We start from the raw sequence: 56,861 nt of genomic DNA on the forward strand, positions 1-56,861 counted from the left end.
CCATTACTGGACGTCATCAAGAAAAGTTGTTAGAATAGCTGGCTCTCAACAACATCGTGCCTTCTCAACGGCACATTTTTGGGTTTCGTGGCTCGCGTCAGCGGGTTGTCTCATGCTTCGGCAACGCCGGAGTTTCAGTTAGCGTCGGGGAATGATTCCTCGCATTCTGTACCGCCCCATGCGGTAGTCGGCTCGTTCAATGTCCTCCCTGCGGGAAGACCGGGCGAGATTATAAAAAATGAGTTGTATGTCACGCTGACAGGCGCCTGCCATTGCGGTGCGTGCTCGGTGGTCATTCAATATGCATCGTCAAAAAAGTCGGATCTGCGATCGCAGGCTCACGCCCGTGCTTTGCCGGAGACTTTTATCGACTGTGCTTATGGAAGGAAAAAAGCATGACAAATCGCTATCGCAACGTCTTGGCAGGCGCCGCGATCACTATTCTGGTTGTGGCCGCTATCGGCTGGTCGATTGGCCTTGCGGTCATCCATCAATACCAGGGCGACCTGATCTATTACACCGGCCGCCATCTGGTGCTGGTGGGGTGGTCGTTGTCGTTGTCGCTGCTGTGCGGCATTCCGGCCGGCATTCTGTTGAGCCGGCCTTATTTTGCCCGGCATGCCGAAAAATGGATGCAGCTCTTCAATATCGGTAACACCATTCCTTCCATGGCGGTGCTGGCGCTAGCGCTGGCGGTGTTTGGCATTGGCGACAAGCCGGCCATCATCGCTTTGTGGCTGGCGGCGCTGCTGCCCATCGTGCGCAATACCTTCGAGGGTTTGAAGCAGGTTTCGCCCTCGATGAAAGAGGCGGCCAAGGGCATCGGCATGAAGCCGCTACAGGTGCTGCTCCGGGTCGAACTGCCGAACGCCTTGCCGATCATCGTCGGCGGCGTCCGCACTGCGCTGGCAATCATCGTCGGCACCGCGCCGCTGTCGATCCTGATCGGCGGCGAAAGTCTGGGCGGCCTGATCTTTCCCGGCATTTATCTGAACAACCAGGGACAGCTGTTGTTGGGCGCCACCGCTACCGCGGTGCTGGCATTGATGCTGGACGCCATCGTCTCGCTGGGCAGTAATGCCTATCTGAGCAAACGCGGGCTGTTGCGCTGATCACTCCCCATCGGACAAGGAAAAACAAACATGCATTATTTATCTAAAGCCGGACCGCGCATTGCCGCACTGCTGGCAGTGACGCTTGGCCTGTCCGGCATGGCGCCGGCCCGCGCCGCGGACCTGGTGGTCGGCGGCAAGAACTTTACCGAGCAATTGATTTTGTCGTCGATGACGCAGCAGTACCTGAGCGCCAAGGGCTATGGCGTCGATCTGAAGAACGGCCTGGGCACCACTATCATGCGACAGGCGCTGGAAAGCGGGCAGATCGATATCGTCTGGGATTACACCGGCACCGCGCTGATCGTCTACAACAAGATCGACGAAAAACTGGACCAGGACCAATCCTACGAAAAGGTCAAGGAACTCGACGCCGCCAGGAATTTGATCTGGCTCAAGCCATCCGCCTTGAATAACACCTACGCCTTGGCGGTGCCGCAAAAGCGCGCCGAGGAAGAGGGGTTGAATACCATCGAAGATCTGGCCAACAGCATCAACCGGAGTCATCAGCAGGATCCGGATAAAAAATACCTGATCGGGGTGGACTTTGAGTTTGCCTCGCGCCCTGACGGCCTGGAGCCGTTGCAAGCCTTGTATGGCTTCAAGTTCGACCGTAGCGAAGTGAAGCAGATGGATGCCGGCCTGGTGTACACCGCCTTGCATAACGACCAGTTGAATGTCGGCCTGACTTATTCGTCAGATGGCCGGGTGCAGGGCTTCAACCTCAAGCTGCTGGAAGATAACAAGGGTTTCTTCCCGTTTTACAGCGCGACGCCGATCGTACGCAAGGAAATCCTCGACGCCAATCCGCACCTGGCAGATCAGTTGAATGCGTTGTCGGAAAAAATCGACACCGCCAAGATGACCGAGATGAATAAGAAAGTGGATATCGACCAGTTGCCGATAGCCCAGGTCGCCGCAGATTTCCTGCGCGCCGAAGGCTTGATATGAGAGGCACAGAATGACATTTTTCAATTATCTGCTTAGCGCCTGGCCGGAAATCCTGCATCTCACCATCCAGCATCTGATGCTGGTCGGCATAGCGGTCGGCCTGGCGATCCTTATCGGGGTGCCGCTCGGCATCGTGATGATCCGCCATCGCTGGCTGGCCAGCCCGATGATGGGCTTGGCGACCGTGATCCTCACCTTGCCGTCGATTGCCTTGTTCGGCTTGATGATCCCGCTGTTCTCGCGCTTCGGCCAGGGTTTGGGGCCGCTGCCGGCGATCACTGCGGTGTTCCTGTACTCGCTGCTGCCGATCATGCGTAACACCTATCTGGCGCTGGACGGCATCGAACATGGCATCAAGGAAGCCGGCATCGGTATCGGCATGACTTTCTGGCAGCGGTTGCGGCTGGTCGACTTGCCCTTGTCGGTGCCGGTCATCCTGGGCGGCGTCCGTACCGCCGTTGTCATGAATATCGGCGTGATGGCCGTGGCGGCGATTATCGGCGCGGGTGGTTTGGGTGTCCTGATTCTGCACGCCATCAGCCAGAGCAATATGCAAAAACTCGTCGTAGGCGCGGTCTTGATCAGCTTGCTGGCGATTGTCGCCGACCTGCTGCTGCAATGGCTGCAGCGCCTGCTTACACCGAAAGGAATGCAAAAATCATGATTCAACTCGACCAACTCAGTAAAGTATTCACGCAAAAAGACGGTAACAAGGTCAAGGCGGTAGATGAGGTCAACCTGACGGTTGCCGAAGGTGAAATCTGCGTGTTCCTCGGGCCTTCCGGCTGCGGCAAGACCACTACCTTGAAAATGATCAACCGCCTGATCACGCCGACTTCCGGCCGCGTGCTGTTGAACGGCGAAGATACGACAGATATCGATGAAGTCACCTTGCGCCGCAAGATCGGCTATGTGATCCAGCAAGTGGGCCTGTTCCCCAACATGACCATCGAAGAAAACATTACCGTGGTGCCGCGCCTGCTCGGCTGGGACAAGAAGCGCTGCCGTGAACGCGCGACTGAACTGATGGCGATGGTGGCGCTTGATCCCAAGCGCTTCCTGAGCCGCTATCCGCGTGAATTGTCGGGTGGCCAGCAGCAGCGCATCGGCGTGATCCGCGCGCTGGCGGCAGATCCGCCGGTGCTGTTGATGGATGAGCCGTTTGGCGCGGTCGATCCAATCAACCGTGAATCGATCCAGAACGAATTTTTCCAGATGCAGCGGGCGCTCAACAAGACCGTCATCATGGTCAGCCACGATATCGACGAAGCCATCAAGCTGGGCGACAAGATCGCGATTTTCCGCGCCGGCAAGCTGGTGCAAGTAGATCATCCGGATACCTTGCTGGCGCGGCCCAAGGACGAGTTCGTCGGTTCCTTTGTCGGTCAGGACGCCACCTTGAAGCGCTTGCTGCTGGTGCGCGCCGGCGATGCCGCCGCCTACTCGGCGACGGTGCAGGAAGATGCCTGCATGACAACCGCATACGGCGTGATGGATGAGAACGACTACCGTTATGTCACGGTTACCAATGCTGCCAACCATGCGCTGGGCTATGTGTCGCGGCGCGATGCGCGCGGCGGCGGGGCGGGCGCCTGCATCGAGAAAATGAAGCCGTTTACCGTCAGCGCGGCGCCGGATGAAAACCTGCGCGTGGTGTTGTCGAAGATGTATAAGCACAGCACCAGCTGGATGCCGGTGATCGACCAGGATAATAGCTATCTGGGTGAGGTTACACAGGATTCGATTGCCGACTATTTGAGTTCGGGCCGCTCGCGCGCCAAGTAATCCAGTCGGCTGATGGTTGATAAGCGGGGTTTGCGTCTCAGGCGCAGACCCCGCTTAGCATTTACAATGTACGGTTTTGTTGTCTAACGCCGTCATTCAAGTCTATGCGTGAATATTCAAGATGTTTCAGCGGGGCTAGCGCATGACTGCTGGCGTGATTGCTTTGGTATTGTGCGCGGCCTTGCTGCACGCGTCCTGGAACGCCATGCTGAAAAGCAGCGGCGACCGCTTGTGGGCTATCACCCTGATGACTGTCGGTTCTGCGGTGGCGGCGGTGCCCATCGTACTGTGGGCGCCCATGCCGGCGGCTGCCAGCTGGCCCTATATCCTGATGTCGGTGGTGCTGCATGCCGGCTACAACCTGTTTTTGGTCCGTGCTTATCGGGCCGGCGATTTCGGCCAATCCTACCCCATCGCACGCGGCTCGTCGCCGCTGCTGGTTTCACTGGGCGCCGCTTTTTTTGCCGGTGAACAGTTGGGGACTTTGACGCTGATCGGCGTCGCCCTGATTTCGCTCGGCATCATCAGCCTGGCCCAGATCAAGCTCAATAACCGCCGCAACCCGGATGGCCGGCGCCAATGGGATGCGCCGTTGTCGGCATTCACCACCGGTGTATTCATCGCCGGCTACACCATCGTCGACGGCCTCGGTTCACGCGTGGCCGGCAGTGCGGCATCGTATGCCGGCTGGATGTTCCTGCTGGATGGCTTGCCCTTGCTGGTGATCTACCTGTCGCTGCATGGTCGTTTGCCGGCAGTGCTGGCCACACGCGCAACCTGGAATGCGCTTGGTGGCGGCGTCATGTCGTTGCTGGCCTACGGCATTGTGATCTGGGCGATTACGCTGGTGCCGATGGGGCCGGTATCGGCATTGCGCGAGACTTCGGTATTGTTTGCGGCCTTGATCGCGCGCATGTTCCTGGGCGAGGCGCTGACCTTCCGCCGGCTATCCTCGTGCGCCGTGATTGCGGCGGGCGCGGTGGTTCTGGGATGGACATCCTGAGATTCCGCTCATGTCGTGTCAGCGAGCCACAATGAAAAAGGCCACTGGAATTCCAGTGGCCTTTTTATTTATTGCGTGGCGATCATGCGATCGCCGGACTTGCCTGTGTGATTAACGATCGCCAAACGAGCGACGTGCGCCGCTGTCGTTGGTGCGGTTGCCCTTGTAGCCGCCAGCGCCACCGCCTTCTTTACGCGGTGCGCCCGGCTTGCTGAAAGTACGGCCTGCCGGCTTCGCGCCGCCACGGTTGTCACCTGGTTTCCAGCCGCCTGGTTTGTGGTTCGAGCGTGGCGCCGAAGCGCTGCGCTTTGGTTCGAAACCTTCAACCACATCGACCGGGATCAATTGCTTGGTGAAACGTTCGATACGCTTGACGTTGACGCCTTCAGCGTGGTTCACCAGCGATACCGCGACACCGTTACGGCCGGCACGGCCGGTACGGCCGATACGGTGGACGTAGTCTTCCGGGAATTTCGGCAGATCGTAGTTGAATACGTGGGTGATCGCAGGAACGTCGATACCGCGCGCGGCAACGTCGGTCGCAACCAGCACACGGACTTGACCGCGACGCAGGCTGTCCAGGGTGCGGTTACGCGCGCCTTGATGCATGTCGCCATGCAGGGCTGCAGCTGCGAAGCCGGCGATGTTCAGACGGTCGGCGATGGTGTCGGCATCACGCTTGGTAGCGGTGAAAACAACTGCCTGGTCCATGGTGACGTCGCGCAGCAGGTGGTCCAGCAGGCGATTCTTGTGCGACAGGTCGTCGACGAAGTGAACCTTCTGTTGGATGTTTTCGTGCTTGCTGGCGGAACCGGCGATCTGGATGATCATCGGGTTCTTGGTGATGCGCTTTGCCATGTTGCCGACAACGCCGTCCAGCGTAGCCGAGAACAGCATGGTTTGGCGGGATTCCGGAGTCGCGTCAACAATCTTTTCGATGTCGTCGATGAAACCCATGTCCAGCATGCGGTCAGCTTCGTCCAGCACCAGGATTTCCAGTTGCGAGAAATCGATCTTGCCGGATTCCATGTGGTCGATCAAACGGCCTGGAGTAGCAACCAGGATTTCCGGATTCTTGGCCAGCAATTGCATCTGCTTTGGATAAGGCATGCCGCCCAGGATCGAAATCGCCTTGACGCGCTTCATGTGCGAACCGTACTTGTCGGTCGCAGTGGTAACTTGCAAAGCCAGTTCGCGGGTCGGTGTCAATACCAGCATCTTCGGTTGTGCCGGCTTGAAACGTGGACGCTCGCCGCGTGAACGGGAGGCTTGCATTTCTTGATTCGGGGTCTTGCCCGCAGCAGGAGCAGGGGCAGCTTGTTGCTCGGAAGCGAATTTATGCAGCGCCGGCAGCATGAATGCCGCGGTCTTGCCGGAACCGGTTTGCGACGACACCATCAGGTCGCGGCCTTCGATTGCGGCAGGGATGGCTTGTTCTTGAACGCTAGTCGGTTTGGTGTAGCCAGCCTCGGTCAGTGCTTTGATAACGGACGTGTGGAGGCCAAGTGATTCAAAAGTCATTTTTCTTCTTTCGTAAAGTGCAGCGTCATAAGCTACAAATAATCGCGCAAACTATCGACTAGCGATGAATGCAGCGAACGCAAAAAAGCAACGCCAACCAACGAAATGACTAAGAGACAAATACAAAGAAATTTCGGCACAAAAGCTTTGCGCCGGGACGGTGTCAGGATCGACACACAAGGCGGGAGGGCTTTTACAATGCAATGTCCCACAAAGATCAGGACACGCTTAGGCTTGCGCAGCTACATATTATTTTTTTACAGCAGGTTTTTACAGCGCACCAGAAACTGGATATGATCGTGAGTCAGTGTACTGTCTGCGCTCGTTATTGCAACGCAGCACAGAATAGTACAATACTTTTAGACTTCGCGCAGCTTATTCACGCAATTGCCGGGAATATGTCGTTGATTTGTCGCTATAAAGTCGTTTGTCGGCAGCGCATTCTGGTCTTTTGCAGATTCGGATACAATCAAATATTTACTAATCAACAATAGGAGCGGTTGCATGGATAATAACGATAGCGAACAAAAAGCAGCGTTAGGCATTGTTTGGGCCATCGTAGGCGTGGTTGTAGTGGCAATGTTGTTGCTGGCCGGCTATTTTGGCGTTACCGCAGGCAAGGGCGGCGGTAAGCCGGCCGCCACGGCGTCGGCCCAAAATGAAGCTGCGCTTGCTGCGGCCAGCGTCGCTAGCGTTACCACTGCCGCAGAGCCGGCTGCAGCCGGCGTTCCCGCCGCTGTGAAAATCTTCTTTGAAACAGGCAAGTCCGAAGTGCCGGCTAGCGCCGCCACCGATGTCGCGGCAATCGTGATGTACCTGAAAGCCAACCCGTCGGCTAGCGCCTCGGTCTCCGGCTTCCACGATGCCAGCGGCAACGCCGACGTCAACGCGGAAGTATCGAAAGGCCGGGCCAAGGCCGTACGCGCCTTGCTGGTCGCTGCAGGAGTGGAAGAAGCCCGCGTGATGCTGGACAAGCCGCAGGTTTCGCTGGCTGGCGACGATGCCGGCGCTCGCCGGGTCGAGGTGACTGTTCATCAGTAAGCGGTTCCGTCCGCAGCGCTAACAAAAAAGCCCGGCATAGTCTGCCGGGCTTTTTTCGCTCTACACATCAATGTAGAGCGAAGATTTCTAACGTATGGAAGAATTACTCGGCGATACCGCCCACCACTTGCGAGAAACCGCCGTCGACGTAGGTGATTTCGCCGGTGATGCCGCTAGCCAGGTCTGACAGCAGGAAGGCGGAGGCATTGCCGACATCTTCCAAGGTCACATTGCGGCGCAGCGGCGCATGTTCAGCGACAAAGCCGAGGATTTTGCCAAAGCCCTTGATACCGCTGGCGGCCAGGGTCTTGATCGGTCCTGCCGAGATGCCGTTGACGCGAATCCCTTTAGGGCCCAGCGAACCGGCCAGGTAACGAACACTGGCTTCCAGCGATGCCTTGGCCAGGCCCATGGTGTTGTAGTTCGGGACCACGCGTTCCGAGCCGAGGTAGGTCAGGGTCAGCAGCGCCGAGTTCGGGCGCAGCAGCGGAATTGCTGCCTTTGCCATCGCCGGGAAGCTATAGGCGGAAATATCATGCGCTATCTTGAAACCTTCGCGTGACAAGCCGTCCAGGAAGTCGCCGGCGATCGCGTCCGCAGGGGCGAAGCCGATGGCGTGCACCAGGCCGTCCAGGTGGTCCCAGGATTTGCCGAGGTCGGCAAACAGGGCGTTGATTTGCTCATCGCTGCCGACGTCGCAGTCGAAAATCAATTCGCTGTCGAATTCTTTCGCAAAATTGGTGATGCGTTCCTTGAAGCGGTCGCCGACATAGGTGAACGCCAGTTCGGCGCCTTCACGTTTGCAGGCTTGCGCGATGCCGTAAGCGATCGAGCGGTTGGACAGCAAGCCGGTGATCAGAATTTTTTTGCCTTGCAGGAATGCCATATTGACTCCAGATGTGCGCGCCGTTTGCATGCGGGCGCTTGGTGGTGTACTTGAATTTCTTATCGAACAGGGCAAGATTGTAGGGGTTCGCCGCGCTGAGGGCAACCATGCCGGTGCGCCAGGCAATCTTGCATTTTTAATATTGCCGGTTAATTTAAAAAAGCCCCATGGCGCCGAGCGGCAGCGCCATGGGGCTTTTGAACAGGCTATCGCTCGCGAATATCAGCTGCGCGAGCCTCTGGCGGAAGCCAGTACCACCGGTTTGCCGTTCTTTTTCGCGGCCACTTTGTTTTTACCGCTCGCAGCCGCAGTGTGATACCGGACATTGTGACCGCTTTTCTTGCCGCCGGAGCTTGACGCCACCATGCGGTTCGGTACTTGCAACTGCAGGCTTTGGCCGCGGCTGACGCCATCGTGATGCAAGCCGTTCCAGGCCTTCACCTGGCTCACGCTGACGCGGTAACGCGAGGCAATGGAAGCCAAGGTGTCGCGCTTGCCGACTTTGACATAGATGCGGCGGCTTTCCGGCGCATCCGGCGTCACGGCCATGGTGGCGTTGTCGGCGACTTCAGCGGTGATATCGCTATCGGACGCTTCGGTTTTCGGCACCAGGATGGTGGAGCCGGCCTTCAGTAGCATTCTTGGCGGGATGTGATTGACTTCGCGGATGATGGCCGGAGTCGTGTCGAATTTGGCGGCGATGGTTTCAATCCGCTCGCGGGCGCTGCCGACGGTGTGCGAGGTCCACGATGACAGCGTTTGTGTCCACTTGGTCAGGTTGTTCTTGAATTTTTCAGCGTTGCTTTCCGGCAGAAGAATCTTGGTGTCGGCGCTGCCGATGATGACCGGGCGGTTGAATTGCGGGTTGAGGGCTTTGAACTCGTCCAGCGATAATTCCGCCAGCTGCGCTGCAACCTTGACGTCGATGTCGCGTGTCTTGCCGATGGTGACGAAGTAAGGCTGGTTATCGACCTTGGGCAGTGCGATGTTATACATTTCCGGCGCCGCAATGATGTTCTTCACGGCTTGCAGCTTCGGCACGTAATTGCGGGTTTCGGCCGGCATCAATGGCGCCAGGCTATTGAAATCGGTCGGCAAGCCGGCGGCCTGGTTCTTGTTGATGGCGCGCTGCACCGAGCCTTCGCCCCAGTTGTAGGCGGCCAGCGCCAGTTGCCAGTCGCCAAACATGCCATACAATTTTTGCAGGTAGGTCAGCGCAGCGTCGGTCGAGGCCAGGACATCGCGGCGCTCATCCTTGAACATGTTTTGCTTAAGGTTGTAATCGCGTCCGGTGGAGGGCACGAACTGCCACATGCCAGCCGCCTTGGCGCTGGAAAGGGCTTCCGGATTGAAGGCGGATTCGATGAACGGCAGCAATGCCAGTTCGGTCGGCATGCCGCGTTTTTCCAGCTCTTGCACTACGTGAAATAAATAACGGGAAGCGCGCACTGTGGTGCGCTCAAAATACTCGGGCCGGGCACTGTAGAAATCGGTCTGGTTGACCACCTGCTGGTTGTCCAGGTCAGGGATGGCGAAACCCTTGCGTATCCGGGCCCAGATGTCGACTTGCTCCATGCCAAGCATGCCGGCGCTGGGGTCGTTCGGGTCGATCAAGCTGAAAGTGGGGGTGTAGATGGAAATGTCGTTGGCTTGAGCCAAGAGCGGTGTGCCGAAGAAAGCAAGCGCGGCAAAGGCGAATGTCTTGAGTTTTAGCTGGTACATGGCTTCAATTTATGTGACCGGGATGTCATCTACCGGTAATAATGGATTAAAACGCAGTGTACGTAAGGCAGTTTTCTCCCGTCAAGCAGAAATTGCACTGTTACATGCGATAAGTGATTGATTTATTAGGTATTACTTTTAAGAAATCGATATGCGGAAACTATCTGACGATAGATGACAATGGGTCGCTTCGATTAACATCTGGTCTTGTCAAATTTTTTGCCGGATTTTTTTCCGCATTATTTGAAGCTGTTTTTCCATTCCCGCAAGGCAGCAAAAGCAGCTACCGGACCGGTTTCCAGCTGTCTGCCGGTGAGACGGCCGCTGTCATTCAGACTGGCAATAATCGTTGGCTGCCGGTACCGCAGGAACGGGTTGGTCGCATTTTCCAACGCAATGGTTGAGGGTACGGTAGCTTGCTGGCGGTTGCGCTTGGCTTGTTCGTTTGCCATGCGGGCGACCAATTGCGCGTTGTCCGGCTCTACCGCGATGGCAAAGCGCAGATTCGAGATGGTATATTCGTGGGCGCAGTAAACCAAAGTGTCGCCCGGCAACTTGCTCAGTTTTGCCAGCGAGCTGACCATTTGGCCCGGGCTGCCTTCAAACAAGCGTCCGCAACCGCCGGCAAACAGGGTGTCGCCGCAAAACAGCCAGGGCTGGCCTTGCGCCACGTAGGCAATATGGCCGCTGGTGTGGCCGGGAACATCCAACACGGAAAAGCTTAATTCCAGCTCCGCAATGGTGGCTGCATCGCCCTCAACCAGTCTCTGCGTGACGCCGGTAATTGCTTCGCCGGCAGGGCCGAATACCGGCACTTTGAAACGCTGCAGCAAAGTTTGTACGCCGCCGACATGGTCAGCGTGGTGATGAGTCGTTAAAATAGCGGCAAGTGTCAGGCCATGTGCTTCAAGTGCGGCCAGGATTGGCTGGGCATCGCCCGGGTCGACCACGGCGGCATGACGGCCATCGTGAATCAGCCACAGGTAATTGTCGTTAAATGCCGGTACGGCCAATACACTCAACGATTTATTTAATAGGGCAGGCATGGGAAATCCGTCAGCAGAAAAGTCCATTATAGCGCTCGGCCCCTGGCTGCAGACGCCCACCGGCAGCTACATGCTGGAATGGGAGCAGGCGCGCTTGGACGTCATGACGGCGGATATCTTCGGTTTCAACGCGATGCAGATCGGCGTTCCGCAAATCAAGGCTTTGCAGGCTAACCGCATGCGCCATAAATGGGTTACTGACAGCCGGCTTACTGACAGTCGTTTGCCGGAAGCCGGTGAGGCGCAATGCGGCGTGGTGGTGACCCATGATTTTGCCGAATTGCCGTTTGCTTCGCAGAGCCTGGATCTGGTGGTGTTGCCGCATGTGCTGGAGTTCGCCGCCGAGCCGCACCAGATTTTGCGCGAGGTCGAACGGGTGCTGATCCCTGAAGGGCAGGTCATCATTTGTGGCTTCAATCCTGCCAGCCTGTGGGGAATCCGGCAAACTGCGGGCCGCATGTCGGGCGCGCATTTCTTGCCGCAAAACGCCGAGTTCATCAGTTTGCTGCGTTTGAAAGACTGGCTGAAGCTGTTGAACATGGAAGTCAACCGCGGCCACTTCGGCTGTTATGCTCCGCCGTATACCAGCAGCAAATGGCTGCACCGTTTTGCATTCATGGAAAAGGCCGGCAATCGCTGGTGGCCGTATTTCGGCGCGATATATATTGTGCAGGCGATCAAGAGAGTCAAAGGCATGCATCTGGTCGGCCCGGCTTTCAGCAAGCAAGCCATCAAGGCGGCGCGCGGAGTGCCTGCCACCAACAAGATCCACAAGGCGGATCATAACGGTATCGAGTAATAACGATTTTCAGAGAGCAGTCCACGATGCAGGCTGTGATAACAACAAGTAGCGAGAAAGTGAAGCAATCAAGTATGGATAAAGTAGAAATTTTTGCCGATGGCGCATGCAAGGGCAATCCTGGCACCGGCGGCTGGGGCGCGCTGCTGGTAGCGGATGGCAAGGAAAAGGAACTGTTCGGCGGCGAGCGCAATACCACCAACAACCGGATGGAGCTGAAAGCGGTGATCGAAGCGTTGACCGCCTTGACCCGTCCTTGTGAAGTGACGGTGTTCACCGATAGCCAGTACGTGCAGAAGGGCATCAGCGAATGGATTCATGGCTGGAAAGCGCGCGGCTGGAAAACCGCGGCGCGCGAGCCGGTAAAGAATGTCGACTTGTGGCAAGCGCTGGATGCGGCCCAGGCGCAGCATAAAATCGAGTGGCGTTGGGTAAAGGGACACTCCGGCCACGTCGGCAACGAGCGCGCCGACCAGCTCGCCAATCGTGGCGTGACGACGGTTTTATAATACGGCTGTCAGATTGTCCGCAGCGTTGTCTGCGACGATTATTGCAGAGGATGTTTTTATGTTTGTATTGAAGATTGAGTGACCATGCGCCAAATTGTTCTGGATACCGAAACCACCGGTCTCAACCCGCGTACCGGCGACCGCGTCATCGAAATCGGCTGCGTCGAATTGATGAACCGGCGACTGACCGGCAATAATTTTCATCGCTATATCAATCCCGAGCGCGATTCGGAAGAGGGTGCGCTGGCGGTCCACGGCCTCACCACAGCGTTTTTGAGCGATAAACCGAAGTTTGCCGAGATTTTCGACGAGCTGCGCGCCTTCACCCGCGGCGCCCAGGTCATCATCCACAACGCCCCCTTCGACTTGGGCTTCCTCGACGCCGAATACAAGCTCTTGTGCCAAAGCCCGTTTTCAGGCGATGTCGCCGGCGTCATCGATACGCTGGTGCAAGCCAAGGAAATGTATCCCGGCAAGCGCAACTCGCTGGATGCCCTGTGCGATCGCTACGGCATTTCCAATGCCCACCGCACCTTGCACGGCGCATTGCTGGACTCGGAATTGCTGGCCGAGGTGTATCTGGCCATGACGCGCGGCCAGAACAGTTTTAGCATCGATGTCGGCGGCGGCCACAGCGATGCCGATGGCGACGGTGCAGCGATGGCGCTGCTGCCTTTGGCGGAAATCGTGGTGCGAGCAGCCAATGAAGAAGAGCTGGCAGCGCACGAGTTGCTGCTGAACGGCTTGGACAAGGATGCCAAAGGCGCGTGCATATGGCGTAAACCGGCCCCCGAACCCGTAGAAAACATGCCGTAAAAGCGCTCTTGTAAAAAATCTACACAAGACACTAGCCACGAACAAGATTTGCTATTATAATTTCGCTTCTTTAGGCGCGTAGCTCAGCTGGTTAGAGCACTACCTTGACATGGTAGGGGTCGTTGGTTCGAGTCCAATCGTGCCTACCAGTATTCTCGGAGTCGTTGGGAATGCTGGGGTGGTTCTGGATTTACTCCGGAATTGATCAAAGAAAAATCTGTTGCAGGAAATGCTGAATGGGAGCCCGATATGGCTTCCATTTTTGCTTTCTGCCTCCCTCCATCTGCAGCATCAATCCATGAGCGCCCTGACAGAACGAGCCGCCCCGGTTTTTTCCAGGGACTGGCGTACCGGATGGTTTTTCAGCCTGTCATTTCTGCATTACGTCCACGGCAATATACTTTTCATCGCAACGGGGATGAAAAGCTGTGTATCCCGATCCAGCTCTGGGCCTCGACGTATGGCGGCGATGGCGTCACGCCTGACAGTGTGGCCGCGGTTCGCCGTAATCTTCCCGTGGCGCCAGACTGGAGGCTGGTGGAAAATGCGACACACTTCGGCTTCGTTCTACCTTGCACACCGGCTTTGCTCAAATCAAAACCAGAGATCTGTAGCGACCACCATGGTTTCGATCGGACCGCTTTCCATGCCGATTTCAATGCCCGGATACTGGCCTTTTTCAAGCAGCACCTCGGACCCGCTGCCGCGATATCTACCCAACCTCAACCGCATCATGCCGGAATCGCTCGTATTGAGGTTCCTACAGAGGTTTATTGCGCCGATAAAAAATCAATAAAAAGGGTATTGAAAATCAGTTTGGCGTCGCCATATCCGTAAAGTCTCCTCCAACTCTCCCTAAGTTTTGGATTTAATCCGCTACCGCAAGGCAGGCGGTTTTTTTTTGTCCAATGATTTGCGTATCTTTCCACGATAGGCCCGTTGCAGGAAATGAAAATGATTCTGGGGCCCCGCAAGCAGACTTTGATTTGATAACATGCACTGGCGTTGCCGTTCAAAAACCGCTAGTCCCGTATTGATATCAACAATAATGGACGCCGCCAGAACCGGTACAATGTTGAAATAGTTTCTTCCCCACTCTTTGGAGAATGAATGAAATTTACCGCTCAACAGTCTGACGATGGCGTTACCGAACGCCTTTTCGACCTCACCGTAGCCGGCGCAGTGGTGCCTGGCGTGCTGTGGACGCCTGAGGCGGCCGTTGGTCCGCGGCCGTTGTTATTGATAGGACATGGCGGTTCGCAACACAAGTTGTTTGCGCCGCTGGCCGCCTACGCAAAAAATTACGCCAAGACTTTTCACTATGCTGTGGCGCTGATCGACGGGCCTGGTCATGGCGCACGGACCACGCAGGAACAGAGCGCCGGTTTCGGCGAAAAAATCAGGCAGCAGATGAGCCGGGGTGAAGGTCTCGGCGGCGAGGTGCTGGAGCGCATGATGCAATGGGCGGGTCAGGCAAAGCCGGAGTGGCAGGCGGTTCTGGATGCGGTGCAGTTGCTCGATATCGTTGGCAGCGGCGGGCCGGTAGGCTATCTCGGGCTTTCGATGGGGGCCCTGAGCGGCATATCGCTAGTGGCTGACGAGCCGCGAATCAAGGCTGCGGTATTCGGCCTGGCGGGTTTGCATGAGGGTAGCCAGGTATTGGCCGAGGCAGCCCGGAAACTTGCGGTTCCGATCGAGTTCCTGCTGCAATGGGATGATGAAATGGTGTCACGTCAAGCTGCCATGGCGCTGTTCGATGCCATTGGTTCGGCGGAGAAGACGCTGCATGCAAATCGCGGCGGGCATGGCGGCGTGCCACCTTTCGAACGTGCTGGCTGGATGCAGTTCTTCAGCCGTCACCTGGGTCCGGCGATCATCTCGCCGTAGCGCCGGTCCTGCATTATGGCTAGATCGACATGTTGCGCAACATCCTCGACGCTTCCCGGTTAGCGACAAGTTGCGTGCCGTCGCGCATCTGCAGCAGCAACTGCGATTGCTCGTCTGTCTTCATGGATTCGACAAAGTCGAGATTGACCAGAGTGGAACGGTGAATCCTGATGAATTTCCCCGGGTCGAGCCGCGCGCTCAGTTCGGCCAGGCCGATGCGTACCAGGAAGGTTTTTTTCCGGGCGGCGATGACGGTGTATTTTTCTTCGGATTTCAAATATTCAATTTCGTCCATCGCCAGCGGAAAAATATGACCGCGGTCGCGCACCAGAATCCGTTTGAGCTGCGCCGTATCGCGTTCTGCGGCCTGCTTCAGCGCCAGTTGTAGAAGATCTGCCGATGGTGCGGAAACTCCCAGCAAGCGCTCGACGGCGGCATCGAATCGTTCGCGCGAAAACGGCTTGAGCAGATAGTCGACGGCGTTCAATTCGAATGCTGTGACCGCATATTGATCGTAGGCGGTGGTGAAGATGAATTCCGGCAGGTGAACCAGCTGCCGCACGACTTCCAGGCCGGTCATCTCGGGCATCTGGATATCCATGAATACCACCTCGGGCAGCATGATCTCGATATTTGTCAGGGCGGTCGCGCCATCCGCGGCCTCGCCAATCAAGCGCAGTTGCGGACGCTCGGTGATCCAGTCACGCAAGGTTTCACGGGCCAGCGGTTCATCTTCTGCAATAAAGACGGTTTTTGTTTTCATGGCGCTTTGCGATGTCTATGAATGATGAAAGTATCAGCGAGATTTGATGATCATGCTGTTTCAAGTGGAATGGACAGATATATGGCGAACCCTGCGTCCGGCGCTGTCTTGATATCCAGGTTTCCACGCTGGCCGTATTCCAGTTTCAAGCGCCTGGCGACTGTCTTGACGCCGAGCCCGCTTGAATCCTGCATGAGCTGTGGATTGCACCCCGGACCGTCGTCGCTTACCGCGATATCAATGGTATCGGTGGCGTTGTTGACGCGTGCGCTGATGACAAGTTTGCCTGGGCGGCTGTGGGGATTGAACGCGTGTTTGATGCTGTTCTCCACCAGGGGCTGCACGGTGAGTGCAGGCACCAGATGGTATCTTGCGGCCTCGTCGATATTCCATTCAACGTTGAGGCGGGTTCCGAGACGCAGCGATTCGAGGGCGAGATAGTCGCCCACGAATTTGAGCTCCTCATCCAATGTCACCATGGATTCTCCGCTCTTTTCGGTATCAAGAATATAGCGCAGCATATCTGAAAATTTAAGCAGCGCAGCTTCTGCAGCGCTGGATTCCTTGCGGGTGAGGGCGATGATGGAATGTAGTGTATTGAAAAGAAAATGCGGATTCAATTTGTTGCGCAGCGCTGTCAATTCCGATTTTGCCAGCAAGGTTTCAGCTTGCGAAATCGCGATGGACTGCAAGCGGGTTGTTTCAATTGCGCGGATGGCGTGGAAAATGCCTGCAGTAACCGCATACATAAGGAAATACATCCACGACTGCCATATGACCGCTTGCACCATATCAGATTTTCGGGTGTTCAGATTGTGATAAAAGATGAAGACATACATCAGCGACCCGCAGAGTACGGTAAAGCATATTGCCGATCCGATGTGAATTGCAGCCGACGCAACCGTGCTGCAATTGGCACGCTTAAGATATCCGGTTAAAGGCCAGACCAGGAAAAGAAGAGGGATCGCCGGCCCGAGGCAGCAGGCTGCCGCAAGCATGCCCTCTCCAATTCTGATATTGCCGGTATACAGGCCTTCGCCCTGGGTAGCCAAGACATAGAATGGAAAAACAGGCAGCCAGGCAGCAAGGTAAAGTGGCCAGATGCGTCGACGCATGGTCGGTCCTTGTTAGAACTTAGATTGTTCATTGTCTCTCAGAATGTGTTGCTTGACCCCGATCTTGGCATGAGTTGAGGAAAACAGTGGCTGAAATGCCGGAATCCGAGATTCGCCGTCAATTAACCTCATTTTTTTTCGCTCGGCTTGAAGTCGGTCCTTGGCCACCAGCACAGACTTGCCATGCGTTCCTGTCGCTGGAATCCCAGGGTTTCGTAGAGCCGTGCCGCGTGATATTTTTCATCGGCCACCATGACCAGCCTTTCTGCGCGTCTGAAAGCATCTGCGGCAACATGATGCACCAGGGCGCGGCAGATGCCTTGGTTGCGATAGGGTGGTTGTGTAAAGACTGCCTGAAAGCGCCCGGTTTCTCCGGTGAAGAACATGCCAAGGTTGGCGACCTGTTTATCCGCGATAAATGCACCCCACCAGCCACCTTTGTCGTCGGTAATCATTTGCGGGTACATCGCCTGCAGCCCGGCCAGATAACTCAGGAATTCCTGTTCGGGAAAGTTGCCGGCGTTTTCGGCCATCTGCATTGCCTTCCAGTCTGCCCAGTCGGCGGCATGCGTATAGCGACGGATCGTAACTTCCCGCTTTGCTTGGCTTGGTGCGATCAGATCCGCCGGCCGGGCAATGAGAACAGTGCTTTCACGAAAATCATAGCCGGCCCGGATAAACGCATCTGGTATCAAAGGCGCACTTTCAAGCGCAGGCCATAGAAAAGTACGATGCTTGATAAGCGGCGGCAGCCCGACCAGATTGCCAAAATCGGTTTCCAGTTGCGCACGGTCTTGATTGTGTGGTGGGCGCTCCAGTAGCAACAGGTTGCCAAAGTAATAGTCAGGAGAGGAGGGGGCCGCACCACAGTGTATTTCTCGTGTTGAGTGACTTTCCCCTTGACGCAATTGAACATGAGTTCGGTCAGGATGCCGCAATGCGCGACTTTATTGTCTTGATTTTTCATAGCCCAATAAATGAGATGTGCCGGGGGACGTCACGCGCCCGGCAAAACGGAGGACGGAAAAGCGGACTGGATTTTCTTCCGTCAGCCGCACCAATACTGCGCTAACATAAGCCAAGCATCAACCACCTGACCATCTATCGACGCCCGATGACTCCTGCCCCGAAGAAAACGCTGATCGCCATAGTTGTAGTATGCATCCTGATCGTTTTGGCAATTTATCTCAGCCTTGCCTATGACAAGCACAAGTGGATAGAGTCATGCGTCAATGGCAACGAGCTTTTCAGCAAGGAGCAGACCGTGCAAACTTGTGAATTGCAGTACATCAAATCCCAAAAATGAGTTCGTCCTCAAGTTTGATCTTGTAGGCACGATATTACGTCTGGTTTCAACGTCTATCATCCAGCACAGGGGGATCTTGGCAGCGCGAGGTTAATCAAGGCCCGACCTGGCTTAAGCAGGATTTTGAACGCGCAACAAGAAAACCGGCTTTGCCATTGAAGGCCAGCCGATAAAAAGAAAATGGGAGCGCATAGCTGCTCCCATCTTTTGATTTCGCTGATTGCTCGCGATTATTTCGTCCCGGCAGGACAAAAAATCACTACAGACTCAATGTCTCAGCGAATCTTTGGATAACTTGATTCTTGTACCTAACTTACGAAAAATTTTCAGGCTTTTCGCTAGTTATTGTGCATCAAGGATTCTGGATGTTGGAAGCTTGCTTGCCTTTAGGGCCGTCCGTCACGTCGAATTTTACTTTTTGGCCTTCTTTGAGCGTCTTGAAGCCGTCCATCTGGATAGCGGAGAAATGCGCGAACAAATCTTCGCCGCCGCCGTCTGGCGTAATGAAGCCGAAGCCTTTGGAGTCATTGAACCACTTAACAATACCTGTTGCCATGATAATCTCTCGAATAATTACACATCATATTAGTGATAAAACGGTAAGTTTTTCACTAACTAATTTACACACGATGAAGCTTTATAGTGTGGCCACGCACTCAGACTAATAGTGCAAAGAGGTCGCTTCTGTACGCTAACCAACTTAAGACAGTTCGTCAATAGTGAATATGCATCGATAGTGTTGTTTTCATGCTAATCCAGCGAGGGGCGTCATGGAAGCGCAAGGATATTTATCGATGATTCCAGCCAGGCGCTGTCTTTTGTCGTCAGCGGACATTGGCCAGTGATTGAAGAAACTGCTCGCGCCACCAGTGCACATCGTACTTGCGGATATTCGCCAGCAGCGCCTTGTGGCGCGCCTGGCGCTCGGCCAGCGGCATTTGCAAGGCGCGCTGGATGGCTTGCGCGGTGCCAGGAATATCGTAGGGATTGACCAGCAGGGCCTCTTTCAATTGTTCTGCCGCGCCGGCGAACCGTGACAGCACCAGTACGCCAGGATCGGCTTCATCCTGCGCCGCAATGAATTCCTTGGCGACCAGGTTCATGCCGTCGCGCAGCGGCGTCACCAGCGCCACATCGCAAGCCCGGTACAAACCGGGCAGCCGTTTGCGGGCGACGGTGCGATGAATGTAGCGGATCGGCATCCAGTCGAAATCGCCGTAATTGCCGTTGATGGCGCCGCACAGGCTTTCCAGTTCATGCTGGATGTCGGCGTAGGCGTCGACGTCTTCGCGGCTCGGCGAGGCGACCTGGAGCAAGGTTGCGCTATGCTGGTTTTCTGGGTACTCGCGCAGCAATTCGTTGAAGGCGCGTATCCGTTGGGGCAGGCCTTTTGAATAATCCAGGCGGTCGACTCCGATCAGCAATCGGCGTCGTGAATACTCGGTGCGGGTGCTTTCATACGTGTCGACCGCTTCGCGTGCCTGACCAAGGCGCTGGAAATCGTCGACGTCGATCCCGATCGGAAAGGCGCCGGCCGTGACGGTACTGTTGAACGCTCGGAACTGGCCGGCGCCGATGGTTTCAGCGGTGGCCTCGGCTTTGACGTAATGCGAGAAATTCAGCAAATCGGCTTCGCTCTGGAAGCCCACCAGGTCATAGGCAAACAAGGCACGCATCAGCCATTCATGCGATGGAATCGCGGCCAGGATTTGTTGTGGCGGCAGCGGGATATGCAGGAAAAACCCGATCCGGTTGCCGCAGCCCATGGCGCGCAATTCCGCCGCCAGCGGGATCAGGTGGTAGTCGTGGATCCAGATCAGGTCGTCCGGTTTGAGCAGTGGCATCAGCTTGCGCGCAAACAGGTGGTTGACGCGGCGATAGCCGCTCAGATAGCCGGATTCCAGGTTGGCCAGGTCGAGCCGGTAATGGAATACCGGCCACAGCACGCCGTTCGCATAACCGCGGTAATAAGCATCGTGATCTTCCTGGCACAAATCCATTTCAGCCAGCGTCACCGGCCCGGCCTGGTGCACGTGCATCTCGCCTTCGCCGGGTGTGCCGTCCTTGACTACGGTACCGCTCCAGCCGAACCAGAGGCCGCCGGTTTTTTTCAGTGTTTCGCCTAACGCTACGGCGAGGCCTCCGGCCGCGGGTTTGCGCGGATCGGCAAGCCGGTTGGATACGACTACCAGGCGTGACATAGGCAGCTTCCTTTCTTGATTTTAAAAACATAGGATGGAATGGCGTTGCCAGATACGTTCAGATGGCGCTCTCCCAGGCGGCGGACAAGCGCATGGCGCAATTGATGATGCCGACCATGGAATACGTCTGCGGGAAGTTACCCCACATCTCGCCGGTGACCGGATGCGTGTCTTCCGATAGCAGGCCGAGATGGTTGCGCGCCGCCAGCATGGCTTCGAAAATGGCGCGCGCCTGCTCTTTACGGCCAATCCGCGCCAGCGCATCAATGCGCCAGAAGGTGCAGATATTGAATGCGCTTTCCGGCCGGCCGAAGTCGTCCGGCGCTTCGTAGCGTCGCATGTAAGGGCCGTCGCACAGATATTTTTCCAGCGTGTCGACGGTGGCGATGAAGCGTTCATCGGTCGGCGCCACCAGGCCCACTTCCACCATCAGCAGCACGCTCGCGTCCAGGTCGCGGCCACCGAAACTTTCGGCGTAGGCTTGCCGTTCTTCATTCCAGGACTCAGCCAGGATGCGCTCGCCGATGATCGTCGCCCGTCCGTGCCAGTAGCCGGCGCGTTCCGTCAGCTCCAGCTTGGCGGCAATCTTGGCCAGACGGTCGCAGGCGGCCCAGCTCATCAGCGCAGACGAGGTATGAATCCGAGAGCGGGTGCGCAATTCCCACATGCCGGCATCGGGCTGGTCGTAGAGCGCGAATGCGCGCTCACCGACTGCTTCCAGATGGGTGAACTGTTCGACTCCTGAACGATGCAGCAGGCGCTCATCGTGAAACGATTGCGCCGCACCGAGAATGATATTGCCATACACATCGTGCTGGAAATGTTCGTATGCCTGGTTGCCGACTCTTACCGGCGCATGGTTGCGATAACCTGGCAGGTGATCGAGTATCACTTCCGGCAACGCTTCTTCAAGGCCGATGCCGTACAAGGGCTGGACATGGCCGCCGGCGCTGCGCACCACCACATTGCCGAGCCAGCGCAGATAGTCTTCCATGGTGCCCAGTTCGGACAAGCTGTTAAGCGCCCGCACCACAAAGAAAGCGTCGCGCAGCCAGCAATAGCGATAATCCCAGTTGCGCGCGCTGCCCGGCGCTTCCGGCACGCTGGTAGTCATGGCGGCGATGATTGCGCCGGTGTCTTCATACAGCGACAGCTTGAGAGTAATCGCTGCGCGAATCACGGCAGCCTGCCATTCCAGCGGCGTGGCCAGCGCGCGGCTCCAGCTGCGCCAGTAAGTCAGTGTTTCTTGCTCCAGGCGGCGGGCGGTATCGTTGATCCCTTCGCTCATGGTCTCATCCGGTCCCAGGATGAAGTTGAGCGGACGGCTGACGACAAAAGAGGTTTCAGCCAGCAGGTAGCTGAGCGGAGCGTCTGTATTCAGACGCAGGGTCTGTGTCGCGCCGATGTAGCGTATGTGATTGCTGCCGCGCGTGATGACCGGCATTTCGCGGCCCCAGTCGAAACGCGGGCGCAGCAAGATGCGCAGGCGCGGCGCACCCTTCAGCGGTTGTATGCGACGAACGATGGTCAGCGGACGGAAGAAGCGGCCGCGGTTGGGAAAGCGCGGCGCGAAATCGGTAATCTCGACACCCTGGCCCAGGGTGTCATGCAGGCGGGTATGCAGTACTGCGGTGTTAGGCTCATACCACTGCTCGCTGTGCGAAAAATTCTCTAGCTGAAAACTCCATAGGCTACCGTTGTCGCTCGGATCGAGCAGGGCATTGAACACCGGATCGCCATCGAAGCGCGGCAAACAGCACCAGACAATGCGCCCGAGTTTATCGATCAGGGCGTTAAACGAACAATTGCCGATGACGCCGAGATCGAGGGAAGAGGTAGAGGGTATCGCATCGTCGGCCGCAACAGAGATAGCGGCCGACGTTTCCGTTGGAGGCGTGGTCATGACTTCCTTCTTTCTGGTTTATTGTTTTGCCAACTGTACCAACATGGCGCGCACGGCGGCGGCGCTGGCGATACGGCTGTGAGCCATGCTGTCGCCCGGGCCGACCTTGATGCCGAGACCGCCGCCCTGTACCGACTGGACCCAGGCGAAACCGGCTTCATCGGTGATATCGTCGCCGATGAACACCGGACGGCGGCCGACGAAAGGCGCTTCTTGCATGAAGGCGGCGATCGCGTTGCCCTTGCCAATATCGGCAGTCTTGGCTTCGACCACCATCTTGCCCCGCAACATGACAAATCCCTGTTCCTGCAGCAGCGCTTCGGTCATCGCCTGCAGGCAGTCGTGCTCGAGTTCCGGCGCGCGCCGGTAATGCAGCGCCAGTGCGCCGCGTTTGACTTCCAGCAGCAAGCCGGGATGCCGGGAGACCAGCGGGTTGAGATAGTCCAGCAGGCGTTCGACCGCAGGCACCGGCAGATAGGTCATGCGGCCGTCGGCGCTGCGCCGTTCGACGCCATGGACGCCGGCTGTAGGTAAACGCAATGGTGCGAGGAAATGATCAATCTGTTCCAGCGGTCGGCCGGTAACGATGGCCAGCGCGCCGTTGGCAGCTTGTTGTAGCCGTTGCAAGCTTGTTATCAGGTCCGGTGGCACCAGCACGTTCTCCGGCCGGGGAGCGAGATCGACAAGGGTGTTGTCGAAATCCAGGAACAAGGCATCAACGGTAAAATCGTAAGCATGGTTTTGTAGAGGCATGCTATGTATGGTGGATTAATTAAGAATTAGTTCCCATGACAAATATGACGCATGCCGGTCTGATGTCAAAATGCTACTGGCAGAGCAGTTGGACAAGAGGGTTGTGGCGGGTTTGGGGTCTGCGCAAGATGTCTAGAAACCCTGCGCCTTCATTGCCTCGAATTCCATGGCCGCATTGAATTCTTCACTGGCTTCGATCGGTTCCATTGCATCGTCGACAAAAGTGGCGGCGCGCTCGGCGGCGCTTTTTGCCACATCCAGGTCGAGACCGGATTCTTCTTCGTCTTCGCCCGGCGGCTCCAGCATGTCTTTCAGCATAGCGTTCAGTTCCGGCGTGTCCCATGCTTCACCATGACGTTTCTTGACGGTGATGTAGTGACGGATTTCCACGTCTTGCTCCGGCGTCAACGGCAGCCCGCGAAAACTGGTCTTCGGATCAATATCGGTCATGATGTAACTCCCGAGATGCTCTAGCAACGAGTGTAGACCTATTGTGGGCGCTAGTGGCGACTCGGGTGAAGTTTATGCCGCATTTTTATCTGCGGCCCGGGCGGCTTACAATTTGGGGATGCGGATCCGGCTCACCATCAAGGCGCCGGACAGGGCGAACATCAGCACCAGCGGATGAAACTGGAAGCCGGCGACAAACACCACGCCGAACCACAGTTGCTCGCCCAGGGCGCCATGCCAGGCAGCCGCCGCCAATACCAGCACCAGCAGCAGTGAAGTCGGGATGGGCGTGCCTTCGAAATATTTCACCTTGTCGCCGCCGTCGGACAATTGTTCCGAGGTGACGTTGTAACGCGCCAGGCGCGATACCCCGCAGGCGACAAAAAATACCAGGATGATGCGGTCCACCAACCCCTGCATGCCGCAGCCATAGGCAATGATGGCCGGCGCAACGCCGAACGAAATCACATCGGCCAGCGAATCCAGCTCGCGCCCCATGGCGGAGCTTTGCGCACGCCAGCGTGCAATGCGGCCATCGAGGATATCGAAAACCAGTGCGGCGGGAATCAAGGCGCAGGCGATGAGCAAGTGCATCACTTCGCGGTTCTGCAGGTACGTCATGACGGAAAACAAGGAGCCGACGCCGCAAAACGCGTTGCTCAGGGTGAACCAGTCCGCGAGATGGAACTCGCGGATCATTGAAAACGGCTTTGGTTTGGTCATTACGATAATCCGAGGGCTGATAGTGATAAAAGAAGAACAAATGTCATCCCTGAATTTATCACATAGCGCGCAGGCACCGGTAACTGTTGCTACCGTCATCGCGCCATGTCCGGGTGACCGGGCATGGCGGTGTTTGAATTACTTAGCGCGCATCTGCCTTGGCAAGCACCGGCTGAGCCCGGTACATGTCTGGGAACAAGCGCTTGAGATCGTCGATCTTGGGCAAGTCGTTGACCACGATGTACGGATAGCTCGGATTACGCGTCAGGAAATTCTGGTGGTAGGACTCCGCAGGATAGAAGCCGCGCAACGGTTCCACTTTGGTGGCCACCTGGCTGCTGAACACTTTGCCGTGGTCGAGCTGCGCCACATAGGCTTGCGCAACCTTGCGTTGCATGTCGTTGGCCGGAAACACTGCGGAACGATACTGGGTGCCGCTATCCGGTCCCTGGCGATTGAGCTCGGTCGGATCGTGCGCTACCGAGAAAAATATCTGCAGCAGCTTGCCGTAGGTAACCTGCGTCGGATCATAGGTGATCTGCACCGATTCCGCGTGGCCGGTATCGCCCTCGCTGACGCGATTGTATTGCGCGGTGTCGCGGTTGCCGCCCGAATAGCCGGACACTACATTGGTGACGCCGCGCACATGCTGGAACACTCCTTGCACGCCCCAGAAACAGCCGCCGGCCAGGACCGCGGTTTCCGAGTGATCGCCGGCGGCGACCTGTTCGTCGCTGGCGGGCGCGGGAACCACTTTTGCCGCTTCCGAGGAAAAGGCCAGGTTCTGGCTAAGCAGCACGGCTGCGCCGAGCCAGAGCGCGGTGCGCAAGCCTTTGACCCAAGGCGAAGGCAGGGTAGTCGGTTTGATTTTTGTTGGCAAGTTGTCCATGATGATCATCCTGTTGAATGTGATAAGTATTGCTGAGCTGGTATTTAGTCGGCAAAGAAGGGATTTCCTTACGACAGATGCGGACTGTTTTTTCTATCTTTGATGTCGGGCTGGCTGCGCGTGAGCGCGATGTTGCTTTGCCAATTCGCCCATGACAACATGCCAAGGCGGCTTCCTGTCAGCTGATACTTATATATACGAGAGAGAGTGTATGACGGTTTCAATAAGGCCGCCGGTTGCTGCGGATTACGTCGCGATTGCGGCATGGATTCCTGATGCCGTCGCCTGTGTACGCTGGGCCGGTCCGCAACTCGCCTATCCATTCGATCCTGAACAACTGCCGCAATTGCTACAGGTACAGCCGGGCGCCAGCTTTGCGCTGTGCCAAAGTGATGGCGATCTGCTCGGTTTCGGCCAGTACCGGCTGCGCCAGCCTGGTGTTGCTCACTTATGCCGGATCATCATTGCGCCCGAGGCGCGCGGCAGAGGCCTGGGTAAAATCCTGTGCCGTCAGCTCATGGAAGAAGCAAGCCGCACAGCTATGGCGCAGGCCGCGACCTTGCGCGTGTATCGCGATAATCCTGCGGCGCGCGCCGTGTACGCTGAACTGGGATTTATCGCGGTCGAAGCCGAGTCGACCGTCGATGTCCTATGGATGCAGAAGAAGATCAGCCGCGCCGGCTAAGTCAGCGATGCCGCCGGTGGCAGCGGACGTAAAAATGCATTCCTGAGCCAGGCGTTCACCGGTTCGGAATAGAAGCGCGCGATCAGGCCGGCCACGATGGCGGAGAGAATCAGGAACAAGGCCAGCGCCGGCAGTTTCCACGCATAAGGCATGGCGCCTTTGGGCACGACGCTGCGCATCAGCCCCAATACGACGATGTGGAACAGGTACAACTCATAGCTGTGCCGCCCTAGCCAGCGGATTGCGCCCAGCAAGCGATTTTTTTTCAGCCACGCCGGCACATTGTCATTGCGTGCGCCCAGCAGCAATACCGCGGTGCCGGCAGCGATCAGGCTGAAGCCGAAGACTTCGTTGCCATCGATGCCGCGCAGATAAACCGTGGCAACCAGGCATGCCGCAGCGATCTGGGTCAGACGCCAGGCGATTCCGTGCAGGCGAATCTTGTCGGCAAACAGCGCTGCAAAACAGCCGAAGGCGATCGCATCGAAGCAGGCTGCGTAGGCATACATGAAATAGATTTCGTCATCGGTATGGGAACTGCGATAGATCGGGCCGATGATGATCGCCAGCGCCCATATCGCGGCAATTGCCCACTGCCGTTTCAAGCCGAAACACAGCAGCGGAAACACCAGGTAGAACACCTCTTCCACCGACAGCGACCAGTAGATATTCATCGCATAGTTGAAATACCAGGCGTGCTGCATCAGTACGTTGTGCCAGAAGGTCAGGACCGACAGCACCGCCAGCGGCATGCCGACAGCCGGCCATCCGGGCTGGGCGACATTGATGAATTCCGGCTGGCCGAGCAGGCCCAGTATGGCGATGACGGCAAGCGCCACCAGCAGGCAAGGGAATATCCGCGCCATGCGGAAGAGATAAAAGCGCGGGATGCTCACATGGCGCAAGCTGCCGTAGCGCTTGATGGTGGTAGAGGTGATCAGGTAGCCGGAGATCACGAAGAACATGGTGACGCCGTAGTTGCCGTTGATCGCCAGCGCCCGGATGGCTTCCTTGGAAAACAGATAGCGCAGCGGACTATCGGTCAACGCATAGGATAACTGGTAGTGCAGCAGCAGGACCAGGCAGATTGAAATCCCCCTTAGTAAATCTATTTTGAAGTTGCGGGAATTATCAAGAGTCATGGATTTTTCATTTCCTGGCGGGTTCTGGCAGGGCGGATTTTACTGTTGATTTACGTGCGGCTGCAAAAAGCAACGCGCTTATTTTCTCTCTTTGTTTAACCGTTGCTTGCGGCCGCCGGCAGCAAGTGCAGCTGGGCGTATTGCAGCAGCATGATGGTTTTGCCGTCGGCGATTTCACCGCTGGCGACCATCTGCAAGGCGCGCTCCAGCGGCAGTTCCAGCACCTGGATATCTTCGCCTTCGGCTTGCAGGCCGCCGCCGTCGCCGACGCGCGAACCGGGCTCATATTCGGCGACGAAAAAATACAGTTTTTCGGTGACCGACCCTGGGCTCATGAATGCTTCGAATATCTTGCGGACCTGATGCACCCGGTAGCCGGTTTCTTCTTCGACTTCCGCCCTGATACGCTGTTCCGGGCTGGCGTGATCCAGCAAGCCGGCAGCGGTTTCGATCAGGAAGCCGTCATGTCCTTCGCCAAAAGTGGGGAAGCGGAACTGGCGGATCAGGATGACGCTGCAGCGCTCGCGGTTGTAGAGCAGGATGGTGGCGCCGTTGCCGCGATCATAGGTCTCGCGCGTCAGGGTTTGCCAGCTGCCGTCGCCGCGACGGTAGTCGAAGGTGGTTTTTTTCAATAGGTACCAGTCGTCCGACAATACCTCGACGTTGCGGATTCTGACTCTGCTGATTCTGTCATCGTGCATGGAAATCTCCTGATGTGGTTTGCGCGGGCTTGCATTGCTGGAATTTACCATGCAATATCGTGAAATATCAAGAAAAAACGTGCAAACTGATTAGCACATAACTTCACACATAACTTATGCTCACTCTGCAACGCAAACAACACCTGCTGGAAATCCTCGAGCGCGACGGCCAGATTGTCGCTAAAACACTCAGTGAACAACTCGGTTTGTCCGAAGACACGATCCGTCGCGATTTGCGGCAATTGGCACAGGAAGGCTTGCTGCAGCGCGTGCACGGCGGCGCCTTGCCGGCCTCGCCGGCGCTGGCTACCTTTGCTGAACGGCAGCAGATATCGCCCGACGCCAAGCCGGCCATCGGCCGCGCCGCCGCTGCCATGATCCAGCCTGGCCAAGTGGTGTTCATCGATGGCGGCACCACCGCAGTGCAACTGGTGCGGCAGTTGCCGCCGTCACTGCGCGCGACCGTGGTGACGCATAGTCCGTCAATTGCGATCGAGCTGGTGGCGCACAAGCACGTCGAAGTCATCATGATAGGCGGCCGTTTGTTCAAGCACTCGATTGTTGGAGTAGGGGCGGCGGCGATCGAAGCTATCGGGCGGATCCGCGCCGATCTGTATTTCATGGGCGTATGCAGCCTGCATCCCGAAGCCGGCATCAGCACCGGCGATTTCGAGGAAGCCTGCGTCAAGCGCGCGCTGAGCGATGCGGCGGCGAAGACAGTGGTGCTGGCTTCGCCGGAAAAGTTGGATACTGCGTCGCCATTCCAGATTGCGCCCTTGAGCCAGGTAACTCACATCGTGGTCAATGCTGAGGTGGCCGAGCACTTGATCGCACCATATCGAAAGATGGGGATAGCGATTACGCTGGCTTAGTTTTTTACGGTTGCTGGGTATGATCAAAATCTTCGTCAGGCGGCCTTTGCGCTATGATGAAGATAGTCTGCTTACAGAAATTCTTATACACATCCATGCATCACATCAACCCGCCTGACCTGGCGCACGAACTTGTTTACTTGCGTCCACTAACCAGAGCGGATGCGCCTGCCTGGTATGTGTATCTGACCTTGCCGCATGTGCTGGAGCATACCAGCTGGCAGCTTCACTCCATCGACGATTTGCTGCAGAAATTCGATGCCTTGGAATCAGCGGATCCCGCATCGGAGCTGCGCTTCGCTATCGTGCTGCGCAGTTCGGGCGCGCTGGTCGGAACGATCGGCTTTCACAGTTTGTCGTTGCTGAACCTGACTGCAGAGATCGCCTATGATCTTGCTCCCGAGGTCTGGGGCAGGGGCGTTGCGCCGTCCGCCTGCATGGCGATGGTGGACTGGGCTTTCGCGCGCCTTGGTGCGGTGCGGGTGCAAGCCACCGCTCTCGATTCAAATACCCGCACAGTGAGAGTGCTGGAAAAATCCGGTTTCCAGCGTGAAGGCTTGTTGCGCAACTTCAGGATGGTGCGCGGCGAATCGCGTAATTTCTGGATTTACGCGCGCATTCGTCCAGACATCGACAGCGCAAAGTCGTAGCTTGCATCAGGCCGGTTTTACCAGGCCGGTTTCGGTGAGGCGAGCTTCGGAACGGTCGCCCAGCAGATAGCGCGGCCCGCTGCCGCGGCGTTGCGCCGTATCTTCCGGATTGTAGAGCGCGCACTTTTTAAGCGACAGGCAACCACAGCCTATGCACGAGGTGAGCTGATCGCGCAATGCCGTCAGCGTGTCGATGCGCTGTTGCAGCAGCGGTTGCCAGGAGCGCGACAGGCGTTCCCAATCCTGCTTGGTCGGCGTGCGTTGCAAAGGCAGGGTAGACAAGGCCAGCTTGATTTCCTCAAGGCTGAGCCCTACCGCCTGCGCCACACGGACGAAGGCCACCCGGCGCAGCACATCCCTGGAGAATTGCCGCTGCCGTCCTGCCTCGCGCTTGCTGGCGATCAAGCCTTGTTCTTCATAAAAACGCAATGCGCTGGCGGCGACGCCGGAACGTTTCGCCAGCTCGCCGATGGTGATCAATATATCGTTCATGCTGTTCCTCGAAATTCTTGTTGACTTCAAGTTTACTTGAACTTTGATACTTCGGTTGTCATAACGATTCCGGGACCATCCGATGAGCGAATTAATCCAGAATTTGATCCTCCAGCAACTGCTTGACGCCAACAGCCGTTTTGCGCTGAACGGCAAGGGCACGACCAATCATTGCCCGATGGCGCTCTGCGCGCTCGCCGCCATGGGCGCTTCACCGGCGCGCTTACAGGATTTTTTCGAGCAATGGGAGCGCCGCTTTGCTGTGTTGGAAGCGCCGCCGGTCATGCGCATCGAGCGCGGATCATGGCCGGCACATATTGGCCAGCCTGAGGCTTTTGCCGCCTTGCGTCTGTGTTTCCAGGATTGGATCATGGTAGAGGGGACCGATGCGGTGCTCGCGCAAGTGTTGAGCCGGCTGCCATTTGCGCCTGCAAGCGGCGCATTTCACGCTGTGATCAGGCTCTCTTACGGGCTGGAAGCAATGCATGACGGTGAAATCGCTGCCGGCTTGGCGGCGCTGGTCAGCGGCAATCTTCCTGTCGCAATTGACACAGACGAGCATGCCGCGGCAGCATCCGCCAGCGCCGGACTGGCCGCCTTGTCGGCGATCTTGCACGGCACTGTATTCCAAGGCGACTGGATTACAGCCCGCATGCGGGCGGTAACAATGAATCCGATGTTTCGATCGGCGCTACCGGCACCACCGAGATTGACGCCGCTGAATGCTGCGTTGCTGGACGACATGGCGCGTCTGGCGATTCAACTGTATTGGCAAACAAATAATTTCACTGCGCTGCACGTTGTCACCGGCTTGCATGCGGCGCGCCGTGTTTTTAGTCATTTGCCGGAGGCGGTCGCGGAGAGTCTGGTGCCGGATTTGTGGAAAGCTTTCTGTGCCGCCTACGTGTCGACCGGGGCGCCGCCGGTTACCGATGGCGCTGCCTATTCTCTGGCGGATGGCGCCGATCCGTGGCCGCCCCTGTTCAGGCAGGTGCTGGCCTCAAATGACGAGCACGACATTAAAATTGTTTACACATGCTATTGCGAGAATTTGCGCGCTCCTTCAGCCTTGTATCATGCTGCGGCCGCCCGAAGAGTCAGGCATCCGGGCTGATGTTCTGCGGCGGATCCATGGTAAATTCTGGACTTGAATTCCCCAACCGGCTATTACGCCAGCCTTGGATCCGCCGCATGATTGACGCCATACAAGCAGTTGAAACCCGTGATCTGGATCAGCTCAGGAAGTTTATGGAGCGGATCATCGTCGTCGAGAAGGTAGCCGATAACCTTGCCCTGCAAGCCGAGCTGATTCATAACGTGCATCAGAACCTTGACTGGTGGCAGGCAAACCGTGAACACTGCTGTCATCTTAAATATACGCGCGACGGCCAGATCGTCGCCGTGGTGCTGGTCAAGAATTTCTGGAATCTATGTAGTCTGTTCGTGACGCCAGAACTGCATCGCCAGGGCATCGGCCGCGCGCTTATCCAGGCCGCAATCCAGCAGTGCCGCGCGCTGACCGAGCGGCCTGCAATCCGCCTCAACTCAGCCCCGAGTGCTGTCCCCTTCTATGCATCCATAGGATTCCGGCACGAAGAAAGCACAAGAACGCTGCCGCCCGGATTCAAGGCCATGGCGCTTCGATTGTGAGTCTTGCATCCTTAGCCGCCGTCGCATAAAGCGGCAACAAGCGGCATAAAGTCCCGCAGCGGTTTAAGCCCCGGTTAGCACTTGGCAAAAAACATCTTGGTCTTGGCGTCTTTGCGTTCCTTGTCTATCCATTCCTTGGTCTGGACCGGGGTTTGCTGTTCAGCGATGCGGCCTTTGCGCGCAACCCGCTCGTCATCCATGCGGTCGAGTTCTTGCACACGATCTTGCAAGCGCCGACATTCTTCGCTGGCACCCGGTTTCGCGTTGTCCAGCGATGCGCGCGCGGCGCTTTCTTGGGCATGTACGATAGAGATACTGGCCGAGGCCAGCATCATGGCGATGGCGATTGATTTTTTTATGGTCATGTTTGTCGTTGATAAAATTAATATGAGTGAAGAGCAATTGTCAGGCCCGCTGGCTTTGCCGGCGGCCCGCCGCTGATTTAACGATGGCGGTAATCATTTCCGCGGCCATGATCGCGGCGGCCATCGCGTCGGTGATCATAACCTCCACGATGGTTGCCGTGCTGCCAGCCGCCGCGGCGCAGCTCCCAGCCGTTGCGGCCGTGTTGCCACTGCGGCCGATCGTAGCGGTAGCCGTTACGCGCCTGTTCCCAATGCCCTCCGGCCCAGACGTGGCGGCGGCCATCCCAGTTCCAGTAACCAGGCGCCCACAGATAGCCGACCCGTGGCGGCGGCGCGCGTTCGTATCTTGGCGGCGGTGGCGGCACGCCGATCGTGATATTCACGCCAACCTGTGCCATGGCCTGGGAAGGCAACAAAGCGGCCGCGCCGACCGCAACCAGCGCAAATGCGCAGAGCATACGTTTCATAGATGCTTTCTCGTGTTGTTCGTTGGGTACAACTATACCTGCGATTGTCTGATCGCCAAGTAATGATGCAATTAATTACATACAGAATTTTCCGATGCCTGGCGCAATCTTGCGGTATCCCCACAGAGGATATGCGCGCAACGGATTTGAAATTGATTTGATATGATGGCTTGCAATAACTCGGCAATCCAATGCTCAACTCCCTATGCCTCCGCATCCAATCGCAATTAATTTTTCACATCCGCCGCTGCACTTGTCGGTAAGCTCACCGTGCTGAGTACGCGCATCGATCACCTTGTTGTCACGGCGGCCTCGTTGGAGCTGGGCGTGGAGTATGTGCATCGAATGCTGGGCGTTACGCTTGAAACCGGCGGTGAACATCCGCGCATGGGCACGCACAATTGCCTGTTGCGGCTGGGCGATGCACTGTTCCTCGAAGTGATTGCCATCAATCCTGACGCGCCGCATCCAGGCCGGTCGCGCTGGTTCCCGCTTGATGCTCTCAACCCGGATTCTCAGCCGCGTCTGGCGACTTGGGTGGTGCGCACCAACGATATCCACGCGGCGGTTGCGGTATCGCCGATACCACTAGGCGCCATTGAGCCGATGACACGCGGTCAGTTGAATTGGCTGATTACGATTCCCGAGGATGGCGGCCTGCCTATGGACGGCGTCGCGCCGGTATTCATTGAATGGCAGGCGCAGCCGCATCCCGCCGCCAAATTGCAGAATCTTGGGTGTTCCCTGGTGCGCCTGGAGGCACGTCATGCTGAAGCGGAGAAGCTCAGTGGCCTGCTGCATCCACCGTACAAACTAGTCTGGTTGCCTATATCCAGACTCCGTCGGGTTTGTGCCAACTCGGGTTTCCGACGAGCGATGTCGTGATATAGCAATATTTTGTTATTTTTGACAAGAAATTGACTTTGCTACCAGCCTTCGATGCTCTACTTTCCCCGCCTTTCTGATGATAGTTGTTGTTTGTCAGCATTTTGTCAGCTTTCCTTCAGGTTTCTGACAGGATCGCTCTGTAGTCTGTAGCAGTCCCAGTGTGGGGCCATATGCCGATTCCTGCAAAAAGCGATCGCATGTGTCGGATTTTTTACTGGTTGCCTATCTTTATCTGCAGCTTGTTGAAATCAAACGGCTATCGGCAATGGACGCTAACTGGCGCTACTTCAATGTTAAAAAAATCCTTATTGTTTTGGCGTCCAGCCTCAATGGTTCCGATGTTGCCGCTGTATCTTGGCGCTGGGAAAAATAGTTATTCCAAGGAACAGCCTCGCCTCCTTTTCAACATGGCAAAGCGTCAATTCACGCTTGTCGATGAAAGGAGCAGGCGGGCCGATGGTTTGAAATCCCCTTTGATCAAGGCGCCGGCAGATCCGAGTCCTTGATGCGAGCCATTCTGGAGCGTTAGCCAGACAGCAAAGCAGTATTTTGTCCGGTGCACGTACCTTGAGCAGCTTCCCAGTCGCCACACTAAACCGGCGCAGCCAGCATGGCATGGCCACATCCGGTTGCAAAAAACAGGATCCCGTCCGCGCATTGATTCGAGCAGCAGCGCGGGATGACGTGAAAATTGATCTTCTACTCTGAGTAACATCATGAACAACAATATTATTAGGGCTTACGCAAAACTGTCCCGGCTAGGCACGACGACGAAGACAGTACGGCGTACGGCTAGGAGGAGTAACGCCGCTGGGGCAGTTTTGCGTAAGCCCTATATGCAGCGCCAGCCCATGGCGATCCTGATCATCGGCGCGCTGATTGTCGCCGGAATCGCGATTGCCGGGTTCGATCACCAAGGCAAGGCTGCTGCCGCCGAGGCGAATGCCAACGCCACGCCAAATTTCATCAAGCAGGATGAGCGCATCACGATTCCGGAACGCTCGCCATTGCGCTCGCGCCTCGCGGTCCAAACCGTCGCTTCACTAGATGCCGCACACACGCTGGAATTGCCGGCGCAAGTAGAGGCAGATCCGGCGCGCACTACCAATATCTTGCCGCCAGCGGCTGGCAAGGTGCTTGAGTTGAAGGTTGGTCTCGGCGATCACGTGCGTAAAGGGCAGTTGTTGCTAGTGATGACCTCAGGCGATTTTGCCCAGGCTACCGCTGATCTGCAAAAGGCCCGCGATGCCTTGCAACTTGCCAAACGTATCGTCGAGCGGCAGGGCGGCGTGCAGCAAGCCGGGGCCGGCGCCGCTAAAGATCTGGAGCAAGCTGAAAGCGTGTATTCCCAGGCTCAGTCTGAATTTTCAAGGGCCGATACGCGCCTCAAATCCCTGAGCGCCAACGGCGCAACGGCGGCTGACAGCGGCGGCCAGCGCCTCAACCTGGTCGCACCGACCACCGGCAGTATCACGGCGCTGTCCGTCAGCGCGGGGCAGAGCGCCAACGATGCAACCGCATCGTTGATGACTATCGCCAATCTGGAGAACCTGTGGATTACCGCCAATGTGCCAGAAAACATGCTGGCCTCGGTGAAAAAAGGGCAGACAGTAAATATTCGTTTGCCGGCTTATCCTGGCCAACAGTTTCATGGCACGGTGTCGTTCATCAGCGACATCCTGCAACCCGACACGCGCCGCGCGCTGGTGCGCATCGCTGTTTCCAATGCAGACGGCAAATTCAAGCCGAACATGTTTGCCAACGCCTCCTTCGCCGTCGCCCAAGCGGTGCAGCCGGTGGTGCCGACTTCGGCGCTGCTGATGAACAATGACAACACCACCGTTTTCGTCGAAGTGGCACCCTGGACGTTTATCCGTCGCACGGTGGAAACCGGCTACGAAGAAAACGGTAGTGCACGAATTCAAAACGGCTTGAATGTCGGTGAGCGCGTGGTCACCAAAGGCGGAGTGTTGCTCAATGATTAATAATATTGTCCGCTTTTGCCTGCACAAGCGTTATGCAGTGATTCTAGTGACGATTCTGGTTGCGCTGTTTGGTTATTATTCCTGGACCCGGATGGCAGTCGAGGCTTACCCGGAGCTGGCCGATGTGCAAGCCCAGGTCACCACTCAGGTCTCCGGGCTGGCGGCGGAAGAAATAGAACAGCAGATCACCGTTCCCCTGGAGCGCGTATTGAGCGGCACGCCAGGCCTGGTGAACATGCGCTCGTCGTCGACCTTTGGTCTGTCTCTTATCACCTTGAGGTTCAAAGACGGCACCGAAGATTATTGGGAGCGCCAGCGCGTCATCGAGCGCATCGCCAGCGCGACGCTGCCGACCGGCGTTACGCCTAGTCTCGATCCTGTCAGTGGCCCGGCAGGAGAGATTTATCGCTACACGCTTGAATCGGACAGCAAGAATCTCATGGAGTTGTCAGAGATTCAGCGCTGGATTGTGATGCCCTCGCTGAAACAGGTACCAGGGATTGCCGACGTCAATAATTTTGGCGGCTTTACCATGGAGTATGAGCTCGAGGTCGATCAGAAGCAGTTGCAGCGCTATGGCGTGGCGCTGACTGATGTGACGACTGCCATCAGCAATAACAACGCTAATGCCGGCGGCAGCCGTATTACGCGTGGCGAACAAGGCTATGTGGTACGCGGCATCGGCATGATGCACAGCCTGACCGATCTCGGCAACGTGGTGGTCAAGCAGGTCAACGGCGTACCGGTGCTGGTGCGGGATCTGGGCAAGCTGCAAAACAGTCATCAAGAGCGGCAAGGCATTCTTGGCAAGAACAATAATCCCGACACGATCGAAGGCATTGTGCTGCTGACCAAGTATCAGAATGCTTCCGAAGTCATCAAACAGGTACATGCCAAGGTCGATGAACTGCAAAAGCAGCTGGCGCCACAGGGCGTAAAAATCGTTCCCTATATCGACCGCGACGACCTGATCCAACTGACCGTGCATAAAGTGAGCCACACGGTGCTGGAAGGGATCGGCCTGGTCTGCATCGTGCTGATTCTGTTTCTGGGCAGCCCGCGCAGCGCGCTGGTGGCGGCGGTGACGATCCCGTTGGCGCTGGTGGCGGTATTCATCATGATGTATATCACCAAGATGCCGGCCAATCTGTTTTCGCTGGGTGCAATCGACTTCGGCATTATTGTCGACGGCGCGATCGTGGTGACCGAGGCCATCCTGCGGCGGCGCGAAGCGAAGCCGACCGAGGTGTTGAGCCAGGCCGAAGTCCGGGCGGCGACCACCGAAGTGATCCGGCCGATTTTCTTCGCCACGCTGATCATCATCAGCGCCTATCTGCCACTGTTCGCTTTTGAACGCGCCGAAGGAAAATTGCTGTCGCCGATGGCGTTCACCGTCAGCTATGCATTGATCGGCGCGCTCTTGTGCAGCTTGGTGCTGGTGCCCGGGCTTGCTTATATGGCCTTGCACAAGCCGCGCAAGATATTCCATAACAAACCGCTCGAATGGCTGAGCGCAGGTTATCGCAATACCCTCGGACGCCTGCTGCGCAATTCGTGGGTATCGTACACGATAGGTGGCGTCGCGCTGGTCGGCGTGATCCTGCTGGGTATGGCCACCGGCCGTGAATTCATGCCGGAGTTGGATGAAGGTACCTTGTGGCTGCAAGTGCAATTGCCGTCTGGTCTGTCTTTGGAAAAAGCCAGCGAAATGGCCGGTGAATTGCGCCATGCCTTGCTCGAGTTTCCCCAGGTGGCGACAGCCGTCACCCAGCTTGGGCGCAGCGATGACGGTACCGATCCATGGACGCCGTCGCACATGGAAGTGCCAGTCGGCTTGACGCCATACAGCACCTGGAAGAACGGCGAGACCAAGGCGCAGTTCGTGCATCGCCTGAGCGAGCGCTTCAAGCAGTTGCCTGGCCTTTCCATCGGCATCAGCCAGCCTATCAGCGATGGCGTCAATGACGCGGTAGGTGGCGCTCACAGTCCTTTGGTGATTCGCGTGTACGGCGACGATTTCAAAGAGATGCGCCATATCGGCAACCAGATTGTCGATGTCTTGCTCGGCGTGCAGGGAACTGCGGATGTCTCCATCTTCCAGGAGCCGCCGGTGCCGCAGATGGTGCTCGATATCGACCGCGCTGCGGCGGCACGCCTTGGCATCAATGTCAGCGACGTCACCAGCCTTATCCAGACTGGCATGGGTGGTGCTTCTGTGACGAAGATGTATGTGGCAGACCGCATGTACAACGTGACGGTACGCTATCCCAAAGCCGACACGAATACGCCGGAAGCTCTGGGCAATCTGTTACTGACTGCACCAGGCGGCGCACGCATCCCGTTGTCTCAGGTGGCGCGCATTCGCACGGCGAACGGCGAAAGTACGATTACGCGCGAGAATACGCAGCGCCAGTTGACGGTGCGCCTGGACTACGCGAATCGCGACCTGTTGTCGTATTACGAGGACGCAAAGGCCAAGGTTGCACAGAACGTCCGTTTCGATAACAGCAAATATCACCTCGAGTGGGCCGGCCAGTTTGAAAACCAAGCGCGGGCACAGGCACGGCTGATCGTGGTGTTCGGCCTGGTGCTGGCGCTGATGCTGATTATCTTGTTTGCCGGTTTTGGCAAGTTGCGGCAAGCGTTGCTGGTCCTCGGCGTGGTGCCGCTGGCGGCGCTGGGCGGCCTGATTGCGCTGCACGTCACCAATAGCACCATCAATGTCGCCTCCGGCGTCGGCTTCATCGCCTTGTTCGGCGTGGCGGTACAGAACGGCATCATCATGGTGTCCAACATCAACCGCGTGCGGCAACAGGGGATGGCGCTGCAGGAAGCAGTGCTGGCAGGCGCCTTCGAGCGCTTCCGTCCGGTGCTGATGACGGCCACCGTGGCGTCGGTCGGCATGTTGCCGGCGGCGCTGGCGACCGGGGTCGGTACCGATGTGCAGCGCGGTCTGGCAACGGTGGTGGTGGGCGGTTTGGTTGTCGCCACCTTGCTGACGCTCTTCATTTTGCCGGCCTTCTATTTCTCGCTGGAGAGCTGGGTGGAACGTCGCCGCGGCGCCAGCGAAGTGCGCGATGGCCGCTAACCAGATAAGAATCTTGAGCAGGTGAAAACATGAGCACATTTACATCCCATTCAACCGCGAAGACCAAAGGCGCGCGTCTCGGACCGGTGTCGGCGCTGGCGCTGATCCTGGCTTTGTCAGGCTGCGCCGCCGGACCGGATTTCCGGCAACCGGAGGCGCCCGCGGTCAAGGGCTACACCAAAGAGCCGTTCGAATCCAGAACCCCATCCACCGCCACCATCGGCGGCGACGCCCAGCAATTTGTCGACGGCATGGATATACCAGCCCAGTGGTGGACCTTGTTCAATTCACCGGCATTGAACGCGGTGATCGAGCAGGCGCTCAAGGCCAATCCCGATCTGCAATCGGCGCAGGCGGCGCTGCGCGCGGCGCAGGAGCAGGTGACGGTGCAGCAGGGCGCATTTTTCCCGAGTGCGAACGGCAGTCTTGTGCCGACCCGGCAGAAGCAGCCGGTATCGGCTGGCCAGGGCACTTCGCCATTCAATCTGTATACTGCACAGGTCAGTGTTTCCTACACGCTGGATGCTTTCGGCGGCAACCGGCATCAGGTCGAAGGCTTGCAAGCGCAGGCTGAGCAGCAGAAATTCCTGCTGGAAGGGGCGTATTTGACGCTGACCTCGAATGTGGTCGCGGCCGCAGTGCAGGAGGCGGGATTGCGGGCGCAGATTGCGGCGACGCAGGAAGTACTCAAGATCCAGGGCGAATTGCTGGCGCTGTTGCAGCGCCAGTATCAGCTGGGCGATGTGGCCCAGGCCGACGTTGTGGTGCAGCAGGCGGCAGTGGCCCAGACCCGGGCCAGCCTGCCGCCGTTGCAAAAATCGCTGGCGCTGCAGCGCGATCTCTTGACCGTGCTGGCAGGGCGCTTCCCGAGCGAAGAACTGGAACAGAAATTCGACCTGGCCAGTCTCACTTTGCCGCAGCAATTGCCGGTCAGCCTGCCATCCAGCCTGGTCCGGCAACGGCCCGACGTGCGCTCGGCGGAAGCCCTGCTGCATGCCGCCAGCGCCGCCGTCGGCGTGGCGACCGCCAATATGCTGCCGCAGATTACGCTGAGCGCCAATATCGGCAGCGCGGCGGCGCAAATGGGCGACTTGTTCACCTCAGGCACCGGCCTATGGAGCCTGGTCGGCGGCTTGACGCAGCCGCTGTTTGCAGGCGGCGCGCTGCTGCACAAGAAACGCGCTTCGGAAGCGTTGCTGGACCAGGCCGCGGCGCAGTATCAAAGCACCGTTATCCACGCTTTCCAGAACGTCGCCGACAGTCTGCGCGCCCTGCAATATGACGCCGATGCGCTGCAAGCGCAATATCTGGCTGAACGTGCGGCGGCAAACAGCCTGGAGATTTCGCGTAAATCGGTCAAGCTTGGCGCCGCCACGCCGCAGACCCTGCTGACCGCACAGCAAACCTATCAGCAAGCTGTGATCGCGGTGGCGCAGGCGCAGGCGGCACGGTTTGCCGATACGGCGGCGTTGTTCCAGGCTTTGGGTGGCGGCTGGTGGAATCGTAGCGAGCCGTTGGCTGCTGTAGCGAAGTAAGTCAAATCTGCCTGTCGTGCCTTCAGCGCGATTTAGGCAGATTAGCAACACCCTATGTTGCGCGCTTGCCATTCCGTATAAATTTTCTGGTATGATCGGTAGCATCCAGTTGCCGCCATTTCTTTGGCGGGCCAGCTGAAATCAATTGAACATCTGTAAGAGCGAGAAAGGCATCCCGGTTATGACACCGCGAACTACCACCACAATCTGTGAGCGACGCTAGTCGAGGCCTTTTTCTACCTGCATGATGAAAAAAGCGCGGCTGGTCCGCGTTTTTTTTCGTCCGCGTTTTTGTAATGTACAAATTAATTAATTCAATTTAATCCGGCATGGTCCCGAGCGACCGCCGATATGGGGCTCAAAATGATTGCAGTCAAACTTCCCGATGGTTCACAGCGTCAATTCGATGCGCCGCTGACTGTGGCGCAGGTCGCCGCCAGCATCGGCGCCGGGCTGGCCAAGGCGGCGCTGGCCGGCAAGGTCGATGGCAAATTGGTGGATACGTCTTTCCTGATCGAGCGTGATGTCGAACTGGCGATCGTGACCGACAAGGATGCCGACGGCCTGGAAGTGATCCGTCACTCGACAGCGCATTTGCTGGCGTATGCGGTCAAGGAACTGTTTCCCGATGCGCAAGTGACTATCGGTCCGGTAATCGACAACGGCTTTTACTACGATTTCGCTTACAAGCGTCCGTTTACCCCGGAAGACTTGCTGGAAATCGAAAAGAAGATGGCCGAGCTGGCCAAGAAGGATGAGCCGGTCACACGCAAGGTAGTGGCGCGCGATGAAGCGATTGCCTATTTTGAATCGATCGGCGAGGCCTACAAGGCGGAGCTGATCGGCTCGATTCCGCAAGACCAGGAAGTCTCTCTCTACACAGAAGGTAAATTCACCGACTTGTGCCGCGGGCCGCACGTGCCATCGACCGGCAAGCTGAAAGTGTTCAAGCTGATGAAGCTGGCCGGCGCCTACTGGCGCGGCGATGCGAAAAATGAAATGCTGCAGCGGGTCTACGGGACTGCCTGGGCCAAGAAGGATGAGCAGGAGGCTTATCTGCACATGCTGGAAGAGGCGGAAAAGCGCGACCACCGCAAGCTGGGCCGTGCGCTGGACCTGTTCCATTTCCAGGATGAAGCGCCGGGCTTGATTTTCTGGCATCCGAAAGGCTGGACTATCTGGCAACAGGTCGAACAGTTCATGCGCCGCGTTTATCAGGACAATGGTTATCAAGAAGTCAAGGCGCCGCAGATACTGGACCGTTCCTTGTGGGAAAAGACAGGCCATTGGGAAAATTATCGCGACAACATGTTTACGACTGAATCGGAAAATCGCAGCTACGCGTTGAAGCCGATGAATTGCCCTGGGCATATCCAGATTTTCAATTCCAGCCTGCATAGCTATCGCGACCTGCCTTTGCGTTTCGGCGAATTCGGCCAATGCCATCGCAATGAGCCGTCTGGCGCCTTGCATGGCATGATGCGGGTGCGCGGCTTTACCCAGGATGATGGCCATATTTTCTGTACGGAAGAGCAAGTGCAGGAAGAGGTCGCCGCCTTCGATAAAGTGGTGCGCAAGGTGTACGCCGATTTCGGTTTCACTGAAGTGGCGGTCAAGCTGGCGTTGCGTCCCGACAAGCGGGTAGGTGAGGACGATGTCTGGGACAAGGCTGAAAATTCCTTGCGCGAGGCAATCCGCGCCTCGGGTACCGAGTGGGAGGAATTGCCGGGCGAGGGTGCATTCTATGGTCCGAAAATCGAGTATCACCTGAAGGATTCGATCGGCCGTTCCTGGCAATGCGGCACCATGCAGGTCGATTTTTCGATGCCGGGCCGGCTCGGCGCGGAATATGTCACTGAAGACAACGGCCGTAAAGTGCCGGTCATGCTGCATCGGGCGATCGTCGGCTCGCTGGAGCGTTTTATCGGTATGCTGATCGAAAACCATGCCGGTGCGATGCCTCTGTGGCTTGCTCCAGTGCAAGTTGTTGTTTTGAATATCTCCGATGCCCAGTCTGAATATGTGCAGAATGTTGCACAAACGCTGAAAAAACAAGGGTTTAGGGTAGAGACTGATTTGCGTAATGAGAAGATTACCTATAAAATACGGCAGCATTCTTTGCAGAAGCCGCCTTATATACTGGTTGTCGGTGATAAAGAGCGGGATGCAAACACAGTGGCCGTGCGAGCGCGGGGCAATGTCGATCTGGGTGTGATGCCTATCGATGTACTGGTGGAGCGCCTCAAGAACGAGGTCGAGACCAAAGCCTGAACGGGGCAACCCTAAGCGCCAGAGCACGGCTTAATTATTTGATTTTTAAAGGAAACTGCAATAGCTACGGACAAGTCACATCGCATCAACGGCGAAATTACTGCGCCAGAATTGCGCCTATCCGGTGTCGAGAACGAAGCACTCGGTATCGTCAGTCTGGCTGATGCCTTCCGCCTGGCGGAAGAGGCGAACGTTGACCTGGTGGAAATCGCACCGACAGCACAGCCACCGGTAGCCCGTTTGATGGACTACGGCAAGTTCAAGTACCAGGAGCAGAAGAAGGCGCACGAAGCCAAGTTGAAGCAGAAGGTCATTCTGGTGAAGGAAGTCAAATTCCGTCCAGGTACCGATGATGGTGATTACAACATCAAGCTGCGCAATTTGACCCGCTTCCTGGACGAAGACGGCGACAAGGTCAAGATCACGCTGCGTTTCCGCGGCCGTGAAATGGCTCACCAAGACATCGGCATGCGTATGCTGGAACGTCTGAAAGCAGATCTGGAACCGTATGGCCAGGTCGAGCAGTGGCCGAAGATGGAAGGGCGTCAGATGATCATGATCATCGGTCCGAAGAAGAAAAAATAACAAATTGGGGAAAAAGTTTAAGAGCCACCGCAGCGTGGCGAATTACTCTGTCTTCAACTGATATAGATTTTAGGTGGCCTGGATGAGTAACTATCCGGGCGATCCAAAAAGCGGCAGGGAAGATTCTGTTGCCAAATCTGGCTGTGGTAGTCGGGCAGTTGGGTTTAAACAAGTGAGAGCAGGCATCCAAGCGTAACGTTATGTTGCCACCTGCAATCATGTTAAAAAAGGAGCTGTCCTCAAAGGACAGATAGTGTCATGCCAAAAATGAAGACCAAAAGCGGCGCTAAAAAGCGTTTCCGCGTACGTCCGGGTGGAACTGTTAAACGCGGTCAAGCGTTCAAACGCCACATCCTGACCAAGAAGACCACCAAAAACAAACGTCAATTGCGCGGTTCCGTTGGGGTCAATGACCACAACATGGTATCCGTTACGCGCATGTTGCCGAACGCTTAACCTCATACTAAGGAGTTATTATGCCTAGAGTAAAACGTGGGGTTACAGCTCGTGCCCGTCATAAAAAAATCTTGGTGCAAGCCAAGGGTTACCGCGGTCGTCGCAGTAAAGTCTATCGTGTAGCCAAGCAAGCGGTTATGCGCGCTGGTCAATACGCATACCGTGACCGCCGCAACAAGAAGCGCGTATTCCGTGCTTTGTGGATTGCTCGTATCAACGCCGCTTCCCGTGAGCATGGCGTGACATACAGCGTATTCATGAACGGTCTGAAGCGTGCTTCGATCGAACTGGACCGTAAGGTTCTGGCTGATATGGCAGTGATGGACAAGCCAGCGTTTGCTGCGATTGTCAATCAAGTCAAGGCCAACATCGCTGCGTAAGTTTCTTATGTAGTTTTGCCAGCGCCGCGCAGTTCTGCGGCATGGCAATCCCGAGCGGGGCAGAGGTCAACACCTTATGCCCCGTTTGTGTTTTTAACCGCTGGTTTTTCAATTGACTGGCGTATTTCGGCTTCATTGGAGCAGGAAAACTGCATGAACTCCCTAGAACAACTAGTAACGCAAGCCCAGGCTGATTTCAGCGCCGCCGTCGATGCCGCCGCGCTGGAAAATGCGAAAGCCAAATATCTGGGCAAGACCGGCCAGATCACCGAACAGATGAAGGGGCTGGGCAAACTGGCTGCCGACGAGCGCAAAGTCCAGGGCGCAGTCATCAACCATGCCAAGGAACAGATCGAAGCCGCCCTGACCGCGCGCCGTGACGCCTTGGCCAACGCCCAGATGCAAGAGCGCCTGAACGCCGAAGCGATCGATATCACCTTGCCGGGCCGTGGCCGTGGCGTCGGCGGTATCCATCCGGTGATGCGTTCGTGGCAGCGCATCGAAGAAATCTTCCGTTCGATCGGTTTCGATGTGGCCGACGGCCCTGAAATCGAAACCGACTGGACCAACTTTACCGCCTTGAACAGCCCGGAAAACCATCCGGCGCGTTCGATGCAGGATACCTTCTACATCGAAGGCAATGACACTGAAGGCAAGCCGCTGCTGCTGCGCACCCACACCAGCCCGATGCAGGTGCGTTATGCGCGCATGAACAAGCCGCCGATCAAGGTCATCGCGCCGGGCCGTACTTATCGCGTTGACAGCGATGCGACCCATTCGCCGATGTTCCATCAGGTTGAAGGCTTATGGATTGCCGAAGACATCAGCTTCGCAGACCTCAAAGGCGTCTACCTGAATTTCGTCAAGGCCTTCTTCGAAACCGACGATCTGCAAGTGCGTTTCCGTCCATCGTATTTTCCGTTCACCGAGCCTTCGGCCGAGATTGATATTGCCTTCGGCAGCGGTCCGCTAAAGGGACGCTGGCTGGAAGTCTCGGGCGCCGGCCAGGTGCATCCGAATGTGGTACGCAACATGGGCCTGGATCCGGAACAGTTCATCGGCTTCGCGTTCGGCTCCGGCATTGAACGTCTGACGATGCTGCGTTATGGCATCAACGATCTGCGCCTGTTCTACGAAGGCGATCTGCGTTTCCTGAAACAATTTAATTAAACTGCTGCTGTTCAGCGCCGCACGAACACTACACCGTCATCCTCGCGAACGCGGGGATCCAGGTTACGAGAGAATGGATTCCCGCGTACGCGGGAATGACGCCGAGGGTGATTTTCTGCTGACTGAATAGTCACCTAAAATCCTGATACAGGTTTTTGAAGGTTTTACCTATGCAATTCTCTGAAAGCTGGCTGCGTTCCATGGTCGATCCGAAGATGACTTCGGACGAATTGTCCCATTTGCTGACCATGTCCGGTCTCGAAGTGGAAGAGGTCGAGCCGGTGGCGCCGCCCTTTACCAATATCGTGGTGGGCCTGGTGCTCGAAACCGCCAAGCATCCGAACGCCGATCGTTTGAATGTCTGCCAGGTCGACGTCGGTACCGGCACGCATCTCAATATCGTCTGCGGCGCGCCTAACGTGCGTCCCGGCATCAAGGTGCCTTGCGCCATGGTTGGCGCGATTTTGCCGCCGGGTGCGGATGGCAAGCCGTTCGAAATCAAGCTGGGTCAGTTGCGCGGCGTCGAGTCGCAGGGCATGTTGTGCTCGGCGCGTGAACTGAAGCTGTCGGAAGACCATGGCGGCTTGCTGGAATTGCCGGAAGATGCGCCGGTCGGCCAGAATTTCCGCGATTACTATGAGCTGAACGATCTCAAGTTCACTATCAAGCTGACGCCGAACAAGGCGGATTGCCTGTCGGTGCTGGGCGTGGCGCGCGAAGTGTCGGCCCTGACCGGTACGTCGCTCAAGCAGCCGGTATACCAAGTCGTCGCAGCAAACATCACTGAAACCTTGCCGGTCAAGATTTCGGCGCCGGACCTGTGCGGCCGTTTCTCCGGCCGCGTGATCCGCGGCTTGAACGCCAAGGCGGCGACGCCGCAATGGATGAAGCAGCGCCTGGAGCGTAGCGGCCAGCGTCCGATCTCGGCCCTGGTCGATATCTCCAACTATGTCATGCTGGAACTCGGCCGTCCAACCCATGTGTTCGACTTGGACAAGATCCATGGCGGCCTCGATGTCCGCTGGGGCAAGGCGGGCGAATCGCTCAAGCTGTTGAATGGAAATACCGTCAGCGTCGACGACTGGATCGGCGTCATCGCCGATGACCGGCAAATCGAATCGCTGGCCGGCATCATGGGCGGCGACGCCACGGCGGTGTCGCTGGAAACCCAAAACATCTATCTGGAAGCCGCTTTCTGGTGGCCGCAAGCGATCCAGGGCCGCGCCCGCCGCTTCAATTTCTCGACCGATGCCGGCCATCGCTTCGAACGTGGCGTCGATTTCGCCACTACGGTCGAGCACATCGAACGCATTACTGCGTTGCTGATCGAAATTTGCGGCACGCCTGAAACCAAGATCGGTCCGATCGACGATCAAAGCGTCAACCTGCCGAAGCGCGATGCGGTCAAAGTCCGTACCTCGCGCGCGATCCGCGTCATCGGTGTACCTTTGTCGGACAGCCAGATCGCTGATATCTTCACTCGCCTGGGCCTGGCGTTCACGCAAGAGAACGGCGTGTTCTCGGTGACGCCTCCGTCGTATCGTTTCGATATCGAGATCGAGGAAGACCTGATCGAGGAAATCGCCCGCGTCTACGGTTTTGAAAATATCCCGGCCTTGCCGCCGGTAGCGCCGAACGCGATGTATATCGCGCCGGAACATCGGCGCTCGCTGTTCACGATCCGCCGCCAGCTGGCCGACCTGGATTACCAGGAAGTGATCAACTACAGCTTTGTCGACGAAGCCTGGGAAGCCGACTTTGCCGGTAACCTGGCGCCGATCAAGGTGGTCAACCCGATCGCCAGCCAGATGAGCGTGATGCGCTCGACCCTGGTCGGCAGCCTGATCGCCAACGTCAAATACAATCTGAACCGCAAGCTGAACCGTGTGCGCATCTTTGAAGCCGGCGCAGTCTACATGCGTGACGCAGCAGTGCAGAACGGTCCACTGGCAGTGGCTGGCTTCGCTCAGCCTAAGCGCGTCGCCGGTCTGGCTTACGGCCCGCAAGCTGACGAGCAATGGGGCCAGGCAGCCCGTAGCGTCGATTTCTTCGATGTGAAAGCGGATCTGGAAGCCTTGTTCGCACCGGTGACTTTGCGTTTCGCTAAAATCGAACACCCGGCGCTGCATCCCGGCCGTTCGGCGCAAGTGCTGCTGGGCGACAAGGCGATCGGTTTCATCGGCGAGCTGCACCCGCGCCTGCAGCAGAAATATGAGCTGCCTTTGGCGCCGGTCATGTTCGAAGTCGATGGGCTGGCGTTGCAGCAACGGCAAGTGCCGGCGTATGTCGATATTTCGAAATTCCCTGCCGTGGTGCGCGATCTTGCAGTGGTGGTAAAACAAGCGGTTTATGCACAGGATTTACTGGATGTTTTTGCTGCTGAGCAGCAAGGAAATCCGGCATGCCGGATTCTGCAAGCCATTGTTTTATTTGATGAATATCATGGCAAAGGGTTGGAAAATGACGAAAAAAGTCTTGCTTTCCGTTTTACCTTGCAAGATACTGAAAACACCCTCCAAGATGACACCGTAGAAGCCGCCATGTCTGCTTTGATCGCTGCTGTCAGCAAGGTGCCAACAGCAAAATTACGCGCTTGATTAGCCTCAAAATCGCATGATTTAATGATAAAACCTGCGGTAAAAAGCCGGATGAACGCGATGGCAGTGGCAAACGCGTCGCCGGCAGCAGCAATCCAGGAAGACAGGGGCGTAACGACAGAATGAACAATATGCAGACAGTAGAATTTGAATCCGTTCTGGACGCCGATCTGAATCGGGCCATGCGTGAAGCGCAAGCGCGTTCGCAGGCAGAAAAGAATTTGCCGACATTGACCAAGGCGGAACTGGCTGAACTTTTGTTTGAACAGGTTGGTCTCAACAAGCGTGAAGCCAAGGACATGGTGGAAACGTTTTTCGATGAAATCCGCGATGCGCTGGAACGCGGCGAGGCAGTGAAACTGTCGGGTTTCGGCAATTTCCAGTTGCGCGACAAGCCGCAGCGTCCGGGCCGCAATCCCAAGACGGGGGAAGAAATTCCTATCACTGCACGCCGCGTGGTGACGTTTCACGCCAGTCAGAAACTCAAGGGCATGGTTGAAGCCGCAAGCCTGCAACCCGTCCAGCCTATTCAACAGTTTGCCGCCGCTCTCCCAGCTAATTCATGAACGATCGCGTTAGTAAGTCCGAGCTTGTCGTATTGCCGCCGATTCCGGCCAAGCGTTATTTCACCATAGGTGAGGTCAGCGACCTATGCGGCGTCAAGCCGCATGTGCTGCGCTATTGGGAGCAGGAGTTCACCCAGCTCAAGCCGGTCAAGCGGCGCGGCAACCGGCGTTATTACCAGCACCATGAAGTGCTGCTGATTCGCCGCATCCGCGAGCTCTTGTATGAACACGGTTTCACCATCAGCGGCGCGCGCAACAAGCTCGATGGCCGTCTTGGCAGCGTGGTGGAAGCCGAGCAAGCCGCCGAAGCCAGGCAGAACGAGCTGAATATTCTCGAAGTGCGTCATGAACTTGAAGAAATTCTTGCATTGCTGATACCCAAAACAGAGTCAGCCGTTGAGTAAATACTGAAGCGTGGAGGGGAGAGAAATCTCCCCTTTTTTGTGTACAGAATATTCCGGCTGCGCCTTATTTCATCCTTATCCGTTTATCCAATTTATCATGCTCAGCGATCCCCGTTTCCCCAATCTCTTCATCCTCAACCATCCGTTGATCCAGCACAAGCTGACGCATATGCGGAGCAAGGAAACGTCGACCCGTACGTTCCGCCAGCTACTGCGGGAAATTACACTGCTGATGGGTTATGAAATCACGCGCGATTTGCCGCTGACTACGCAGTTGATCGAGACGCCGATGCAGAGTATGGAAGCGCCGGTGATTGCCGGCCGCAAGCTGGCGGTGGTGCCGGTGCTGCGCGCCGGAATCGGCATGAGCGACGGCTTGCTGGACCTGGTGCCGTCGGCGCGGGTCGGCCATATCGGCGTGTACCGCGATCCGGATACGCACCAGCCGGTAGAGTACCTGGTGCGCTTGCCGGATTTGGCGGAGCGGATCTTTATCGTCTGCGATCCAATGGTGGCGACGGGTAATTCTGCGGTGCATGCGGTTGATGTGCTGAAGAAGCGCGGTGTCAGTGACGAGCAAATCATCTTCCTGGCCTTGGTGGCTGCGCCTGAGGGTGTGCAGGTGTTCCAGGATGCGCATCCTGGCGTCAAGCTGTATGTGGCTAGCCTGGATTCGCATTTGGATGCGCATGCGTATATAGTTCCGGGCTTGGGCGATGCCGGCGACCGGATATTTGGCACTAAATAACTTGCGTATTGCTCTGTTCCTGCGGGTTCGAAAGTCAAAACGCCTCATCCGCACTGGATGAGGCGTTTTGACTTGTCTTTAGCTGATGTCTGCCATGACAAATGCTTGCTCTTCAGCATAGACAAGTTGCGCCGCTTTTCCTGCAATGGTCACTGCGCGATGTTCGGAACCAGGCAGGATGATCTTGACCTGCTTCTGAGCCTCCCCGGCGCCTGATGTGTTTTTAAACGCAAGGCGCAGATCGACTGTATGGGCATCGGTCTTGACCGTAACGGTCCAGCTGGCGTGCTGCTTTTGGCGGTAAGCATAGGACTCGCCATCATCATCAAAAAAGGAAGTGATGACTTCTGTTGCCTGCCGGTGCGGGAAGACCATGAAGCCGATGCGGCAATCGGGCTTGGCGAAATGCTGCTCGGCCAAGTTGACCGGTATGGCGCTGCCCTCGCGCACCAGTAGCGGAGGCTGGCTCCATGGCGCTGCCAGCGTGACGGTCTGACCGCCTTCAAAGCGGTCGCCGGACCAGAAGTCGATCCAGTCGGAGCCTGCGGGAAGATAAACATCCCGGGTGCGCTGGCCCGCTTCGACCACGGGTGCAAACAGTAGCGAACGGCCGATCATCAGATCGTCGTTTTCTTCAAAGCAGCGCGCATCTTGCGGAAAATCGAAGAAGGTTGGACGCGTGACCGGTTGATACTGATCGTGCGCTTGCCACAGCAGGTCATACAGATATGGCGTCAGCTTGGCGCGCAATTTGATCAGGTCGCGCACATGATGCGTTGCTTGCGGAAACATCCACGGTTCGTTGACACTGCCGTCGGTGTTCCATGAATGTATCGAAAAGCGTGGCAGGAAAATGCCGAATTGCACCCAGCGTATGAACAGTTCCTGGTCCGGCGCCGGACCAAAGAAGCCGCCGATGTCGTGACCGCTGTTGGAGACCCCGGAAAGCGCCAGCCCCAAGCCCATCTTGATATTGTATTTAAGCGTTTGCCAGGAAGTGGTGTTGTCGCCAGACCAGGTCTGGGCATAGCGCTGCATGCCCGCCATGCCGCCGCGCGTGACCACATAAGGGCGTTTCTCCGGACTGAATTCCTGCTGCGCCTGGCGCGAGGCGCGCATCATCAGCAGCGTTTGCAATATCTTGGCTTCTCGCACCGGGTAGCTGCTGCCGAAACCCTTGGCCAGAACTTTATCAGACCATATTTCAAATTCATTGTTGTCGTTCCAAGTGGCTGACAGGCCGTATTCGAGCAGCGCTGTCTTGACCTTTTCTTTCCACCAGTCCAAGGTTTTTGGATTGGTGAAATCGAGATAGACGCCGACTTCGCCCCAGTACTGGATCCAGCCTGGCTGGCCCTTGGTATCTGACATCAGCAGTCCTGATTCAAGCGCCTCGTCAAACAAAGGATGGGAGCGTAGCAATGCTGGCTTGATGTTCGGCACCAGGTGCACGCCTTTGTCCATATAGCTGGAGGCAAAGCCCTTGGCATCAGGGAATTTGTCGTGGTTCCAGTTAAATACATAGCGCTTGCCATTGATGGTGGTGTAACCGGAGGATAGGTGGAATGAGTCGCAAAGGATGTCGTGCTCGGCGCATTTTTCCAGGAATTCGCCCATCCGTTCCTGGGCGTTGGCGGCTTCGGTGTACAACATGGTGGAGCCGGAATAACCGAGCGACCATTTGGGCATGAATGCCGGTCGTCCCGTGAGCCAGGTATAGCGCCGCACGACCTGGTCGATCCTGGCGTCGCCGGCGATGATGTAATAGTCGAGGATGCCGTGGTCGGCAATAAAATGTCGATACGGGAAATGATATTGGTCTATCTCGCGCCCCATATCTATGGTGCAATCCGACAGGGTGTCGTAGAACACGCCGAACGCGGCTTGCAGCTCCGGTTTCCAGGTTATGTAGAACGGAATGTGCTTGTACAGGGTGTCGGTGGTTTTTGCGTTGTAGCCGAGGGGATTGATGTTGGTCATCCGGTGCGACTGCCCCGCGCGATTGGTATCGCCGGCGCGTTCTCCCAGGCCGAAATACATCTCACCCGGTTCGCGTACCAGATAGTGATAGCAGCGTTCATCCCAATAGCCAAAATTATAAGCCTGCGTCGGCCGGTCGCTGGCGACGGCGACCCAGTGGCTGCCCTGTGCGGTTTGCTGAAGAATCTCCCAGTTGCAGAAAAAGCCCGACAACGCCACTGTCAGGCGTATCTGCGCGGTTTCAATTTTCAGCTTGCCGCCGCTTTCGTCCAGCTTGAAGGAAGGCAGTGCAAAACCGCTCAAATCGAAGCGGTCGCGACCTTCGGTGGCGACGTCTTCCTGACCAGGGGCGATGGCCCAGCTGTTCAACGTGCTTTGCTTGCCTGCCGGTAGCACCATGACCCGAACGATATCTTGTTCCAGTACAAATAAATGGGCGACATCTCCATCGTTGCTGGTGAGCGTGATTTTGTTTCCGCTGTTGTGGGAAATGTGGAAAAGGGGGGGATTGATCATCGACATGAGAGATTTCCTTTGCAATCAAATTAAAGAAATTGGCGGGACAGGGTCATGAGGGCAGCCCACCAGATATCAAACTGTTGCCGGCACCAAGGACGGACGTCTTTCGAATCTGTCGCGGATTAGCAGGAACAGTACGGCCAGGCCGAGCAGGTCGAGCACGGAAAGCGAGATAAAGATCGGGGTGTAGCCGACTTTGTCCACCACCAGGCCGACGATGGCAGTCACTGTCAAGCCGCCGGCCCACGCAGCCATGCCGGTAAAGCCGCTGGTGGTCGCTTGCTCGCTGGTGGGAAAGACGTCGGTTACGAGCGTGCTGAACTGCACGGAAATAATCTGATGGGCAAAGGTGCCGATGCAGAACAGTCCTATGGCGAGATAGGGGTTCAGCGCCCAGCCGATAAATCCGGGCGCTATCATGCAAAATGCGCCGCTGCCCATGGCCCAGACACGGGCGCGGATCAGATCGATTTTGAAATATTTCATATAGATCGGCGACAGATAGCCACCCAGTACGCCGCCCATGTCGGCGGCGAGAAAGGGCACCCAGGCAAACAGGGCGATCGACTTGAGATCCATGCCGCGTTCTTTCATCAGAAATAGCGGGATGAAAAAACTGAAAATCTGCCAGGCCGGTTCCGTCAGGAATTTGGGAATGGCAATCGCCCAGAAATGGCGCGTCGTCAGGATTTTCTTGACGGACGGTTTTTTGCGTTGACCAACAGGAATCGGCGCATCCTGGCCATTCAGTATCATTCCACGCTCTGCCTCGCTCAAGTGTTTGTGATCGGCCGGCAGACGATAAAAACTGCACCACAGCACCGCCCACAAGATGCCGGCAACGCCGATTACAAGGAACGCCATTTCCCAGTTGTACATGGTCATCAGGAATACTACGATCGGTGGCGCCGCCATCGCGCCGATCGAGGTGCCGGCATTCTTGTAGCCGACCGCCACCGATCGCTCCTGCCGTGGAAACCATTCGCCGACAGCCTTGACCCCCGCCGGAATCACCGCAGCTTCGGTCATGCCCAGCAACAGCCGAAAACCCGCCAGTCCGACCCAGCCGGTGGCGAACACATGCCCGGCGCAAGCCAGCGACCAGCCGACCGCAAACAGCGCCAGCCCGGCGCGCAAGCCGATCATATCCATCACCATGCCGCATACCGGTTGCATGATCATGTAACCGGCCTGGAAGGCATTGACGATCAGAGCGTACTGCCTGGTATCGAAATGCAGTTCTTGCATCAGGTGGACCGACATGACCGCCAGCGAATTTCGCGCAAGGTAGTTGATAACGGTGCAAAGGATCACCATGCCGATGATCCACCACCTGAGTCCGGATATTTTTTTCATTGCTGTCTCCTAGCCATCTATCGGGCGGTTTTATTGGGTATTTTTATTTATTCACCGTGCATATGACGGATGTCGGGCCTGCTTACATTTGCGCGCCGATCATCCATGGCACAAATTCCTCGTTGCCGACGCCCAGTGCTTCACTGCGACTTTTTTCACCGGAAGCGATGCGCAACAGCAGCTGGAAAATTTCTTCGCCTTTCTGTTGTACGGTCGCACCGCCATCCATGATGTCGCCGCAGTTGATGTCCATGTCGTCTTGCATGCGCAGGTACATGCGGGTGTTGGTGGCGATCTTGATGGAGGGGGCAGGCTTGGCGCCAAAACAGGAACCGCGCCCTGTAGTGAAGGCAACCAGGTTGGCGCCGCTGGCGATTTGTCCTGTGGCACCCATCGGGTCATAGCCCGGCGCATCCATGAATACCAGGCCGTGGGTGTCAATCGGTTCAGCGTAGCGATACACGCCCATTAGCGGAGTGGAGCCGCTTTTGGCTACCGCGCCCAACGATTTTTCGAGAATGGTGCTGAGGCCGCCAGCCTTGTTGCCGGGCGTAGGATTGTTGTCAATGCTGCCTTTTTCACGTTCGGCATAGGTTTCCCACCAGCGAATCCGTTCAATCAGCTTCTCGCCGACCTCGGTGGAAATCGCGCGCCGGGTCAGCAAATGTTCTGCGCCGTAAATTTCCGGTGTTTCGGTCAGGATCGCCGTCGCACCATGTTGCACCAGAAGATCCACGGCGACGCCCAGCGCCGGATTAGCGGTAATGCCGGAATAGCCATCTGAACCGCCGCATTGCAAAGCAACGCTGAGATGCGAAATCGACAGCGGCTCGCGTTGCACCAGATTGGCGATCGGCAGCATTTTCGCAACGGCAGCAATCGCCGCATCCACGGTTTTTTGTGTGCCGCCCTGTTCCTGCATCACCAGTGTTCGAAGCATGGCGCCGGGGGTAATGCCTTCTGCCATGAACATCGCTCCCATCTGGTTGGCTTCGCAGCCAAGGCCGATGACCAGCACGCCGGCGAAATTGGCATGCCGTATCAGGCCGCCGATGGTGCGGCGCAATTGCTGGATTCCTTCGCCATTGTGATCAATGCAGCAGCCAAAGCTATGCGTGACCGGCACCACGCCATCGACGTTAAGATAGGCATCCAACGCTCCCGGTTGGGCAAAATGCTGTGCGACCATTTTGCTGACGGTGGCGGAACAGTTGACGGTGCTGACTACGCCAATATAGTTGCGGGTGGCGACTACGCCGTCGGCACGGCGGATACCTTGAAAGGTGAGCTCTGCGGCCGGCCGGGGGACAGATTTGACATCTTTGCCAAAGGCATAATCGCGAGCGAAATCGCCCATCGATACATTTTGGGTATGGATGTGCTGGCCGGCAGTAGCTGGCGCGCTGACAAAGCCAATGATCTGGCCGTAGCGACGGACCGGATCGCCGGTTTGCAATGCTCGCAATGCAAACTTGTGGCCGGCTGGAATGGTTTCGGTGATCTGGATGCCATTCAGTTCGGCCAGATTGGTGCCGGCAGTCAGTTCGCTTAAAGCAATCGCGACGTTGTCGTCGGCGTGCAGCCGGATGACGCGGGACTGGTTTTGCAACATATTCTCCTCCTTGTTGTGCCGCAAGAATTGCAGGGACAGCACACGATGAATATTTCTGCAGGCCATCATCAGACTGCTTGAAATGGGTGTGTATTGATTATTTGCCAATCATGCCGGAGCCGGGAGATAATCACAAACTGGTCAGACCAATTCGGGGGAGCGCATGAGCAATAGCGGGATACATAGCCGGACTAGCGGCAACGGCGGCAGTCAAACGCTCAGAATGGTTTTGCAGAGCATGCAGTCAAAAATCCTGGATGGCAGTTGGGCGACCGACAGCCGCATTCCGTCCGAGCGGACGTTGGCGCAGAGCTTGGGCGTATCGCGTTCCACGTTGCGGGAAGCGATACAACAATTAAGTGCGCGTGGCTTGCTTAGCAGCCGCAGGGGTGCTGGCGTGTTTGTCGTGAATCGTTTATCCCAAGGTCTGGCTGCGCCCTGGATGCAGTTGCTGGCGGATCATCCGCCGCTGCGGGGAGATATGCTGGAGTTTCGCCGTATTTTTGAATGTGCGGCCGCTGGACTGGCAGCCGAGAGGGCGACTGAGGAAGAACATGGGAAGATTGCTGAAATCCTGCAGCGCATGCGCAATGCGGTGGCGCAGCACAATGTCGAAGCGGAAGCGATTACCGACGCCGAATTTCACGCCGCCCTTGCTGCTGCCACACATAACGCCATGTACCGGCATTTTCACGGCAGCGTAGTCAGGATGCTGCGCGATCACATTACCCGCAATACCTATGAAGCTAACAACGACGCCGCGCATGCCGCAGAGTTTACCTACGCGCGGATGGCGCAGCACGAGGCAATCTGGCAGGCGATTTGCGAGCGAGCGCCAGACGCTGCCTTCCGGGCCATGCACGTGCATCTGGATTTTGTCGGTATGCAGTTTGACGAGTAATCGGCTTTATCCATCAAACTGCGTATTGAATATAGCGCTGGCTTACGCTTGCCTGTATTACGCCAGTAGCGTTAACACCTGCTCCGCCACTGCAACCGAAGACGCCGGATTCTGCCCGGTAATCAGATTGCCATCCACCACCGCATAGCTACCCCAATCCGCAACCTTGCTGTAATTCCCGCCCAGCTTCTTCAATTCAGCTTCCACCAGAAACGGCACAATATCGGTCAGTTGCACCGCTGCTTCTTCACTATCCGAAAAGCCGGTGACTTTCTTGCCCTTGACCAGCGGCGAACCATCCACAGCGCGTGCATGGCGCAGTACACCTGGCGCATGGCAGACTGCCGATACCGGCTTGCCTGCGGCATACATCGTTTCGATCAGTGCGATCGAATCCTTGTCTTCCGCCAAGTCCCACAGCGGGCCGTGGCCGCCTGGGTAAAACACCGCGTCGTAAGCGCTGGCTTGCGCCGTCGACAACTTGATGGTTGATGCCAGTGCAGCTTGCGCGGCGCTGTCTTTGCGGAAGCGTTCGGTGGCCCCGGTTTGTGCATCCGGTTCGTCGCTTTTCGGGTCCAGCGGCGGCTGGCCGCCGTGCGGCGAAGCCAGGGTGAGCTTGGCGCCGGCATCCAGGAAAGCGTAGTAGGGCGCGGCAAACTCTTCCAGCCAGAAGCCGGTTTTCTTGCCTGTGTCGCCCAGTTGGTCGTGCGAGGTCAATACCATTAATATGTTCATGCGAGTTCCTTTTGCATTGCGATAGGAAAAATTTAAATTGAACGCTTATTCATCGCCGCTGCGTATCACCAGCTTGCCGAAGTTCTTACCTTCCAGCAGGCCGATAAAGGCTTGCGGCGCATTCTCCAGGCCGTCGACGATATCTTCACGGTATTTCATCTTGCCGGCAACAATCCAGCCGCTCATTTCCTTGAAAAATTCCGGATAGCGATGGCCGTAGTCGTCAAAGATGATGAAGCCTTGCAGTTTGATACGGCGGGTCAGCAGGCGCCGCATCAGCGATGGCAGGTGATCCGGGCCTTCCGGTTTGCCGGTGGCGTTGTAGCTGGCGATCATGCCGCACAGCGGCACCCGGGCGCGGACATTCAGCAATGGCAGGACTGCCTCGAACACGGCGCCGCCGACGTTTTCAAAATAGACGTCGATGCCTTTGCTGCAAGCGGCGGCAAGCTGTTGTGGAAAATCGGCGGCGCGATGGTTGATACAGGCATCGAAACCTAGTTCCTCGACCGCATAGTTGCACTTGTCGGCGCCGCCGGCAATCCCGACCACGCGGCAACCCTTGAGTTTGGCAATCTGGCCGACCACCGAGCCGACCGCGCCGGTGGCGGCTGCCACCACCACGGTTTCACCGGCTTGCGGCTGGCCGATATCGAGCAGGCCCATGTAGGCGGTGAAGCCGGGCATGCCAAGCAAGCCTAGTGCATAGGATGGCTTGCCCAGTTTCGGGTCGAGCCTGGTCAGGCCTTTGCCGTCGGACAGCGCATAGTCTTGCCAGCCGCTGTAGCTCAGCACCAGGTCGCCTGCTTTGTAATCAGGGTGTTCGGACACTTCGATCTTGGATACCGTGCCGCCTACCATGACCGCGCCGACTTCGACC

Annotated in this window: 55 protein-coding genes and 1 tRNA gene (1 of these 56 running past the window's edge); 32 read left to right on the forward strand and 24 right to left on the reverse strand. The window is 57.0% G+C overall.

Going from position 1 to position 56,861, the window contains the following annotated elements:
• Positions 1–395 precede the first annotated feature (395 nt).
• The 5 genes from ABI171_RS18835 to ABI171_RS18855 all read left to right on the forward strand — a co-directional run bounded on the left by ABI171_RS18835 (position 396) and on the right by ABI171_RS18855 (position 4,851).
• Positions 396–1,112, forward strand: a complete 717-nt coding sequence (locus ABI171_RS18835) for an ABC transporter permease (RefSeq protein WP_348094072.1) — start codon at positions 396–398, stop codon at positions 1,110–1,112.
• A gap of 30 nt (positions 1,113–1,142) precedes the next feature.
• Entirely contained in the window at positions 1,143–2,063 is a 921-nt protein-coding gene (locus ABI171_RS18840) for a glycine betaine ABC transporter substrate-binding protein (protein WP_348094073.1), read from the forward strand.
• A gap of 10 nt (positions 2,064–2,073) precedes the next feature.
• The gene (locus ABI171_RS18845) at positions 2,074–2,727 is read left to right on the forward strand and encodes an ABC transporter permease (protein ID WP_348094074.1); all 654 of its coding nucleotides are present in this window, start codon (positions 2,074–2,076) and stop codon (positions 2,725–2,727) included.
• Positions 2,724–3,848: an ABC transporter ATP-binding protein gene (locus ABI171_RS18850; protein WP_348094075.1), complete on the forward strand. Its 1,125-nt coding sequence runs from the start codon at positions 2,724–2,726 to the stop codon at positions 3,846–3,848. The genes ABI171_RS18845 and ABI171_RS18850 overlap by 4 nt, the downstream gene beginning before the upstream one ends.
• Before the next feature lie 142 nt (positions 3,849–3,990).
• Positions 3,991–4,851, forward strand: a complete 861-nt coding sequence (locus ABI171_RS18855; RefSeq protein ID WP_348094076.1) for a DMT family transporter — start codon at positions 3,991–3,993, stop codon at positions 4,849–4,851.
• 111 nt (positions 4,852–4,962) lie between these two features.
• Here the strand turns inward: ABI171_RS18855 and ABI171_RS18860 are convergent, their stop codons facing one another.
• Positions 4,963–6,372 (reverse strand): DEAD/DEAH box helicase, encoded by a 1,410-nt coding sequence (locus ABI171_RS18860; RefSeq protein WP_348094077.1) that lies wholly within the window; start codon positions 6,370–6,372, stop codon positions 4,963–4,965.
• Positions 6,373–6,876: 504 nt separating this feature from the next.
• On the opposite strand from ABI171_RS18860, the gene ABI171_RS18865 reads away from it, so the two are divergent.
• Positions 6,877–7,413 (forward strand): OmpA family protein, encoded by a 537-nt coding sequence (locus ABI171_RS18865; protein ID WP_348094078.1) that lies wholly within the window; start codon positions 6,877–6,879, stop codon positions 7,411–7,413.
• Between the two features lie 103 nt (positions 7,414–7,516).
• On the opposite strand, the gene fabI is transcribed toward ABI171_RS18865, so the two are convergent.
• The 3 genes from fabI to gloB all read right to left on the reverse strand — a co-directional run bounded on the left by fabI (position 7,517) and on the right by gloB (position 11,067).
• Entirely contained in the window at positions 7,517–8,299 is a 783-nt protein-coding gene (gene fabI / locus ABI171_RS18870) for an enoyl-ACP reductase FabI (RefSeq protein WP_348094079.1), read from the reverse strand.
• A 222-nt stretch (positions 8,300–8,521) separates the two neighbouring features.
• Positions 8,522–10,021, reverse strand: coding sequence for a transglycosylase SLT domain-containing protein (locus ABI171_RS18875; RefSeq protein ID WP_348094080.1), 1,500 nt, complete (start codon positions 10,019–10,021; stop codon positions 8,522–8,524).
• A gap of 239 nt (positions 10,022–10,260) precedes the next feature.
• Positions 10,261–11,067, reverse strand: a complete 807-nt coding sequence (gloB, locus tag ABI171_RS18880) for a hydroxyacylglutathione hydrolase (RefSeq protein WP_348094081.1) — start codon at positions 11,065–11,067, stop codon at positions 10,261–10,263.
• Between gloB and ABI171_RS18885 the strand changes: the two genes are divergently transcribed.
• The 6 genes from ABI171_RS18885 to ABI171_RS18910 all read left to right on the forward strand — a co-directional run bounded on the left by ABI171_RS18885 (position 11,066) and on the right by ABI171_RS18910 (position 15,078).
• Positions 11,066–11,866 carry a methyltransferase domain-containing protein gene (locus tag ABI171_RS18885; RefSeq protein WP_348094082.1) on the forward strand — a complete coding sequence of 267 codons (801 nt, stop codon included), beginning with the start codon at positions 11,066–11,068 and terminating at the stop codon, positions 11,864–11,866. The genes gloB and ABI171_RS18885 overlap by 2 nt on opposite strands.
• A gap of 74 nt (positions 11,867–11,940) precedes the next feature.
• Positions 11,941–12,375: a ribonuclease HI gene (gene rnhA, locus ABI171_RS18890; protein ID WP_348094083.1), complete on the forward strand. Its 435-nt coding sequence runs from the start codon at positions 11,941–11,943 to the stop codon at positions 12,373–12,375.
• A gap of 84 nt (positions 12,376–12,459) precedes the next feature.
• Positions 12,460–13,191 (forward strand): DNA polymerase III subunit epsilon, encoded by a 732-nt coding sequence (gene dnaQ / locus ABI171_RS18895; RefSeq protein WP_348094084.1) that lies wholly within the window; start codon positions 12,460–12,462, stop codon positions 13,189–13,191.
• A 72-nt stretch (positions 13,192–13,263) separates the two neighbouring features.
• A tRNA-Val gene (locus ABI171_RS18900) sits at positions 13,264–13,340 on the forward strand.
• Between the two features lie 52 nt (positions 13,341–13,392).
• On the forward strand, positions 13,393–14,028 hold the full coding sequence (locus ABI171_RS18905) for a hypothetical protein (RefSeq protein ID WP_348094085.1): 636 nt from the start codon (positions 13,393–13,395) through the stop codon (positions 14,026–14,028).
• Positions 14,029–14,301: 273 nt separating this feature from the next.
• Entirely contained in the window at positions 14,302–15,078 is a 777-nt protein-coding gene (locus tag ABI171_RS18910; protein WP_348094086.1) for a hypothetical protein, read from the forward strand.
• 19 nt (positions 15,079–15,097) lie between these two features.
• Here the strand turns inward: ABI171_RS18910 and ABI171_RS18915 are convergent, their stop codons facing one another.
• The 10 genes from ABI171_RS18915 to msrA form a co-directional block, all read right to left on the reverse strand.
• Complete coding sequence (locus ABI171_RS18915; RefSeq protein ID WP_348094087.1) at positions 15,098–15,841, reverse strand: LytTR family DNA-binding domain-containing protein; 744 nt, start codon at positions 15,839–15,841, stop codon at positions 15,098–15,100.
• Between the two features lie 50 nt (positions 15,842–15,891).
• Positions 15,892–16,956, reverse strand: a complete 1,065-nt coding sequence (locus tag ABI171_RS18920; RefSeq protein WP_348094088.1) for a histidine kinase — start codon at positions 16,954–16,956, stop codon at positions 15,892–15,894.
• 128 nt (positions 16,957–17,084) lie between these two features.
• On the reverse strand, positions 17,085–17,780 hold the full coding sequence (locus ABI171_RS18925) for a GNAT family N-acetyltransferase (RefSeq protein WP_348094089.1): 696 nt from the start codon (positions 17,778–17,780) through the stop codon (positions 17,085–17,087).
• An 834-nt stretch (positions 17,781–18,614) separates the two neighbouring features.
• Positions 18,615–18,818 carry a cold shock domain-containing protein CspD gene (cspD, locus tag ABI171_RS18930; RefSeq protein WP_038490688.1) on the reverse strand — a complete coding sequence of 68 codons (204 nt, stop codon included), beginning with the start codon at positions 18,816–18,818 and terminating at the stop codon, positions 18,615–18,617.
• A gap of 268 nt (positions 18,819–19,086) precedes the next feature.
• Positions 19,087–20,463 carry an alpha,alpha-trehalose-phosphate synthase (UDP-forming) gene (otsA, locus tag ABI171_RS18935; RefSeq protein WP_348094090.1) on the reverse strand — a complete coding sequence of 459 codons (1,377 nt, stop codon included), beginning with the start codon at positions 20,461–20,463 and terminating at the stop codon, positions 19,087–19,089.
• Between the two features lie 58 nt (positions 20,464–20,521).
• On the reverse strand, positions 20,522–22,366 hold the full coding sequence (locus ABI171_RS18940; protein WP_348094091.1) for a glycoside hydrolase family 15 protein: 1,845 nt from the start codon (positions 22,364–22,366) through the stop codon (positions 20,522–20,524).
• Positions 22,367–22,384: 18 nt separating this feature from the next.
• Positions 22,385–23,119 carry a trehalose-phosphatase gene (gene otsB / locus ABI171_RS18945; RefSeq protein ID WP_348094092.1) on the reverse strand — a complete coding sequence of 245 codons (735 nt, stop codon included), beginning with the start codon at positions 23,117–23,119 and terminating at the stop codon, positions 22,385–22,387.
• A gap of 132 nt (positions 23,120–23,251) precedes the next feature.
• Positions 23,252–23,569 (reverse strand): hypothetical protein, encoded by a 318-nt coding sequence (locus ABI171_RS18950; RefSeq protein ID WP_348094093.1) that lies wholly within the window; start codon positions 23,567–23,569, stop codon positions 23,252–23,254.
• A 105-nt stretch (positions 23,570–23,674) separates the two neighbouring features.
• A complete protein-coding gene (gene pssA / locus ABI171_RS18955; RefSeq protein ID WP_348094094.1) occupies positions 23,675–24,292 on the reverse strand; it encodes a CDP-diacylglycerol--serine O-phosphatidyltransferase in 618 nt (205 codons plus the stop codon).
• A gap of 142 nt (positions 24,293–24,434) precedes the next feature.
• Entirely contained in the window at positions 24,435–25,181 is a 747-nt protein-coding gene (msrA, locus tag ABI171_RS18960; protein WP_348094095.1) for a peptide-methionine (S)-S-oxide reductase MsrA, read from the reverse strand.
• 211 nt (positions 25,182–25,392) lie between these two features.
• Here msrA and ABI171_RS18965 point away from each other — a divergent pair, with 211 nt between their 5' ends.
• Complete coding sequence (locus ABI171_RS18965) at positions 25,393–25,866, forward strand: GNAT family N-acetyltransferase (protein ID WP_348094096.1); 474 nt, start codon at positions 25,393–25,395, stop codon at positions 25,864–25,866.
• Here the strand turns inward: ABI171_RS18965 and ABI171_RS18970 are convergent.
• Together ABI171_RS18970 and ABI171_RS18975 are read right to left on the reverse strand one after the other, a co-directional pair.
• Positions 25,863–27,008, reverse strand: coding sequence for an acyltransferase (locus ABI171_RS18970; protein ID WP_348094097.1), 1,146 nt, complete (start codon positions 27,006–27,008; stop codon positions 25,863–25,865). The two genes, ABI171_RS18965 and ABI171_RS18970, sit on opposite strands and share 4 nt — an antisense overlap.
• Positions 27,009–27,103: 95 nt before the next feature.
• Positions 27,104–27,709: an NUDIX domain-containing protein gene (locus tag ABI171_RS18975; protein WP_348094098.1), complete on the reverse strand. Its 606-nt coding sequence runs from the start codon at positions 27,707–27,709 to the stop codon at positions 27,104–27,106.
• Between the two features lie 116 nt (positions 27,710–27,825).
• Between ABI171_RS18975 and ABI171_RS18980 the strand changes: the two genes are divergently transcribed.
• Together ABI171_RS18980 and ABI171_RS18985 are read left to right on the forward strand one after the other, a co-directional pair.
• Entirely contained in the window at positions 27,826–28,581 is a 756-nt protein-coding gene (locus ABI171_RS18980; RefSeq protein ID WP_348094099.1) for a DeoR/GlpR family DNA-binding transcription regulator, read from the forward strand.
• 95 nt (positions 28,582–28,676) lie between these two features.
• Positions 28,677–29,231, forward strand: coding sequence for a GNAT family N-acetyltransferase (locus ABI171_RS18985; protein WP_348094100.1), 555 nt, complete (start codon positions 28,677–28,679; stop codon positions 29,229–29,231).
• A 6-nt stretch (positions 29,232–29,237) separates the two neighbouring features.
• Here ABI171_RS18985 and soxR read toward each other — a convergent pair whose 3' ends face one another.
• Complete coding sequence (gene soxR / locus ABI171_RS18990) at positions 29,238–29,723, reverse strand: redox-sensitive transcriptional activator SoxR (protein WP_348094101.1); 486 nt, start codon at positions 29,721–29,723, stop codon at positions 29,238–29,240.
• A gap of 82 nt (positions 29,724–29,805) precedes the next feature.
• On the opposite strand from soxR, the gene ABI171_RS18995 reads away from it, so the two are divergent.
• Positions 29,806–30,837 (forward strand): questin oxidase family protein, encoded by a 1,032-nt coding sequence (locus tag ABI171_RS18995; protein WP_348094102.1) that lies wholly within the window; start codon positions 29,806–29,808, stop codon positions 30,835–30,837.
• Positions 30,838–30,914: 77 nt separating this feature from the next.
• Positions 30,915–31,373 (forward strand): GNAT family N-acetyltransferase, encoded by a 459-nt coding sequence (locus ABI171_RS19000; protein WP_348094103.1) that lies wholly within the window; start codon positions 30,915–30,917, stop codon positions 31,371–31,373.
• Positions 31,374–31,447: 74 nt separating this feature from the next.
• Here the strand turns inward: ABI171_RS19000 and ABI171_RS19005 are convergent, their stop codons facing one another.
• Both ABI171_RS19005 and ABI171_RS19010 read right to left on the reverse strand, forming a co-directional pair.
• On the reverse strand, positions 31,448–31,738 hold the full coding sequence (locus ABI171_RS19005) for a hypothetical protein (RefSeq protein WP_348094104.1): 291 nt from the start codon (positions 31,736–31,738) through the stop codon (positions 31,448–31,450).
• Between the two features lie 77 nt (positions 31,739–31,815).
• Positions 31,816–32,205 carry a hypothetical protein gene (locus ABI171_RS19010; protein WP_348094105.1) on the reverse strand — a complete coding sequence of 130 codons (390 nt, stop codon included), beginning with the start codon at positions 32,203–32,205 and terminating at the stop codon, positions 31,816–31,818.
• A gap of 270 nt (positions 32,206–32,475) precedes the next feature.
• Between ABI171_RS19010 and ABI171_RS19015 the strand changes: the two genes are divergently transcribed.
• From ABI171_RS19015 to upp, 14 genes are all read left to right on the forward strand, one after another.
• Complete coding sequence (locus ABI171_RS19015) at positions 32,476–33,090, forward strand: VOC family protein (protein ID WP_348094106.1); 615 nt, start codon at positions 32,476–32,478, stop codon at positions 33,088–33,090.
• 173 nt (positions 33,091–33,263) lie between these two features.
• Complete coding sequence (locus ABI171_RS19020) at positions 33,264–33,599, forward strand: hypothetical protein (protein WP_348094107.1); 336 nt, start codon at positions 33,264–33,266, stop codon at positions 33,597–33,599.
• A 315-nt stretch (positions 33,600–33,914) separates the two neighbouring features.
• A complete protein-coding gene (locus tag ABI171_RS19025; RefSeq protein ID WP_348094108.1) occupies positions 33,915–35,078 on the forward strand; it encodes an efflux RND transporter periplasmic adaptor subunit in 1,164 nt (387 codons plus the stop codon).
• On the forward strand, positions 35,071–38,166 hold the full coding sequence (locus tag ABI171_RS19030; protein WP_348094109.1) for a CusA/CzcA family heavy metal efflux RND transporter: 3,096 nt from the start codon (positions 35,071–35,073) through the stop codon (positions 38,164–38,166). The genes ABI171_RS19025 and ABI171_RS19030 overlap by 8 nt, the downstream gene beginning before the upstream one ends.
• Before the next feature lie 29 nt (positions 38,167–38,195).
• Complete coding sequence (locus ABI171_RS19035) at positions 38,196–39,701, forward strand: efflux transporter outer membrane subunit (RefSeq protein WP_348094110.1); 1,506 nt, start codon at positions 38,196–38,198, stop codon at positions 39,699–39,701.
• A gap of 363 nt (positions 39,702–40,064) precedes the next feature.
• Positions 40,065–41,972 carry a threonine--tRNA ligase gene (gene thrS, locus ABI171_RS19040; protein WP_348094111.1) on the forward strand — a complete coding sequence of 636 codons (1,908 nt, stop codon included), beginning with the start codon at positions 40,065–40,067 and terminating at the stop codon, positions 41,970–41,972.
• A gap of 60 nt (positions 41,973–42,032) precedes the next feature.
• Positions 42,033–42,557 (forward strand): translation initiation factor IF-3, encoded by a 525-nt coding sequence (gene infC / locus ABI171_RS19045; RefSeq protein ID WP_348094188.1) that lies wholly within the window; start codon positions 42,033–42,035, stop codon positions 42,555–42,557.
• 258 nt (positions 42,558–42,815) lie between these two features.
• A complete protein-coding gene (rpmI, locus tag ABI171_RS19050) occupies positions 42,816–43,013 on the forward strand; it encodes a 50S ribosomal protein L35 (RefSeq protein ID WP_348094112.1) in 198 nt (65 codons plus the stop codon).
• A 20-nt stretch (positions 43,014–43,033) separates the two neighbouring features.
• A complete protein-coding gene (gene rplT / locus ABI171_RS19055; RefSeq protein ID WP_014005489.1) occupies positions 43,034–43,393 on the forward strand; it encodes a 50S ribosomal protein L20 in 360 nt (119 codons plus the stop codon).
• 153 nt (positions 43,394–43,546) lie between these two features.
• Complete coding sequence (gene pheS / locus ABI171_RS19060) at positions 43,547–44,563, forward strand: phenylalanine--tRNA ligase subunit alpha (RefSeq protein ID WP_348094113.1); 1,017 nt, start codon at positions 43,547–43,549, stop codon at positions 44,561–44,563.
• A 170-nt stretch (positions 44,564–44,733) separates the two neighbouring features.
• Positions 44,734–47,160: a phenylalanine--tRNA ligase subunit beta gene (pheT, locus tag ABI171_RS19065; protein WP_348094114.1), complete on the forward strand. Its 2,427-nt coding sequence runs from the start codon at positions 44,734–44,736 to the stop codon at positions 47,158–47,160.
• A 122-nt stretch (positions 47,161–47,282) separates the two neighbouring features.
• Positions 47,283–47,726 carry an integration host factor subunit alpha gene (locus tag ABI171_RS19070; protein WP_348094115.1) on the forward strand — a complete coding sequence of 148 codons (444 nt, stop codon included), beginning with the start codon at positions 47,283–47,285 and terminating at the stop codon, positions 47,724–47,726.
• Positions 47,723–48,130: a MerR family transcriptional regulator gene (locus ABI171_RS19075; protein ID WP_348094116.1), complete on the forward strand. Its 408-nt coding sequence runs from the start codon at positions 47,723–47,725 to the stop codon at positions 48,128–48,130. The genes ABI171_RS19070 and ABI171_RS19075 overlap by 4 nt, the downstream gene beginning before the upstream one ends.
• 97 nt (positions 48,131–48,227) lie before the next feature.
• The gene (gene upp, locus ABI171_RS19080) at positions 48,228–48,878 is read left to right on the forward strand and encodes a uracil phosphoribosyltransferase (protein ID WP_098492967.1); all 651 of its coding nucleotides are present in this window, start codon (positions 48,228–48,230) and stop codon (positions 48,876–48,878) included.
• Positions 48,879–48,956: 78 nt separating this feature from the next.
• Here the strand turns inward: upp and ABI171_RS19085 are convergent, their stop codons facing one another.
• From ABI171_RS19085 to ABI171_RS19095, 3 genes are all read right to left on the reverse strand, one after another.
• Positions 48,957–51,380, reverse strand: coding sequence for a glycoside hydrolase family 31 protein (locus ABI171_RS19085; RefSeq protein WP_348094117.1), 2,424 nt, complete (start codon positions 51,378–51,380; stop codon positions 48,957–48,959).
• 69 nt (positions 51,381–51,449) lie between these two features.
• Positions 51,450–52,733, reverse strand: a complete 1,284-nt coding sequence (locus tag ABI171_RS19090; RefSeq protein ID WP_348094118.1) for an MFS transporter — start codon at positions 52,731–52,733, stop codon at positions 51,450–51,452.
• Positions 52,734–52,815: 82 nt separating this feature from the next.
• The gene (locus ABI171_RS19095) at positions 52,816–54,345 is read right to left on the reverse strand and encodes an altronate dehydratase family protein (RefSeq protein WP_348094119.1); all 1,530 of its coding nucleotides are present in this window, start codon (positions 54,343–54,345) and stop codon (positions 52,816–52,818) included.
• Positions 54,346–54,568: 223 nt separating this feature from the next.
• Between ABI171_RS19095 and ABI171_RS19100 the strand changes: the two genes are divergently transcribed.
• Complete coding sequence (locus ABI171_RS19100; protein WP_348094120.1) at positions 54,569–55,246, forward strand: FCD domain-containing protein; 678 nt, start codon at positions 54,569–54,571, stop codon at positions 55,244–55,246.
• Between the two features lie 57 nt (positions 55,247–55,303).
• Here ABI171_RS19100 and ABI171_RS19105 read toward each other — a convergent pair whose 3' ends face one another.
• Positions 55,304–55,981: a type 1 glutamine amidotransferase domain-containing protein gene (locus tag ABI171_RS19105; protein WP_348094121.1), complete on the reverse strand. Its 678-nt coding sequence runs from the start codon at positions 55,979–55,981 to the stop codon at positions 55,304–55,306.
• 45 nt (positions 55,982–56,026) lie between these two features.
• Positions 56,027–56,861 carry the 3' portion of an NADP-dependent oxidoreductase gene (locus tag ABI171_RS19110; protein ID WP_348094122.1) on the reverse strand. It continues 200 nt past the right edge of the window, so only the last 835 of its 1,035 coding nucleotides appear in the window; the start codon falls outside the window, past its right edge — the gene reads right to left on this strand; it ends in the stop codon at positions 56,027–56,029.

Origin of the sequence: Collimonas sp. (assembly GCF_039923675.1) — a bacterium.
Taxonomy (GTDB): Bacteria; Pseudomonadota; Gammaproteobacteria; order Burkholderiales; family Burkholderiaceae_D; genus Collimonas.

Coding starts and splice junctions, on each gene's coding strand:
- ABI171_RS18835 (WP_348094072.1), top strand. CDS start 396: ATGACAAATCGCTATCGCAACGTCTTGGCAGGCGCCGCGATCACTATT.
- ABI171_RS18840 (WP_348094073.1), top strand. CDS start 1,143: ATGCATTATTTATCTAAAGCCGGACCGCGCATTGCCGCACTGCTGGCA.
- ABI171_RS18845 (WP_348094074.1), top strand. CDS start 2,074: ATGACATTTTTCAATTATCTGCTTAGCGCCTGGCCGGAAATCCTGCAT.
- ABI171_RS18850 (WP_348094075.1), top strand. CDS start 2,724: ATGATTCAACTCGACCAACTCAGTAAAGTATTCACGCAAAAAGACGGT.
- ABI171_RS18855 (WP_348094076.1), top strand. CDS start 3,991: ATGACTGCTGGCGTGATTGCTTTGGTATTGTGCGCGGCCTTGCTGCAC.
- ABI171_RS18860 (WP_348094077.1), bottom strand. CDS start 6,372: ATGACTTTTGAATCACTTGGCCTCCACACGTCCGTTATCAAAGCACTG.
- ABI171_RS18865 (WP_348094078.1), top strand. CDS start 6,877: ATGGATAATAACGATAGCGAACAAAAAGCAGCGTTAGGCATTGTTTGG.
- fabI (WP_348094079.1), bottom strand. CDS start 8,299: ATGGCATTCCTGCAAGGCAAAAAAATTCTGATCACCGGCTTGCTGTCC.
- ABI171_RS18875 (WP_348094080.1), bottom strand. CDS start 10,021: ATGTACCAGCTAAAACTCAAGACATTCGCCTTTGCCGCGCTTGCTTTC.
- ABI171_RS18885 (WP_348094082.1), top strand. CDS start 11,066: ATGGGAAATCCGTCAGCAGAAAAGTCCATTATAGCGCTCGGCCCCTGG.
- gloB (WP_348094081.1), bottom strand. CDS start 11,067: ATGCCTGCCCTATTAAATAAATCGTTGAGTGTATTGGCCGTACCGGCA.
- rnhA (WP_348094083.1), top strand. CDS start 11,941: ATGGATAAAGTAGAAATTTTTGCCGATGGCGCATGCAAGGGCAATCCT.
- dnaQ (WP_348094084.1), top strand. CDS start 12,460: ATGCGCCAAATTGTTCTGGATACCGAAACCACCGGTCTCAACCCGCGT.
- ABI171_RS18910 (WP_348094086.1), top strand. CDS start 14,302: ATGAAATTTACCGCTCAACAGTCTGACGATGGCGTTACCGAACGCCTT.
- ABI171_RS18915 (WP_348094087.1), bottom strand. CDS start 15,841: ATGAAAACAAAAACCGTCTTTATTGCAGAAGATGAACCGCTGGCCCGT.
- ABI171_RS18920 (WP_348094088.1), bottom strand. CDS start 16,956: ATGCGTCGACGCATCTGGCCACTTTACCTTGCTGCCTGGCTGCCTGTT.
- cspD (WP_038490688.1), bottom strand. CDS start 18,818: ATGGCAACAGGTATTGTTAAGTGGTTCAATGACTCCAAAGGCTTCGGC.
- otsA (WP_348094090.1), bottom strand. CDS start 20,463: ATGTCACGCCTGGTAGTCGTATCCAACCGGCTTGCCGATCCGCGCAAA.
- ABI171_RS18940 (WP_348094091.1), bottom strand. CDS start 22,366: ATGACCACGCCTCCAACGGAAACGTCGGCCGCTATCTCTGTTGCGGCC.
- otsB (WP_348094092.1), bottom strand. CDS start 23,119: ATGCCTCTACAAAACCATGCTTACGATTTTACCGTTGATGCCTTGTTC.
- ABI171_RS18950 (WP_348094093.1), bottom strand. CDS start 23,569: ATGACCGATATTGATCCGAAGACCAGTTTTCGCGGGCTGCCGTTGACG.
- pssA (WP_348094094.1), bottom strand. CDS start 24,292: ATGACCAAACCAAAGCCGTTTTCAATGATCCGCGAGTTCCATCTCGCG.
- msrA (WP_348094095.1), bottom strand. CDS start 25,181: ATGGACAACTTGCCAACAAAAATCAAACCGACTACCCTGCCTTCGCCT.
- ABI171_RS18965 (WP_348094096.1), top strand. CDS start 25,393: ATGACGGTTTCAATAAGGCCGCCGGTTGCTGCGGATTACGTCGCGATT.
- ABI171_RS18970 (WP_348094097.1), bottom strand. CDS start 27,008: ATGACTCTTGATAATTCCCGCAACTTCAAAATAGATTTACTAAGGGGG.
- ABI171_RS18975 (WP_348094098.1), bottom strand. CDS start 27,709: ATGCACGATGACAGAATCAGCAGAGTCAGAATCCGCAACGTCGAGGTA.
- ABI171_RS18980 (WP_348094099.1), top strand. CDS start 27,826: ATGCTCACTCTGCAACGCAAACAACACCTGCTGGAAATCCTCGAGCGC.
- ABI171_RS18985 (WP_348094100.1), top strand. CDS start 28,677: ATGCATCACATCAACCCGCCTGACCTGGCGCACGAACTTGTTTACTTG.
- soxR (WP_348094101.1), bottom strand. CDS start 29,723: ATGAACGATATATTGATCACCATCGGCGAGCTGGCGAAACGTTCCGGC.
- ABI171_RS18995 (WP_348094102.1), top strand. CDS start 29,806: ATGAGCGAATTAATCCAGAATTTGATCCTCCAGCAACTGCTTGACGCC.
- ABI171_RS19000 (WP_348094103.1), top strand. CDS start 30,915: ATGATTGACGCCATACAAGCAGTTGAAACCCGTGATCTGGATCAGCTC.
- ABI171_RS19005 (WP_348094104.1), bottom strand. CDS start 31,738: ATGACCATAAAAAAATCAATCGCCATCGCCATGATGCTGGCCTCGGCC.
- ABI171_RS19010 (WP_348094105.1), bottom strand. CDS start 32,205: ATGAAACGTATGCTCTGCGCATTTGCGCTGGTTGCGGTCGGCGCGGCC.
- ABI171_RS19020 (WP_348094107.1), top strand. CDS start 33,264: ATGCCGATTCCTGCAAAAAGCGATCGCATGTGTCGGATTTTTTACTGG.
- ABI171_RS19030 (WP_348094109.1), top strand. CDS start 35,071: ATGATTAATAATATTGTCCGCTTTTGCCTGCACAAGCGTTATGCAGTG.
- ABI171_RS19035 (WP_348094110.1), top strand. CDS start 38,196: ATGAGCACATTTACATCCCATTCAACCGCGAAGACCAAAGGCGCGCGT.
- thrS (WP_348094111.1), top strand. CDS start 40,065: ATGATTGCAGTCAAACTTCCCGATGGTTCACAGCGTCAATTCGATGCG.
- rpmI (WP_348094112.1), top strand. CDS start 42,816: ATGCCAAAAATGAAGACCAAAAGCGGCGCTAAAAAGCGTTTCCGCGTA.
- rplT (WP_014005489.1), top strand. CDS start 43,034: ATGCCTAGAGTAAAACGTGGGGTTACAGCTCGTGCCCGTCATAAAAAA.
- pheS (WP_348094113.1), top strand. CDS start 43,547: ATGAACTCCCTAGAACAACTAGTAACGCAAGCCCAGGCTGATTTCAGC.
- pheT (WP_348094114.1), top strand. CDS start 44,734: ATGCAATTCTCTGAAAGCTGGCTGCGTTCCATGGTCGATCCGAAGATG.
- ABI171_RS19070 (WP_348094115.1), top strand. CDS start 47,283: ATGAACAATATGCAGACAGTAGAATTTGAATCCGTTCTGGACGCCGAT.
- ABI171_RS19075 (WP_348094116.1), top strand. CDS start 47,723: ATGAACGATCGCGTTAGTAAGTCCGAGCTTGTCGTATTGCCGCCGATT.
- upp (WP_098492967.1), top strand. CDS start 48,228: ATGCTCAGCGATCCCCGTTTCCCCAATCTCTTCATCCTCAACCATCCG.
- ABI171_RS19085 (WP_348094117.1), bottom strand. CDS start 51,380: ATGTCGATGATCAATCCCCCCCTTTTCCACATTTCCCACAACAGCGGA.
- ABI171_RS19090 (WP_348094118.1), bottom strand. CDS start 52,733: ATGAAAAAAATATCCGGACTCAGGTGGTGGATCATCGGCATGGTGATC.
- ABI171_RS19095 (WP_348094119.1), bottom strand. CDS start 54,345: ATGTTGCAAAACCAGTCCCGCGTCATCCGGCTGCACGCCGACGACAAC.
- ABI171_RS19100 (WP_348094120.1), top strand. CDS start 54,569: ATGGTTTTGCAGAGCATGCAGTCAAAAATCCTGGATGGCAGTTGGGCG.
- ABI171_RS19105 (WP_348094121.1), bottom strand. CDS start 55,981: ATGAACATATTAATGGTATTGACCTCGCACGACCAACTGGGCGACACA.